The sequence below is a fragment of the Kitasatospora sp. NPDC056273 genome (assembly GCF_042268845.1).
Lineage (GTDB): Bacteria > Actinomycetota > Actinomycetes > Streptomycetales > Streptomycetaceae > Kitasatospora.
In genome coordinates this window covers 1-57242 of record NZ_JBHJSJ010000041.1, presented here as the reverse complement: position 1 = coordinate 57242, position 57242 = coordinate 1, and the positions used below count along the sequence as shown (strand labels likewise).

48 protein-coding genes and 1 tRNA gene (1 of these 49 running past the window's edge) are annotated in these 57242 nt (G+C 75.0%); 32 read left to right on the top strand and 17 right to left on the bottom strand.

Features of this window, described 5'->3' with window-relative positions:
• From acs to ACFCY1_RS29410, 3 genes are all read right to left on the bottom strand, one after another.
• Window positions 1-1130, bottom strand: the 5' portion of a protein-coding gene (gene acs, locus ACFCY1_RS29420) for an acetate--CoA ligase (protein WP_375876583.1). Its footprint begins 829 nt before the window's first position; 1130 of the gene's 1959 nt are visible here — the first part of the coding sequence; its start codon is at window positions 1128-1130; its stop codon lies off the left edge, out of view.
• Window positions 1131-1394: 264 nt separating this feature from the next.
• Window positions 1395-3827, bottom strand: a complete 2433-nt coding sequence (locus ACFCY1_RS29415; protein WP_375876581.1) for a SulP family inorganic anion transporter — start codon at window positions 3825-3827, stop codon at window positions 1395-1397.
• Window positions 3828-4280: 453 nt separating this feature from the next.
• Window positions 4281-5288, bottom strand: a complete 1008-nt coding sequence (locus tag ACFCY1_RS29410; RefSeq protein ID WP_375876579.1) for an ATP-binding protein — start codon at window positions 5286-5288, stop codon at window positions 4281-4283.
• A 216-nt stretch (window positions 5289-5504) separates the two neighbouring features.
• Between ACFCY1_RS29410 and ACFCY1_RS29405 the strand changes: the two genes are divergently transcribed.
• The gene (locus tag ACFCY1_RS29405; protein WP_375876578.1) at window positions 5505-6395 is read left to right on the top strand and encodes an oxidoreductase; all 891 of its coding nucleotides are present in this window, start codon (window positions 5505-5507) and stop codon (window positions 6393-6395) included.
• A 381-nt stretch (window positions 6396-6776) separates the two neighbouring features.
• Here ACFCY1_RS29405 and ACFCY1_RS29400 read toward each other — a convergent pair whose 3' ends face one another.
• Entirely contained in the window at window positions 6777-7574 is a 798-nt protein-coding gene (locus ACFCY1_RS29400; RefSeq protein WP_049660070.1) for an HAD family phosphatase, read from the bottom strand.
• 839 nt (window positions 7575-8413) lie between these two features.
• Here ACFCY1_RS29400 and ssd point away from each other — a divergent pair.
• From ssd to ACFCY1_RS29365, 7 genes are all read left to right on the top strand, one after another.
• Window positions 8414-9538, top strand: coding sequence for a septum site-determining protein Ssd (gene ssd / locus ACFCY1_RS29395; RefSeq protein WP_375876576.1), 1125 nt, complete (start codon window positions 8414-8416; stop codon window positions 9536-9538).
• Window positions 9538-10875 carry a TadA family conjugal transfer-associated ATPase gene (locus ACFCY1_RS29390; protein ID WP_079271966.1) on the top strand — a complete coding sequence of 446 codons (1338 nt, stop codon included), beginning with the start codon at window positions 9538-9540 and terminating at the stop codon, window positions 10873-10875. The genes ssd and ACFCY1_RS29390 overlap by 1 nt, the downstream gene beginning before the upstream one ends.
• A gap of 151 nt (window positions 10876-11026) precedes the next feature.
• The gene (locus tag ACFCY1_RS29385; RefSeq protein WP_375876589.1) at window positions 11027-12061 is read left to right on the top strand and encodes a type II secretion system F family protein; all 1035 of its coding nucleotides are present in this window, start codon (window positions 11027-11029) and stop codon (window positions 12059-12061) included.
• Between the two features lie 152 nt (window positions 12062-12213).
• Window positions 12214-12834: a type II secretion system F family protein gene (locus ACFCY1_RS29380; RefSeq protein WP_375876575.1), complete on the top strand. Its 621-nt coding sequence runs from the start codon at window positions 12214-12216 to the stop codon at window positions 12832-12834.
• Between the two features lie 53 nt (window positions 12835-12887).
• Window positions 12888-13181: a DUF4244 domain-containing protein gene (locus ACFCY1_RS29375; protein ID WP_079271963.1), complete on the top strand. Its 294-nt coding sequence runs from the start codon at window positions 12888-12890 to the stop codon at window positions 13179-13181.
• Between the two features lie 271 nt (window positions 13182-13452).
• Entirely contained in the window at window positions 13453-13797 is a 345-nt protein-coding gene (locus ACFCY1_RS29370) for a TadE family type IV pilus minor pilin (protein ID WP_375876574.1), read from the top strand.
• Window positions 13785-14312, top strand: coding sequence for an Rv3654c family TadE-like protein (locus tag ACFCY1_RS29365; RefSeq protein WP_375876573.1), 528 nt, complete (start codon window positions 13785-13787; stop codon window positions 14310-14312). The genes ACFCY1_RS29370 and ACFCY1_RS29365 overlap by 13 nt, the downstream gene beginning before the upstream one ends.
• Here the strand turns inward: ACFCY1_RS29365 and ACFCY1_RS29360 are convergent.
• Window positions 14307-16727: a DEAD/DEAH box helicase gene (locus ACFCY1_RS29360; protein ID WP_375876571.1), complete on the bottom strand. Its 2421-nt coding sequence runs from the start codon at window positions 16725-16727 to the stop codon at window positions 14307-14309. The genes ACFCY1_RS29365 and ACFCY1_RS29360 overlap by 6 nt on opposite strands.
• Window positions 16728-16948: 221 nt before the next feature.
• Here ACFCY1_RS29360 and bldG point away from each other — a divergent pair, with 221 nt between their 5' ends.
• The 12 genes from bldG to ACFCY1_RS29300 all read left to right on the top strand — a co-directional run bounded on the left by bldG (window position 16949) and on the right by ACFCY1_RS29300 (window position 34198).
• Window positions 16949-17290 carry an anti-sigma factor antagonist BldG gene (gene bldG, locus ACFCY1_RS29355; RefSeq protein ID WP_049659132.1) on the top strand — a complete coding sequence of 114 codons (342 nt, stop codon included), beginning with the start codon at window positions 16949-16951 and terminating at the stop codon, window positions 17288-17290.
• Between the two features lie 160 nt (window positions 17291-17450).
• Entirely contained in the window at window positions 17451-17870 is a 420-nt protein-coding gene (locus tag ACFCY1_RS29350; RefSeq protein ID WP_049659131.1) for an ATP-binding protein, read from the top strand.
• A 386-nt stretch (window positions 17871-18256) separates the two neighbouring features.
• Window positions 18257-19033, top strand: a complete 777-nt coding sequence (locus tag ACFCY1_RS29345; protein ID WP_375876570.1) for a hypothetical protein — start codon at window positions 18257-18259, stop codon at window positions 19031-19033.
• Window positions 19034-19311: 278 nt separating this feature from the next.
• Complete coding sequence (locus ACFCY1_RS29340) at window positions 19312-20844, top strand: methyltransferase (RefSeq protein WP_079271961.1); 1533 nt, start codon at window positions 19312-19314, stop codon at window positions 20842-20844.
• A gap of 244 nt (window positions 20845-21088) precedes the next feature.
• Complete coding sequence (locus ACFCY1_RS29335; protein ID WP_117488501.1) at window positions 21089-21547, top strand: DUF3592 domain-containing protein; 459 nt, start codon at window positions 21089-21091, stop codon at window positions 21545-21547.
• A gap of 389 nt (window positions 21548-21936) precedes the next feature.
• Window positions 21937-24819: a type I DNA topoisomerase gene (gene topA / locus ACFCY1_RS29330; protein WP_375876569.1), complete on the top strand. Its 2883-nt coding sequence runs from the start codon at window positions 21937-21939 to the stop codon at window positions 24817-24819.
• Between the two features lie 157 nt (window positions 24820-24976).
• Window positions 24977-28486 carry a dTMP kinase gene (gene tmk / locus ACFCY1_RS29325; RefSeq protein WP_375876568.1) on the top strand — a complete coding sequence of 1170 codons (3510 nt, stop codon included), beginning with the start codon at window positions 24977-24979 and terminating at the stop codon, window positions 28484-28486.
• Between the two features lie 270 nt (window positions 28487-28756).
• Window positions 28757-29968, top strand: coding sequence for a DNA polymerase III subunit delta' (locus tag ACFCY1_RS29320; RefSeq protein WP_049660729.1), 1212 nt, complete (start codon window positions 28757-28759; stop codon window positions 29966-29968).
• Between the two features lie 235 nt (window positions 29969-30203).
• Entirely contained in the window at window positions 30204-31451 is a 1248-nt protein-coding gene (locus ACFCY1_RS29315) for a hypothetical protein (RefSeq protein ID WP_375876567.1), read from the top strand.
• A 144-nt stretch (window positions 31452-31595) separates the two neighbouring features.
• Window positions 31596-33284: an alpha/beta hydrolase gene (locus ACFCY1_RS29310; RefSeq protein ID WP_375876566.1), complete on the top strand. Its 1689-nt coding sequence runs from the start codon at window positions 31596-31598 to the stop codon at window positions 33282-33284.
• Window positions 33285-33392: 108 nt separating this feature from the next.
• Window positions 33393-34043 (top strand): leucine efflux protein LeuE, encoded by a 651-nt coding sequence (leuE, locus tag ACFCY1_RS29305; RefSeq protein WP_375876564.1) that lies wholly within the window; start codon window positions 33393-33395, stop codon window positions 34041-34043.
• A gap of 81 nt (window positions 34044-34124) precedes the next feature.
• Window positions 34125-34198: transfer RNA gene (locus ACFCY1_RS29300), tRNA-Thr, on the top strand.
• Window positions 34199-34261: 63 nt separating this feature from the next.
• Here the strand turns inward: ACFCY1_RS29300 and ACFCY1_RS29295 are convergent.
• On the bottom strand, window positions 34262-34906 hold the full coding sequence (locus ACFCY1_RS29295; RefSeq protein WP_074001770.1) for a response regulator transcription factor: 645 nt from the start codon (window positions 34904-34906) through the stop codon (window positions 34262-34264).
• Window positions 34858-36210: a sensor histidine kinase gene (locus ACFCY1_RS29290; RefSeq protein ID WP_375876562.1), complete on the bottom strand. Its 1353-nt coding sequence runs from the start codon at window positions 36208-36210 to the stop codon at window positions 34858-34860. The genes ACFCY1_RS29295 and ACFCY1_RS29290 overlap by 49 nt, the downstream gene beginning before the upstream one ends.
• 240 nt (window positions 36211-36450) lie before the next feature.
• Here ACFCY1_RS29290 and ACFCY1_RS29285 point away from each other — a divergent pair, with 240 nt between their 5' ends.
• From ACFCY1_RS29285 to ACFCY1_RS29275, 3 genes are all read left to right on the top strand, one after another.
• Entirely contained in the window at window positions 36451-36834 is a 384-nt protein-coding gene (locus tag ACFCY1_RS29285; protein ID WP_375876561.1) for a hypothetical protein, read from the top strand.
• A 32-nt stretch (window positions 36835-36866) separates the two neighbouring features.
• Window positions 36867-37769: an ABC transporter ATP-binding protein gene (locus ACFCY1_RS29280; RefSeq protein WP_117488493.1), complete on the top strand. Its 903-nt coding sequence runs from the start codon at window positions 36867-36869 to the stop codon at window positions 37767-37769.
• A gap of 77 nt (window positions 37770-37846) precedes the next feature.
• Window positions 37847-39508, top strand: a complete 1662-nt coding sequence (locus ACFCY1_RS29275) for a hypothetical protein (protein WP_375876560.1) — start codon at window positions 37847-37849, stop codon at window positions 39506-39508.
• 122 nt (window positions 39509-39630) lie between these two features.
• Here ACFCY1_RS29275 and ACFCY1_RS29270 read toward each other — a convergent pair whose 3' ends face one another.
• From ACFCY1_RS29270 to ACFCY1_RS29260, 3 genes are all read right to left on the bottom strand, one after another.
• Window positions 39631-40215, bottom strand: a complete 585-nt coding sequence (locus ACFCY1_RS29270; protein ID WP_049654411.1) for a TrmH family RNA methyltransferase — start codon at window positions 40213-40215, stop codon at window positions 39631-39633.
• Window positions 40212-40856, bottom strand: coding sequence for a class I SAM-dependent methyltransferase (locus ACFCY1_RS29265; RefSeq protein WP_049654410.1), 645 nt, complete (start codon window positions 40854-40856; stop codon window positions 40212-40214). Before ACFCY1_RS29265 ends, ACFCY1_RS29270 begins: the two co-directional genes overlap by 4 nt.
• A 219-nt stretch (window positions 40857-41075) precedes the next feature.
• Entirely contained in the window at window positions 41076-41597 is a 522-nt protein-coding gene (locus ACFCY1_RS29260; RefSeq protein WP_375876559.1) for a carboxymuconolactone decarboxylase family protein, read from the bottom strand.
• A gap of 229 nt (window positions 41598-41826) precedes the next feature.
• Between ACFCY1_RS29260 and ACFCY1_RS29255 the strand changes: the two genes are divergently transcribed.
• On the top strand, window positions 41827-42027 hold the full coding sequence (locus ACFCY1_RS29255; RefSeq protein ID WP_049654408.1) for a hypothetical protein: 201 nt from the start codon (window positions 41827-41829) through the stop codon (window positions 42025-42027).
• A 45-nt stretch (window positions 42028-42072) separates the two neighbouring features.
• Here the strand turns inward: ACFCY1_RS29255 and ACFCY1_RS29250 are convergent, their stop codons facing one another.
• Together ACFCY1_RS29250 and ACFCY1_RS29245 are read right to left on the bottom strand one after the other, a co-directional pair.
• Complete coding sequence (locus tag ACFCY1_RS29250) at window positions 42073-44841, bottom strand: lysylphosphatidylglycerol synthase domain-containing protein (protein WP_375876558.1); 2769 nt, start codon at window positions 44839-44841, stop codon at window positions 42073-42075.
• A 68-nt stretch (window positions 44842-44909) separates the two neighbouring features.
• Complete coding sequence (locus tag ACFCY1_RS29245; protein ID WP_375876557.1) at window positions 44910-45671, bottom strand: SDR family oxidoreductase; 762 nt, start codon at window positions 45669-45671, stop codon at window positions 44910-44912.
• 195 nt (window positions 45672-45866) lie between these two features.
• Between ACFCY1_RS29245 and ACFCY1_RS29240 the strand changes: the two genes are divergently transcribed.
• The 5 genes from ACFCY1_RS29240 to ACFCY1_RS29220 all read left to right on the top strand — a co-directional run bounded on the left by ACFCY1_RS29240 (window position 45867) and on the right by ACFCY1_RS29220 (window position 50199).
• Window positions 45867-46793: a helix-turn-helix transcriptional regulator gene (locus ACFCY1_RS29240; protein WP_375876556.1), complete on the top strand. Its 927-nt coding sequence runs from the start codon at window positions 45867-45869 to the stop codon at window positions 46791-46793.
• A gap of 38 nt (window positions 46794-46831) precedes the next feature.
• Complete coding sequence (locus ACFCY1_RS29235; RefSeq protein ID WP_049660172.1) at window positions 46832-47098, top strand: UBP-type zinc finger domain-containing protein; 267 nt, start codon at window positions 46832-46834, stop codon at window positions 47096-47098.
• A 187-nt stretch (window positions 47099-47285) separates the two neighbouring features.
• The gene (locus ACFCY1_RS29230; protein ID WP_049660170.1) at window positions 47286-47558 is read left to right on the top strand and encodes a hypothetical protein; all 273 of its coding nucleotides are present in this window, start codon (window positions 47286-47288) and stop codon (window positions 47556-47558) included.
• Window positions 47559-47833: 275 nt separating this feature from the next.
• Window positions 47834-49099: a serine hydrolase domain-containing protein gene (locus tag ACFCY1_RS29225; RefSeq protein ID WP_375876555.1), complete on the top strand. Its 1266-nt coding sequence runs from the start codon at window positions 47834-47836 to the stop codon at window positions 49097-49099.
• A 122-nt stretch (window positions 49100-49221) separates the two neighbouring features.
• Window positions 49222-50199: a sigma-70 family RNA polymerase sigma factor gene (locus ACFCY1_RS29220; RefSeq protein WP_117488480.1), complete on the top strand. Its 978-nt coding sequence runs from the start codon at window positions 49222-49224 to the stop codon at window positions 50197-50199.
• Here the strand turns inward: ACFCY1_RS29220 and ACFCY1_RS29215 are convergent.
• Complete coding sequence (locus tag ACFCY1_RS29215) at window positions 50107-50508, bottom strand: hypothetical protein (RefSeq protein ID WP_375876554.1); 402 nt, start codon at window positions 50506-50508, stop codon at window positions 50107-50109. The two genes, ACFCY1_RS29220 and ACFCY1_RS29215, sit on opposite strands and share 93 nt — an antisense overlap.
• 118 nt (window positions 50509-50626) lie before the next feature.
• On the opposite strand from ACFCY1_RS29215, the gene ACFCY1_RS29210 reads away from it, so the two are divergent.
• Complete coding sequence (locus ACFCY1_RS29210) at window positions 50627-51118, top strand: NUDIX hydrolase (protein WP_063780323.1); 492 nt, start codon at window positions 50627-50629, stop codon at window positions 51116-51118.
• A 114-nt stretch (window positions 51119-51232) separates the two neighbouring features.
• Here the strand turns inward: ACFCY1_RS29210 and ACFCY1_RS29205 are convergent, their stop codons facing one another.
• From ACFCY1_RS29205 to ACFCY1_RS29190, 4 genes are all read right to left on the bottom strand, one after another.
• Complete coding sequence (locus tag ACFCY1_RS29205; RefSeq protein ID WP_117488476.1) at window positions 51233-51991, bottom strand: Clp protease N-terminal domain-containing protein; 759 nt, start codon at window positions 51989-51991, stop codon at window positions 51233-51235.
• 76 nt (window positions 51992-52067) lie between these two features.
• A complete protein-coding gene (locus tag ACFCY1_RS29200; RefSeq protein WP_375876553.1) occupies window positions 52068-52811 on the bottom strand; it encodes a tyrosine-protein phosphatase in 744 nt (247 codons plus the stop codon).
• A 138-nt stretch (window positions 52812-52949) separates the two neighbouring features.
• Entirely contained in the window at window positions 52950-53708 is a 759-nt protein-coding gene (locus ACFCY1_RS29195; RefSeq protein ID WP_375876552.1) for a VC0807 family protein, read from the bottom strand.
• Window positions 53709-53881: 173 nt separating this feature from the next.
• Window positions 53882-54583, bottom strand: coding sequence for a hypothetical protein (locus ACFCY1_RS29190; RefSeq protein WP_375876551.1), 702 nt, complete (start codon window positions 54581-54583; stop codon window positions 53882-53884).
• A gap of 366 nt (window positions 54584-54949) precedes the next feature.
• Between ACFCY1_RS29190 and ACFCY1_RS29185 the strand changes: the two genes are divergently transcribed.
• Complete coding sequence (locus tag ACFCY1_RS29185) at window positions 54950-55852, top strand: RNA polymerase sigma factor (protein WP_117488467.1); 903 nt, start codon at window positions 54950-54952, stop codon at window positions 55850-55852.
• The gene (locus tag ACFCY1_RS29180; RefSeq protein WP_375876550.1) at window positions 55849-56958 is read left to right on the top strand and encodes a hypothetical protein; all 1110 of its coding nucleotides are present in this window, start codon (window positions 55849-55851) and stop codon (window positions 56956-56958) included. The genes ACFCY1_RS29185 and ACFCY1_RS29180 overlap by 4 nt, the downstream gene beginning before the upstream one ends.
• Window positions 56959-57242 lie beyond the last annotated feature (284 nt).

Sequence of the window (57242 nt, the reverse complement as noted above, 5' to 3'; positions counted from 1 at the left end):
TCGAACTTCGCGGGGATGTCGTCGCCCCACTTCATGAAGGTGCGGATCGCGGTCGGCGCGGTGTAGAGGATGGTCACGCCGTACTTCTGGACGATCTCCCAGAACCGGCCCTGGTGCGGGGTGTCCGGGGTGCCCTCGTAGATGACCTGGGTGGCGCCGTTGGAGAGCGGCCCGTAGACGATGTACGAGTGGCCGGTGACCCAGCCGATGTCGGCGGTGCACCAGTAGACGTCGGTCTCCGGCTTGAGGTCGAAGACCGCGTGGTGGGTGTAGCTGGCCTGGGTGAGGTAGCCGCCCGAGGTGTGCAGGATGCCCTTGGGCTTACCGGTGGTGCCCGAGGTGTAGAGGATGAACAGCGGGTGCTCGGCGTCGTGCGCCTCGGGGGTGTGCTCGGTGGACTGGCGCGCGGTGATCTCGTGCCACCAGACGTCGCGGCCCTCGGTCCATGGGATGTCCTGCCCGGTGCGGCGGACCACCAGGACGTGCTCGACGCCGTCGACCTTGGTGAGCGCCTCGTCGATGGCCGGCTTGAGGGCGGAGGGCTTGCCGCGCCGGTAGCCGCCGTCGGCGGTGATGACGAGCTTGGCCTCGGCGTCCTGGATGCGGGAGGCGACGGCGTCGGAGGAGAAGCCGCCGAAGACCACCGAGTGGGTGGCGCCGATCCGGGCACAGGCGAGCATCGCGACGACCGCCTCGGCGATCATCGGCAGGTAGACGGCGACCCGGTCGCCCTTGCGGACGCCGAGCTCCAGCAGCGCGTTCGCGGCCTGCGAGACCTCGTCCTTGAGCTGGGCGTACGTGATCGAACGGCCGTCGCCGGGCTCGCCCTCGAAGTGGATGGCGACCCGGTCGCCCAGGCCGTTCTCCACGTGGCGGTCGACGCAGTTGTACGCGACATTGAGCTTGCCGTCGGCGAACCACTTGGCGAAGGGAGGGTTGGACCAGTCGAGGGTCTCGGTCGGCTCGACGGCCCAGGTGAGGCGACGGGCCTGCTCGGCCCAGAAGCCCAGACGGTCCTCGGAGGCCTGCGCGTACGCGGCCACGGTGACGTTGGCGGCGGCGGCGAGCTCTGCCGGAGGGGCGAAGCGCCGCTCCTCCTTGAGCAGGTTGGCCAGGCTCTCGTTGCTCAACGCGCACTCCTCATCGAGTCATGATCGGGGGCGATCCCGTGCGTGGGGATTGTCCCGTGTGTCCCAGCGCACAGCTCACCAGGCGAACGGGGCAGTTGACAAGAGGCTCCTGTGAATTGGTGTAGACCTTTGACCGACGGCCGGGCGGCGGCCGACCGGCGACCGGCCGGCCTCGCGTCCGGTCCGCCGCGGAGGACCGGACGGCCGTTCGGGGGTGGGTGGGCCCGTGCCCCGGCCCGCCCGGCGGGGACACGGACCCGGCTCTCAGGCGGCCAGCCGGGGGCCCTCCTCGCCGCCCTCGACCGGAACCCGATCATCCTCCCTCACCCGTTCGGCCGATGCTGTGTTCGGCCGGACATCGGGGCCGGTTCCGATGGGGGCCTCGGTGTGGTGTTCGATTCCGTTCGCGTCCTTCCCGGTGCGGGCCTCGACCGGGCTGAACGTCCCGGCGGCCCGGTCGAGGACGTAGGCCTGGGCCGTCGCGAGGTCGAAGTACATCCCGACCAGCCGCAGGGTGCCCTCCTCGACCCGGCGCTCCACCGCCGGGTTGGCCAGCAACTGGTCCAGCTGCTGGACCACGTTGGTGATGCAGAGCTGCTCCACGACGTCCACCGCGGGCCGGGCGGCGAACTCCGCCGGGACCCGTCGGAGCCGGTCCAGCGAGCCGCGGCCGTTGCGCAGCCAGCGGGTCAGCGGGGTGGGCGGACCGGGGCGCTCGTGCACGCCGTCCAGCAGGGCCTGCATCGCGCCGCAGCCGGAGTGGCCGCAGACCGTGATCGAGCGCACCTCCAGCACCTCGACCGCGTACTGCACCGCGGCGGCCACCGAGTCGTCCGCCGCGCCGGGTTCGTGCGGGGCCGGCACCAGGTTGCCCACGTTCCGCACGGTGAACAGGTCCCCCGGACCGCTGTTGGTGATCATGCTGGTGACCATCCGGGAGTCCGCGCAGGTCAGGAAGAGCTGGGAGGGCGTCTGCCCCTCGCGCGCCAGCCGGGCGAGTTCCGGCCGGACCAGCGGGGCGGTGTGCAGCTGGAACACCCGGACGCCGTCCAGCAGTCGGCCGTGCGGGTCCTCCTGCTGCTCGATGCAGTGGTGGCCGACCCAGGGCGTCCAGGCCCGGCAGCGGTGCGGGCCCGGTGAACTGCCCGCACGCACGGTGCCGTCCGGGTCGAGCACCTCGTCGTCCTGGCGGCGCGTCACCATCGAGACCAGGCCGCCCGCCTCCTGGTGCCCGGCCCGCCAGGTGTGCAGCGTCTCGTACGCGGCGTGGTCCAGGAAGGAGCCGTCGTGGACCATGGTGACCTCGGCCCCGGCCGGGATGCCGGCCAGTGCCCGACCGAGCCGGGGCACGGTGGTGAAGGTGAGCGGGCCGTGCGTCCGGACGGTGACCGCGCCCCCGGGGCCGGTCTCCACGTCCACATGGGCGCGGGTCAGCCGGTAGAGGGCGAGCAGGACGGCGGTGCCGGCGCCGATCGCGACGCCCCACAGCACGCCGGCGGCCACCACACCGAGCACGGTGATCAGGTAGACCGGGAACTCGCGGTGCCGGTGCACCTTGCGGATGTGCGCGAAGCTCACCATCTGCAGCCCGACCACCAGCACCAGCGCGGCGAGCGCGGCCAGGGGGATCCGGCGCAGTCCGCCGGTCAGCGCCAGCGCGGCGGCCAGCACCCAGACGCCGTGCAGCACCGAGGCCCACCTGGTCTGGCCGCCGGCCCGCACGTTGGCGGTGCTGCGCACCGCGCCCCCGGCGACCGGCAGCCCGCCGACCAGTCCGCTCACCAGGTTGGCGAGGCCCTGCCCGCGCAGTTCGCGGTCGAGGTCGCCGGTGCGGCGGGACATCCGGTCGGTCGCGACGGCGGACAGCAGCGACTCCACGCTGGCTACGGCGGTGACGGTGAGGACGGCGGCGAGCAGCCCGAGGACCGGGCCGTGCGGCAGCGCGGGCAGGAGTGCCTGCGGCCGCCAGGCGGGCAGCTCGATGTGGGCGAGCCGCAGGTCCAGGGCGAACACGAGGGCGGTGGCCAGTGCGACCCCGGCCAGCGGGCCGGGGACCCTGGCCAGCCGGGCGCCGAACTCGCCCGCTCGGCCGGGCAGTCGGCCGAGCCGGGGCCAGCCGACCAGGACGGCCACGGTCACCGCGCCGGCCAGCAGCGCGGGTGGGTGCGGGCCGGCCAACTGGCCGGGAAGGGCCAGGACGTCGGCGATCGCGGAGCTCTGCGGCGAGCCGCCGAGGACGACGTGCAGCTGCGCGATGGCGATGGTGATCCCGACCCCCGCCAGCATGCCGTGCACGATCGCGGGCGAGACGGCGAGCGCGGTCCGGGCCACCCGGCGTGCGCCGAGCAGGAGTTGGAGCAGTCCGGCGGCGACGGTGATGGCGCAGGTGGCCCGCCAGCCGTACTGGGCGATCAGTCCGGCGGTGATCACCGTCAGCGCCGCCGAGGGGCCACTGACCTGGAGCGGTGTGCCGCCGAACAGCCCGACCACGATGCCGCCCACGGCCGCGGCGGCCAGACCGGCGGTGAGCGGGGCGCCGGTGGCGAGCGCGATGCCGAGGGAGAACGGCACGGCGATCAGGAAGACCACGAGGGACGCGGAGAGGTCCTGGGCCCACCGGATGCGGGGGCCCGCGCCCGGCGGCGCGTGGTCGGTGGTGTCGGAGGCGATGGGGGCGCTGGAGATGTCGAGGGTCATTGTCTTCCCGTCTGTCCGGGGGAGCGAACGCAGTCAGGTCCGGCGGTGAATCCGGGGTGGGGCTCCGGGGCGGATCGGCTGTCGTGGGCGCGACGGTGTGGCGGGATGGCGTGGGCGCGGCGGGGGAGTGCGGGTGTCACCGGCCGGCGTTGACCATCAGGCCCGCCAGGGCTTCGGGCGAGGTGCGGGACGTCTCACCGGGGGCCGCCGGGCGAACCATCAAGACTCGGTAAACCGAGGGTAATGAAAGCTTTGCACAGCGTGGTTCCGGGAGGGAAGCGGAAAACCCCCTGATTCACCCCAATGGGTGGTGGCCTAACGGTCGGGAATCTGCTGGTCGCAGCGGTCGTGGCTCCCGTCCGCCGGGGTCGGCTCCGGGGCCGGGCGCGGCGAACGGGCCGCGACCTCCCGGAGCGGGGGAGGTCGCGGCCCGTTCGGCGGCGGTGGTGGGGGTCAGGCGCGGGCGCCTGCCGGCGCGGTGCGCGTGTCGCCGTCCGCGAACCCGCCCAGGACGAAGTCCTCGTCCACCTGGGTCGCGAGGTCGATGCCGACCTTGGAGTTGGCCCAACTCTCCGCGTTGCGGCGGTGGAAGAGCACCGCCTGCTCGGTGTAGCGGCGCGCGTCCCGCCTCCCGTACGCCGCGTCGGCCTCGATCCGCAGCTCCTCCAGCACGGCCCGGTCGGCCGTCTCCAGGGACTTCAGCGGCGGTTCGGCGCCCTGCTCCAGGCGGCGCACCCAGTCCGACTGCCGGAAGGTGGTGAGCAGGTCGTCGCCGACCTCGCGGCGCAGGAAGGCCAGGTCGTCCGGCCCCTGCACCTTGTTGCCGACCACCCGCAGCCGCACGCCGAAGTCGCGGGCGTAGTCCTTGTACTGGCGGTAGACGGAGACGCCCTTGCGGGTCGGTTCGGCGACCAGGAAGGTCAGGTCGAAGCGGGTGAACAGGCCGGAGGCGAAGGAGTCCGAGCCCGCGGTCATGTCGGTCACCAGGTACTCGCCCGGGCCGTCCAGCAGGTGGTTGAGCAGCAGCTCCACCGCGCCGACCTTGGAGTGGTAGCAGGCCACCCCGAGGTCCTCCTCGGTGAACGCGCCGGTCGCCAGCAGCCGGACCGAGCCCTCGTCCAGCGCGATCGGGCGGGCGCAGGCGGCGTAGACCGGGTTCTCCTCGACGATCCGCAGCAGCCGCGAACCGCGGCCGGGCGGCGTGGTTTTGATCATCTCGTCGGAGGAGCGGATGAGCGGGTTGCTGCCGCGCAGGTACTCCTTGATCTCCGGCAGGTGCCCGCCCAGTGAGGGCAGGGCGGCGGCCTGATCGTCCGTCAGGCCCAGCGCGGAGCCCAGGTGCTGGTTGATGTCGGCGTCCACGGCGACGACCGGCCGGCCCAGGGCTGCCAGGTGGCGGATGAACAGCGCGGACAGCGTGGTCTTCCCGCTGCCGCCCTTGCCGACGAAGGCGATCTTCATCTGGGGACTCCGGCTCTCGCTCAGGGCCCTCACTGCGGGCCGTCCGCCCAGGGGCCGCGCGACGCCGCCCCTAGTTGGAAATCGTTATCGTCTCCGATAGCGGCCATGCTAGCCGGGGTTTGGGTGTCGCCGGGGGCGGGAAGTGAGGATTGCCTCTAACGGGTGATGCGGGGTTGCTGTTCCGGGAGGGGCGGCCCGTTCATTACTCTCGGGTAGGTGAGCACTGGAACTGATCCCCTCGCCCCGCTGGCCCAGCTCCCCGGGGTGCCCGACGCGGTCGCCGAGGTGCGCAAGGCCGTCGACCGGCTCTACGGCCACCGGGTGATGCGTCGCCGCGCGGCCGAGGTCACCTCCGAGTCCGCGCTGCGCGGCGCCCGCGCGTCGGCGGCCCTGGCCGGGGCCGACTGGCCGCTGGAGGAGGTCCGCCGCCGCAGCGACTTCGGCGCGGACCCCGAGGCCCGGACGGTCGGCGCGGCCCTGCGGATCGCCGCCGAGGCCGGCCAGCTGCTCAGCATCTGGCGGCACTCGCCGCTCCAGGTGCTGGCCCGGCTGCACCTGCTCGCGGTCGGCGACGGCGATCCGGCCGCCGGTCGCCCGCGGCGGGCCGGGGAGGGCGCGGAGGTGTTGTTCCCGCAGGAGCTGGAGCCGGTGGAGAGCGTCGAGGTCGAGGCCGTCGACGGGCCGCCGCCCGTGCTGCCGCCCGCTCCGGGTGCGGAGGAGGTCGCGGCCCGGCTCGACCAGCTCTCCCGGCTGCTGGTGGCGCGCGCGGAGGGCCAGGGCGTGGGCACGCCGGCCCTCGTCGTGGCCTCGGTGGTGCACGGCGAACTGCTCGCGCTGCGGCCGTTCGGCGCCCATAACGGCGTGATCGCGCGGGCCGCCCAGCGGATCGTGCTGATCGCCGAGGGGCTCGACCCGAAGTCGATCTGCCCGGCCGAGGTCGGCCTGGCCGAGCTGGGCACCGCCGCCTACCGCCGAGCCCTGGCCGGCTACCTGGCGGGAACCCCCGAGGGGATGGCGGCCTGGATCGCGTACAGCGGTCGGGCGCTGCGGCTCGGGGTGCGGGAGAGCACGGCGGTCTGCGAGGCGATGCAGCGCGGGATGGTCTGAGCGCCCCGCTCGGGACGGCGCGCGCGCCCCGAGAGGGGGCGCGCGGAGACGAGGATGCGGCGGCACCTGCTCCTGCCGGGTGCCGCCGCTGGTGCAGATACCGGGTGACCATGCATGCACCGGAAGTGCCGATCAGACGGGGATCCTGCCCGTTCGTCTGGTCCGGCGGCCCGACAGCGGGTCGGCTGCATGTGGGTGCCCGGATATCTGTACGTGCGGTCCGTGGGGCCTGAACTGCGTTGTCGGTTTGACCTCTTAAGGTCCTGACCGGGTCTCGCGGGCCGTGCTTCATTTGTATCGCGTTTCGGGGGAAAGGGGAACCCGAAAAGAGAAGTCTGTCCCGATTGACCGTTTTGTCCAAGGACTGCCGGGCCGCCCGCCTCAGGCGAGGGGGCGCCTCCGGCGGGCCAGGTACCAGATCACCCCGGCGGTCACCACGGCCGTCCCGACCGCCACCGCGGTCAGCACCGAGCCGCTCGGGGCCGAGAACTCGGGCAGTCGGCGCCGCAGTTCCACCGGCTTGTCGAAGACCAGCACCGGCCACTCCCGGGCCTGCGCCTCCTTCCGCAGCGCGCGGTCCGGGTTGACCGCCGACGGGTGGCCGACCGCCTCCAGCAGCGGCAGGTCGGTGGAGGAGTCGCTGTAGGCGAAGGAGGCGGCCAGATCGTAGCCCTCGGTCGCGGCCAACTCCCGAATGGCCGCGGCCTTGTTCTCGGCGTAGGCGTAGTACTCGATCTCGCCGGTGTAGCAGCCGTCCTCGACCTGGAGCCGGGTGGCGATCACGTGGTCCGCGCCGAGCAGCCGGCCGATCGGCTCGACCACCTCGGAGCCGGAGCTGCTGACGATCACCACGTCCCGGCCGGCCGCGTGGTGCTGCTCGATCAGCGAGGCCGCCTCGTCGTAGATGATCGGGTCGATCAGGTTGTGCAGGGTCTCGGCGACGATCTCGCGGACCTGCTGGACGTTCCAGCCCCGGGTGAGCGCGGAGAGGTACTGGCGCATCTTCTCCATCTGGTCGTGGTCCGCGCCGCCGACCAGGAAGACGAACTGGGCGTACGCGCTGCGCAGTACGGCCCGACGGTTGATCAGTCCGCCCTGGTAGAAGGGGCGGCTGAAGGCCAGTGCGCTCGACTTGGCGATGATGGTCTTGTCGAGGTCGAAGAAGGCCGCGGTGCGCAGCCCGCCGGGTCGGGGGCGAACGGGCGGGCGGAGCTCTTCGGGCCCGGTGGCGTCGCCCTGGGACTCGTCGGCGTAGTCGTCGGCGTTCTCGGTGGTGTCCACGGGAACCGAGGATAGAGGGAGCCGCAAAAGACCCCGCCATTCGGCGTACTCGCGGGCGTGCGGGTTTGTGTTTCTGGCCGCTCGGGTACACCATGGAAGTCACGGATCGTTCGCGACCGTGCTAACCCGGTCCGGCTCCTCCCCCCCGAGCCGGGCTGTGGATAGACGACCCCCGCTCTCCCCCCCGGCGGGGGTCGTCGCACGTCCGGGGCCATTTTCAGGGCTTGAACGCCCCTCGCCGCGGGTGCGCCGCCGTCGTGTCGACGGCTTACAGGGGGTGTCGCCACTCCGGCCCGTCGATCGACTTTCGTCACTCTGTGTCGCCATTTGCTCATGCCCGTCGAGGATCGAACGGCTGGTTCCGATCGGTGGTGCGAGCCCGTTCGGAAGCCGTTCGGAAGCGCTGTCCGGAAGGCGGCGGGCGGAGGTCGGGAGAACGGCTGAACGGGACGGGGCGGGTCGCCGGTTCATCTCGGTGACCCCCTTTCGTCAATTCTTCGCCGAATAGCCCCCCGCCCGGGTGAACGTTTTCCTCCACAGCACACGAGTTATCCACAGGCAATCGGAACCCGGATGACGAAATCCGGATCTCCCCCCACCGTGATGACCGGCGGCGGTCGCCGGGCAGGGCCTCACCCCCTTCCTCCCTCAGAGGCCTGTCGGGCGGCCGTCCGCCGGAACCGTCCGACGTGCGCCGTCGGCCACCCCGGTGGCCGGCTGCGCGGAGGGGAGCAACCATGTCGACGCCGATCGCCGACCACATCACCGCCGAGGGCCCCGCGGTCGCCGGGCCGCTCGTCGTCACCGAGGACGAGGGCCTGGCCGAGCACCTGCTGCGGATCTGCGCGGCGGCGGGCACCGAGCCGAGGCTGGTCCGGGGCGCGCCGCCGACGCGGGACCTCTGGGAAGGGGCCTCGCTGGTCCTGGTCGGGGACGACCAGGCCGTCCGCTGCTCCGGGCTGGGGCGGCGCGGCGGAGTGCTGCTGCTCGGGCTGGACCTGGACGACCCCGGGGTGTGGGTCAGAGCCGTCCAACTCGGGGCCGAGCACGTGCTGTTCCTGCCCGACGCCGAGGCCTGGCTGCTCGACCGGATCGCCGACGCGGCCGAGGGCGTCGGCTGCCCGGCGGTCACCGTCGCGGTGCTCGGCGGGTCCGGCGGGGCCGGGGCCTCGACCCTGGCCTGCGCGCTGGCGGTCACGGCCGCGCGGGCGGGCCGGCGGACGATGCTCCTGGACGGCGATCCGCTGGGCGGGGGCCTCGACATCCTGCTCGGCGGCGAGCGGGTCAGCGGGCTGCGCTGGCCCGATCTGGCCGGCTCCCGCGGGCGGGTCAGCGGGGCCGAGCTGGCCCGGGCGCTGCCCGCGCTCAAACGGCTCTCCGCGCTGTCCTGCCTGTCCTGGGACCGCGGCGACACCCTGACGGTGCCGCCGGAGGCCATGCGCAGCGTGCTGGCCGCCTCCAGGCGGCGCGGCGGGCTGGTGGTGGTCGACGTGCCCCGGCACCTCGACGCGGCCGCCGGGCAGGCGCTGGAGCAGTCCGACCTGGCGCTCCTGGTGGTGTCGGCCGAGCTGCGCGCGGTGGCCGCCGCCGACCGGGTCGCGGCGGCGGCCCGGATGCGGCTCGGGGACGTCCGGGCCGTGGTGCGGCCGGTGCAGGCCGGCGGGCTCCCGGCCCGGCAGATCGTCCGCGGGCTGCGCTTGCCGCTGGCGGGGGAGCTGGAGCCGGAGCCGGGCCTGGCCCAGGACGTCGTGAAGGGCGTCCCGCCCGGAAGCCGGGAGGGCGGCCCGCTCGCGCGCTTCTGCGCGAGCTTCCTGACCGAGGTGCTGCCGCCGGTGCCGGTGGCCGGAGGAGGTGTGTACTGATGGTCCGTCTGCGCAGAACGGTCCTTCGGAGCGGATCGCCCGGTCCGGGCGGCGGTGCGCGGGAGCACCGGCCGCTGCGGAGCGTGCCGCCGCCCGGCGGGCCGCCGGAGCCCGGGCACGGGCCCTGTCCGTACGGTCGTACGGCCCGCGAGCAGCGGGCGGCGGCCCTGGTGGACGCGGTCCGACTGCGGCTGGCCGAGTCGGGGGCCGCCCCGACGGCAGGCTCGGTCGCGGCCGCGCTGCGGGCCACCCGCCCGCCGCTCGGCGGGGACGAGGTCCTGGACACCGTGCGCTCGCTGCGCGCCGAACTGGTGGGTGCGGGCCCGCTGGACCGGCTGCTGGCGGCGCCCGACGTCACGGACGTCCTGGTGAACGGTCCGGACGAGGTGTGGGTCGACCGTGGCGGCGGCCTGCAGCGAACCACCGGAGTCCGTTTCGCCGACGCCGAGGCGGTGCGGCGGCTGGCCCACCGGCTGGCCACGGCGGCCGGCCGGCGGCTGGACGACGCCCGCCCGTGGGTGGACGCCCGGCTGCCGGACGGCACCCGGCTGCACGCCGTACTGCCGCCGATCGCGGCCGGCTGCACGCACATCTCGCTGCGGGTCTGCCGCCCCCGGCCCTTCACGCTCGACGAGCTGGTGGCGGGTGGGTCGCTGCCACCGCAGGGTGCGGAGCTGCTCGCGGGCATCGTGCGGGCCCGGCTGTCGCTGCTCGTCTCCGGCGGGACGGGCTCGGGGAAGACCACGCTCCTGTCGGCCCTGCTCGGTCTGGTCGGGCCGGACGAGCGGATCGTGCTCGCCGAGGACTCCGCCGAGCTGCAACCGGCCCACCCGCACGTGGTCCGGTTGCAGAGCCGGCCGCCAAATCAGGAGGGGCTGGGCGAGTTCACCCTGCGGGACCTCGTCCGCCAGGCGCTGCGGATGCGTCCGGACCGGCTGGTGATCGGCGAGGTCCGCGGGCCCGAGGTGTCGGACCTGCTGGCCGCGCTGAACACGGGGCACGAAGGCGGCTGCGGCACGGTCCACGCCAACACGGCGGCGGACGTGCCGGTCCGGCTGGAGGCCCTGGGCGCGCTCGCGGGCCTCGACCGGACGGCGCTGCACGGCCAACTGCGGGCCGCGCTCGACGTGGTGGTGCACCTGGTCCGCGATCCGGGCTCGGGGCGGCGCCGGGTGGCGGAGATCCACACGCTGGCCGGGGCCGGTGACGGGTCGGCCGTGACCACGCCCGCGGTGGCCTTCCCGGCGTCCGGTGGCCTGAGCCCCGGTGCGGGGTGGGAGCGGCTGGTCGGACTGCTGGCGGCACGCGGGGTGTCGCTCGGGCGGGGGCGCCCGTGATCGCGGTGACGGTGGCCGGGCCGGTGGGCGCGGACGTGCGGGTGGTGGAAGTCGCCTTCGCCCTGTTGGTGGGCGGGTGCGCCGTGGGAGCTCTGGTGCTGCTCGGCGGCGCGGGCCGGAAAGACCGAGGTCAACGGAGGTGGGTGAAGTGATGCAGAGTCAGCTCGCGTTCTGCTGGGTGCTGGCGTTGTTCCTGGTGGCCGTCGCCGCGTGGCGTGCGGTGCAGGGGCAGTTGCCGGGCGGGCAGCGCTCCAGGCTGGTGTTGGCGGGCAGCGGGCCTCCGGTGCGGGGGCCCGGCCCGGAGATCGAGGTGCGGTTCTGGGCCAGGGGGCTGCTGCCGGGCTTCCTGGTTCCCGAACTGCTGCTCCTTCCACTGGGGTTGGCCGCCGGGCAGGCCACCGCCTCACCGGTGCCGGTGCTCGCGGCCGCGCTGGCCGTCCTGCCGCTGCGCAGGTGGCGGCTGCGGCGACGCCTGGCGGTGGAGGCCCGGCACCGGGCCGCGGCCGTGGTGGAGCTCTGCGCGGGCCTGGCAGGGGAGTTGCGCGGTGGTGCGACGCCGGAGCAGGCGCTGCACCTGGTCACCGCACGGATCGCCGCCGACCCGGAGGGGCTGCGCAGGCTCGGCGAGGAGCCGGTGGCCAGACTGGCGGCGGGCCGTTACGGCGGGGACGTACCCGCCGCGCTGCACCTGCTGGCCGAACTTCCGGGCGGCAGTGGGGCCGCGGCCGTCGCGGCCTGCTGGCGGGTGGCCGAGGGCAGCGGATCGGGGTCGGCCGATGCGCTGGATCGGGTCGCGGAGGCGCTGCGCGGCGAGCGGGCGCTCGCGGAGGAGATCGCCGGGGAACTGGCAGGACCGCGCGCGACGATCGCCGTCCTGGCCGCGCTGCCGGGCGTCGGGCTGCTCCTCGGTGCGGCGCTCGGGGCGCACCCGCTGGAGGTCCTGCTGCACACCCCGGCCGGGCTGGGCTGCCTCGTGGCGGGGGCGGTTCTGGAGGGGTTGGGCGTGCTCTGGACGGCACGCATCGTCCGGGCGGCGGCCCACGGCGCGCTGGAGGTGCCGGCTGGGTGGGGTGGGCGGTGTGCGGCCTCAGGTCGTGCGGGGCCCGCTCTTCGGCCGGGCGAGCGGAACCGCGGGCTGTCGCGGGTGCGTGCACGGGCGCTCGGGGTGGAAGCGGGGGCGAGGTGATACGGGGCATCGAGTGGGCGGCTTTCGCCCTCACGGCAGGCGTGGTTGCTGCGGGGTGGGCGTCGGTGCGCGGTCGGGTGAGACGCCGACGGGTGCTCGTCCGGGCCCGGGGTGGAGAGCGGATCGGAAGGCGAACCAGGGCTGCTGCCTTGGTGGTTGAGCGTCGCCGACGACTGGTGGTGGCGGGCGTCGCCGGGATCACGGCGGCGGTGCTGCTCGGTGGCGGCCCCGGGCTGGCCGTCGGGGTGCTGCTCGCGGTGGGCGTCCATCGCTGGTCGGCCCGGGTGCGCTCGCCGGCCGATCGCAGGGCGGCCCGCGAGGAGGAGCTGCTGACCAGGCAACTCCCGCTGGGCGCTGAGCTGTTGGCGGCCTGCCTCGGCTCGGCGGCGCTCCCCTCGGAGGCCGTGTCGGCGGTGGGTCGAAGTGTGGGGGCGCCGCTGGGGCCCCGGCTGGCGGCGATCGGGGCCGAACTGGCCCTGGGTGCACCGCCGGAGCTGTGCTGGCACCGCCTGGGCGAGCAGCACCCGTCGCTGGCGCCGCTGGCCCGCTGTCTGGAGCGCAGCAGCCTCGGTGGCGTCCCCGCCGCCGGCCCGCTGATCGGGTTGGCGCAGGGGCAGCGCACGGCGGCCGCCCGCGCGGCCCACACCCGGGTCCGCCGGGCCGCGGTGCTCGCCACCGCGCCGCTGGGGCTCTGCTTCCTCCCGGCCTTCGTCCTGATCGGCGTGGTGCCGGTGGTCGTCGGCCTCACCAGCCGCTTCGCCGAGGCGATGTGAAGGATCGTCGGCCGCATGAGCGGCCGTCGTACGTCGAGTGACAGGAGAGTTCCATGACCGCAGTGATCGCGATTCGGCCCGGTGCCGGGCGTCCGCTCCGCCCGTTGGCCGAGGAGTGGCAGCGGAGGAGCCACCGGTCGGCCCGTCGGGTGCGCTGGGCAGCCCGCCGGGTCCGCCGGGTGGCGCGACTCCGAGGCCGCTCGGACGCCGGGATGACCACGGCCGAGTACGCCGTCGGGACGCTGGGCGCGTGCGCCCTCGCGGCCGGGCTGTACAAGGTGGTGACCAGCGACGCCATCACCGGTGCGCTGACCGACATGCTGGTACGGGCGCTCCATGCGACCTGAGGCCGGCTGCCGAACTCCCGCCGGTGGGCCGCCTTCGGCCGGTGGACCCCTGGGGGCGGGCGCGCCCCGTGGGGCTGCCTCCGGTCGTCGGCGGCCCCCGGCCGGGCGGTCGGGAGGAGGTTCCATCCCCGCCTCGCGAGGCACGCGCCCCGGCATCGCCCCGCCCGTGCTCCGGGCGGGCGGCGGGGGCCTGAGAACGGACCCGGACCGGGCGTGGTCGCTGCGCCCGCGGCAACGCGGCGACGCGGGCTTCGTGACGGCGGAGACGGCGGTGGCACTGCCGGCGCTCCTCCTGCTCGCGGCGATGCTGATCTGGGGTGTGCTCGCGGCGGCCGCGCAGATCCGCTGTGTGGACGCCGCCCGGGTCGGCGCCAGGGCGGCCGCTCGCGGGGAGGCGGACGCCGCCGGGCTCGCCCGCGCGGCGGCCCCGCCGGGCGCACAGGTCCGGGTCGCCCTGGCGGCCGACACGGTCCGGGTCGAGGTGGAGGCGCCGTGCGCGGGGCCGGGCAGGCTCGGCGGGCTGCTCGCTGTCCGGCTCACTGCGGCGGCCGTGGCGGCGCGGGAGGACGTCCTGGTGGCGGGCGCGGAGGCAGGTGGTGGCCCGTGGCCGTCCTGACCGGGCTGCGGGAAGCGGCGGAGCGGCTGGCACGCGCCCGTGCGGCCCGAGCGGTCGCGGTGGGCGGCCGGGGGCCGGACGCCGGCTCGGCGACGGTCTGGCTGCTCGCCCTGGCGATGCTGGGCACGGCGGTGTTCGCCGGGACGATCGCGGTCGGCTCGGTGGTGGCCGCTCGGCACCGGGCCGAGTCGGCGGCCGACCTCGCGGCCCTCGCCGCGGCGGACCGACTGCTGCTGGACCGGGACGGCGGCTGCGCCCGGGCCGCCGGGATCGCCGCCGTCCAGGGCGCCGGGCTGGTGTCCTGTGCGGTCGACCGGTCGGCGGACGCCGTGGAGGTGGTGGCCGAGGTGGAGGTCCGCGGGCTCCCGGCCCGACTGCCGGTCGGCCCGGCGCGGGCGAGGGCTCGGGCCGGGCCGGTACGGGCCCCGGTCACCGGCCCCGAGGACGCGCCGGAGGGCGGGCCGGGCGAGGCTCCGGGCGGAGTCCCCAGCGCGGCTGCGGGGGCGGCCTCATGAACCGGCCGGTGCGCCACCGTCCGGTCCCGGGACCGCTTCCGGTCCGTCCGGTGTCTCCGGCCCGCCCGCCCCCGGCCCGTCGTCCGGTGCCTCCGTGGCTTCGGGTGCCCCGGCCAGCAGGACGTCCAGGAGCCGGACGGCGGCGGCCTTGTCCAGCGGGTCGTTCCCGTTGCCGCACTTGGGCGACTGGACGCAGGACGGGCAGCCGCGCTCGCACTCGCAGGAGGCGATCGCCGTCCGGGTGGCCGTCAGCCACTGGACCGCCCGCTGGAAGCCGCGTTCGGCGAAGCCGGCCCCACCGGGGTGGCCGTCGTAGACGAACACGGTCGGCAGGCCGGTGTCCGGGTGCAGCGGGACGGAGACGCCGCCGATGTCCCACCGGTCGCAGGTGGCGAACAGCGGCAGCAGCCCGATCGAGGCGTGCTCGGCGGCGTGGGCGGCGCCGGGCAGCTGGTCGGGCGGGATGTCCGCGTCGAGGAGCTGGTCCTCGGTGACGGTCCACCAGACCGCCCGGGTGCGCAGTGTGCGGGGCGGCAGGTCGAGCTTGGTCTCACCCATGATCTCCCCGGTGGAGATCCGCTTGCGGAGGTAGCCGACCACCTGGTTGACCACCTCCACCGAGCCGAAGCTGAGCCGGCCCTCGCCCCAGTCCACGGTGGTGTCGGTGTCGAGGACGGAGATGGAGGTGATGTCGCGGGCGGCCGTGGTGTAGGGCGGGTCGGCCGGTTCGACCAGGGCGACGGAGTTCTCCAGGTCGAACTCCCGGACCAGGTAGGTGCGGCCCTGGTGCAGGTGGACGGCGCCGGTGTGGACGGTGGTGTGCGCGGCCGCGGCGTCCACCGTGCCGAGCAGCCGGCCGGTGTCGGCCTCGACGATCTGCACTGGGTTGCCGCCGCTGCCGCGCAGGTCCACGGCGTCGGCCGCGCGCTCGCGACGGGTCCAGTACCAGGAGCCGTCGCTGCGCCGGCGCAGCAGGCCGCGCCGCTCCAGGACCGGCAGCAGTGGTGCGGTGGACGGCCCGAACAGCTCCAGGTCGGCGTCGGTGAGCGGGAGTTCGGCGGCTGCCGCGCACAGGTGCGGGGCGAGCACGTGCGGGTTGTCGGGGTCGAGCACGGTGGCCTCGACGGGGGCCGCGAACAGCGCCTCCGGGTGGTGCACCAGGTAGGTGTCCAGCGGGTCGTCCCGGGCGATCAGGACGGCCAGCGCGCCCTGGGCCTCCCGCCCCGCGCGGCCCGCCTGCTGCCAGAGCGAGGCCCGGGTGCCGGGGTAGCCGGCCATCAGGACGGCGTCGAGGCCGGAGATGTCGACGCCGAGTTCGAGAGCGGAGGTGGAGGCGAGGCCGAGCAGTCGGCCGGAGTGCAAGTCGCGTTCCAAGGCCCGGCGTTCGTCGGCGAGGTAACCGCCGCGGTAGGCGGCCACCCGTCCGGCGAGCGGGCGGCCGAGCTGGTCCTGGGCCTGGAGCGCGACGAGCTCGGCGGCGCGCCGGGAGCGCACGAAGACGACGGTGCGGGTCTCCCGTTCGACCAGCTCGGTCAGCAGGTGGGCGGCCTCGGCGGTCGCGGTGCGGCGCACGGGCGCGCCGTGCTCGCCGACGTTCTCGGTCAGCGGCGGCTCCCAGAGGCCGAAGACCATCGGCCCGCGCGGCGAGGCGTCCTCGGTGACGGCCACGGCGGGCAGGCCGGTCAGCCGCCGGGCGGTCGCGGCCGGGTCGGCGGTGGTGGCGGAGGCCAGCAGGAAGGCGGGTGACGAACCGTAACGGGCGCAGATGCGGCGCAGTCGCCGCAGCACCTGGGCGACGTGCGAGCCGAACACGCCCCGGTAGCTGTGGCACTCGTCCACGACCACGTAGCGCAGCGCCTTGAGGAAGGAGGACCAGCGGGCATGGCCGGGCAGGATGCCGCGGTGCAGCATGTCCGGGTTGGTGAGCACGTAGGAGGCGTACTGGCGGACCCACTCGCGCTCCTCGGGCGGGGTGTCGCCGTCGTAGAGGGCGGCGCGCACCCTCGGCGGGGCGAGTTCGGCGGCCCGGCGCCGCTGGTCGGCGGCGAGCGCCTTGGTCGGGGCCAGGTAGAGCGCGGTGGCGCCGCGGCCGTTGCGGGCCTCGGTGCCGTCCAGCAGGTCGCTGAGCACCGGGGCCAGGTAGCCCAGCGACTTGCCCGAGGCGGTGCCTGTGGCGATCACCACAGTCTGGCCGCTTTTGGCCAGATTCATCGCTTCTGCCTGGTGCGCCCACGGCTGTTCGACCCCGACGGCACGAGCCGCGGCCACGACCTCCGGACGGATCGAGTCCGGCCATGGTGAATAACGCGCAGGTCGGGCGGGAAGGTGCTCCGTATGGGTGAGTCGGTCGGACCGCCCCCGGCCGGCGGCCAGGGTCGTGAGCAGTGCCTCGGGCGGGCTGTGTCGGGGCGGCATGAGGACCCAGTGTGTCACCGGCGTGACGGAGAATCGTCGTAAGCCATCGTGCGGGCATGGTCGCAGGTGGTTGAATGTGGCCGTGACGGCCGTATGGCCGTGGGTCGCAGCGCCGAGGCTTGCCACGCGTGGCTGGGCGCGCCCGGGCTCGCGACCATGCGGTGGCGGCCGTCCGGCCGAGGATCGCACATGACGTAGCAAGGCAAGGTGCTGGAGGTTCCGTGGACCTGTCCCTGTCGACCCGTTCAGTCGGCGATCGTACGGTCGTCGAGGTTGGCGGCGAGATCGATGTGTACACCGCCCCGAAGCTGCGGGAGCAGCTGGTCGAGCTCGTCAACGACGGCAAGTACCACCTCGTCGTCGACATGGAAGGCGTTGACTTCCTCGACTCGACCGGCCTCGGTGTGCTGGTGGGCGGTCTGAAGCGAGTGCGTGCCCACGAGGGCTCGCTGCGCCTCGTCTGCAACCAGGAGCGCATCCTGAAGATCTTCCGCATCACCGGCCTGACCAAGGTCTTCCCGATCCACACCTCGGTGGACGACGCGGTCAACGCGACCGACTGACGCGGCCGGGCCGGCCCGTGCGGCCGGCCCCGCTCGTTCTTCGCGTCCGGGTGCCCGGGTCCGTGTGGCCCGGTGCGTCCCCCGGGCGCCCCTGGGCCGGTTCCGCCGGCCCGCAGGGGCCGGGTCTCCGGCCCCGGTCGGAGCACCCCGAGGGGGAGAGATGGCAACCGTCGAACTTCGATTCAGCGCGCTTCCCGAGCACGTGCGGACGGCCAGGCTGGTCGCCGCGGCCGTCGCCAGACGGGCCGGGGTCGACGAGTCGGTGCTCGACGAGGTACGGCTCGCGGTCGGCGAGGCGTGCTCCCGCGCGGTCGGACTGCACCAGCGCGGCGGCATCGGCGGCGCGGTCCGGGTCGCGCTGACCGATCAGGAGAAGCGTTTCCTCATCGAGGTCGAGGACGAGGCCGGCCCCGCCGCCGTCCCGGCCTCCGGCGACGCCGAGGGCGGCGAGCCGGACGAGGACACCCTGGGCCTCGCCGTGATCACCGGCCTGGTCGAGGACTTGGAGGTCACCAACGGCGCGGCCGGTGGCCTGATCCGGATGAGCTGGCCGGTTTCGGTCGCCTCCATCGCGGTCTGAGGCGCTGCCTCGACGTCTTCTCGCGTCCCCGCCGCCTCGCGGGCGCTTCCTCGCGCCCGAGAGCGGCCGGGGTCCTGTTCCCGGGCATGCGGTGACACACCGCTGATCCCGGCGGTTCGCCGCGTCGCGGACGAGGACGTCCACGCGGATCCGCGCCGTGCGGCCGCCCTGGCCGCTCGCGCAGACCACCCCACCGCCGAAGCACCCCACCGCCGAAACGCCAGGGCCGGGACGAGTGCGAGCGGGCCTGACCCGGGCCGGGGCGTCGAGAGGGCGGCCCCTGGAGGGCGGGGGAGCCGGGAATCGGGGGACGGACGAATCGGGGGACGGACATCGGCCGTGTAGGTTCGACGACCGATGACGACCGAACCGAAAGGCTTCTCCCGGTGAACAAGCGACTGCTGGCCGTACCCGCCCTCGGCGTGCTGCTCGCGTTCGGCGCCGTCGGCTGCGGCGGCGACGACAACAACAGCAAGCAGCTGGAGTCCTGGGCGTCGAACGTCTGCGGCGCTGCCAAGGACCCGATCGCCCAGGCGCAGACTGCGCTGGCCGACACCGGACAGGTGAAGACCGGCGAGGCCCCGACCGACCTCCAGAAGCGGCTCTCCACGGACATCGGGCGGCTGGCCAAGACCAACCAGGACATAGCCGCCGCCATCGACGCGGCCGGGGCGCCCAAGGTGCAGGACGGCGCGGCCCTCCAGAAGGACACCGTCGAGGAGCTGAAGAAGGCGGCCGACGGGTACGTGGAGGTCCAGAAGAAGGTGGACGCGCTGCCCAACAACGACCAGGCCAAGTTCGCCGACGGGCTGCGCAGCGTGGCCGACCAGGTGCAGCAGCTGGCCTCGCTCTCCACCCAGGCGCAGAGCAAGCTCCAGCGTGGTGAGCTCGGCGCGGCGATGGCCAAGCAGGAGGGCTGCAAGCCGTCCCCGACCACCGCCCCTAGCGGCGGCGCCACCGGCGGTGCGGGGGCCGGCGCGAGCGGCACCCCGGCCCCGGGCGGCACGACCCCGGCGCCGGGCGCCACCGACACCCCGAGCGCCCCGGCCACCACCCCGGCGCCCGGCGCGACCGACGGCACGAGCCCGGCCGCGGCCGGTGCGACCACCGCTCCGGCCGCCCCGCCCACCACCCCGGCGAACCCGGCCTCCAGCGCGAGCTGAGCCCGGGCGGACCAGACGGTCCGACGCGCCCGTCCCCGGTACCGGGGACGGGCCCGGTGACGGGGACGGTGAGCCGCCGCCACCGGAGTCGCCGTCCCGCGAGTCGCCGTCCCGTGATCCGGCGCCCCTGCCACAGGCCCGCCGCTGAACGACTCGGTGCCCCCGGCAGGGCGGCGCGTGGTGGCTTCCAGGGGGCGCGCGGGGTGGTGCGGGCTTCCGTCCGCCGGCCGCGGGGCGCAGCGGCGGCCACGGGGTGGGTGGCGGGGGACAATGGAGGGGTGATCAGTAGCCCCGTTCTCGACCCGACCCGCCTCGCCAAGTTCCGCGAGGCGCTGCTCGCCGCCTCGTTCACCGCCGACGGCTGCCTGGACCTGCTCGGGCCCACCGGCTATTCGGCGTTGGCCCGCAGCGAGGCGGTCCCGGCGCTGCGGGCGACCCGCGGTGGCAGCCCGCTGGAGACGCTGGTGCGGCTGTTCCTGCTGCAGCAGCCGGTCCCGTACCGGGCGGCCGCCGCCGCGCTGCCGGTGGAGGACTGCCTGGCGGACGGCTGGCTGCGCCCCGACGGCGATCTGGTGCGCGCCACCGTCGACGTCCGGCCGTACGCCAACGAGGTGGCCGGGATGCCCAGTTCGGACGCCTGGGTGGTCTCCGACCTGGGCTGCGCGGTGGGCGGTGCGGGCGGCATCGGCTCCGGTGAGACCGCGCACGGGGTGGCCCGCAAGGACCTGGTGCTGGGCGTCGGAGGCGCCTCCACCACGCTGGCCAACATCACCGTGCGCCGCCCCGTCCGGGCCGCGCTGGACCTCGGTTCGGGCTCCGGCGTGCAGGCGCTGCACGCGGCCCGGCACGCCGGGACCGTGACCGCCACCGACCTCAACCCGCGCGCGCTGCGCTTCACCGAGCTGACCCTGGCGCTGTCCGGTTTCGACAGCACCGAGGTGTCCGCCGGAAGCCTCTTCGAGCCGGTCGGGGAGCGGAAGTTCGACCTGATCGTCTCCAACCCGCCGTTCGTGATCTCGCCGGGCGGCCGGTTCACCTACCGCGACGGCGGCATGGCCGGCGACGACCTGTGCCGCGGCCTGGTCCGCTCGGCCGCCGACCACCTGGAGCCCGGCGGCTACTGCCAGCTGCTCGCCAACTGGCAGCACGTCAAGGGCGAGGACTGGCACGAGCGGCTGGCGGGCTGGGTCGCGGGCACCGGGCTGGACGCCTGGGTCGTCCAGCGCGAGGTCCAGGACGTGGCCCAGTACGCCGAGTTGTGGCTGCGCGACGGCGGCGACCACCGCGGCCCCGGCGGCGACTACCAGGCCCGGTACGGCGAGTGGCTGGACGCCTTCGAGGCGGGCCGGGTCGAGGGCATCGGCATGGGCTGGATCACCCTGCGGGCGAGCGGCGCCGAGCGTCCGACCGTCCGGGTGGAGGAGTGGCCGCACCCGGTGGAGCAGCCGCTCGGCCCGCACATCGAGGCCTGGTTCGACCGGCAGGACTTCCTCCGCTCGCACGACGACGCGGGCCTGCTCGCGGCCCGTTACGTGCTGGCCGACGAGGTGGTCCAGGAGCAGGTCGGCGCGCCCGGTGCGGAGGACCCGGAGCATGTGATCCTGCGTCACAACCGCGGCATGCGGCGGGCCACCAAGGTGGACACCGTGGGCGCCGGCTTCGTCGGGGTCTGCGATGGGACGCTGTCGGCGGGCGAGATCGTGGACGCCATCGCGCGGCTGCTCGGCGAGGACCGGGTGGTCCTGCGGGACCGGGTGCCGGAGTCGCTGCGCCTGCTGACCGAGCAGGGGTTCATCGACCCGGTCCGCTGAGACCTGGTCCGCTGAGACCCGGTCCGCTGAGACCGGAGCCGCCGAGGCCCGCCCCGCCCGGGCCCGCCCCGCCGGGACCGGAGCCGCTGATCGCGGCGGGACCGGTTCCGCCGCGACGCGGCCGGTTCACCGGTCCGTACCCCCTGGTTCGTCCGACCGCCGCCGGGCGGCTGTCTCCCGTTGGTCCTCCGCTGTGAAGCTCTGTCCACAGGCTGTGGACAGAGCTGGGGAGCCGGGGGCCAGAGTGGACACGACGACGGCGATGGTGGGCGGGTCGGTGCTCGCCCTCTTCGGTGGCGTGCTGCTGCTCTGGTGCGCCGCCGAAGTGGGCCTGCGCCTGCGGGTGCGCCGCCGGGGGGCGTCGGCGGTGGCGACCGTGGTGGCCGAGGACGACGTGCACGGCCAGCTGGACAGCGCGCCGCTGCTGTCCTTCTCGGTGCCGCCCTCGGTGGGCGGCTCCGGCGCGTGCGGGATCGCGGGGCTCGTGATCGCCCGCCCGCGCGGGCACACCCCGCTGCGCCGTCCGGACCGTTTCGCGCCAGGTGCCTCGGTGCGGATCTGTTACGACCCGCGGCGCCCGAGCCGGGTGGTGCTGGCGCCCGGGGAGGTCGGCCGGGCGGCCGTCGTCGACCTGCTGTGGAGCGTCCTGGGCGTGGGGTGCCTGGCGGCGGGCGCCGGGCTCCTGGTCGCGGTCGGCGGCTGAGCCCCGCACTCCGCGAGGGATCCGGGAGGGGCCGGCAGCAGATCCGGGGGCGGGCGCCCAGGGCGGATTCACGCCATCCCGCGCCGACCTGTCGATTTTCCGTTGACAGATCTTGAAATCCGTCATTCCATCCTCCGGAACCTGCCGAAGGCCCCCCTCCACGGGGCGCGAACCTCCGTCATCGGGTTACCGTTCGAGTGGCGTCGGTGAGGCCGGCAAGTGAAAAAGCGGGATCCGTCCGTTTGACAAGGGTGGCCGGGGTACGGTCACACTCCGCTGGTGGGGGTGTCGTGCCGCGGCAGCCCCGGGACGGTGGAGGGGTCGGGCGGAGCGCAGCCCGTGCGGCCGGCGCCGACCAGCCACATAAGGACCGGGAGAGAAGAGCGAAGGTGTCCCCGAGCAGCGAGACCGCGCACGGACAGCGACTCGTCATTGTCGAGTCGCCGGCCAAGGCGAAGACGATCAAGGGCTACCTTGGCCCCGGCTACATCGTCGAGGCGAGCGTCGGGCACATCCGCGACCTCCCCAGCACCGCGGCCGAGGTGCCGGACAAGTACACCGGCGAGGTGCGCCGCCTCGGGGTGGACGTCGATCACGACTTCGCGCCCATCTACGTGGTCAACGCGGACAAGAAGTCCCAGGTCAGCAAGTTGAAGTCGCTGCTCGCGGAGTCCGACGAGCTCTTCCTCGCCACCGATGAGGACCGCGAGGGCGAGGCCATCGCGTGGCACCTCCAGCAGGTGCTCAAGCCCAAGGTGCCGGTGCACCGCATGGTGTTCCACGAGATCACCAAGTCGGCGATCCAAGAGGCCGTGGCCAATCCGCGCGAGCTCAACCAGCGCCTGGTCGACGCCCAGGAGACCCGCCGCATCCTCGACCGCCTGTACGGCTTCGAGGTCTCGCCGGTGCTGTGGAAGAAGGTCATGCCGAAGCTGTCGGCGGGCCGCGTGCAGTCCGTCGCGACCCGCCTGGTGGTCGAGCGCGAGCGCGAGCGGATGGCCTTCCGCACCGCCTCGTACTGGGACCTGGTCGGCACCTTCGGCACCGGCCGCACCCCGGCCGACGCCGCCAACCCGGAGACCTTCGGCGCCCGGCTGGCCGCCGTCGACGGCAAGCGGATCGCCAGCGGCCGCGACTTCGGCCAGGACGGCCGGCTGAAGGCCGCCAGCGCGAACACCCTGCACCTGGACGAGCAGGCGGTCCGTCAGCTGGCCGCCGCCCTGGAGCAGACGGCGTTCGCCGTCCGCAGCGTCGAGTCCAAGCCCTACCGCCGCTCGCCGTACGCGCCGTTCCGCACCACCACGCTCCAGCAGGAGGCCAGCCGCAAGCTGGGCTTCGGCGCCAAGCGGACCATGCAGGTGGCCCAGAAGCTGTACGAGAACGGCTTCATCACCTATATGCGTACCGACTCCACCACGCTGTCGGACACCGCGGTCTCGGCCGCCCGGGCCCAGGTCACCCAGCTGTACGGGGCCGACTACCTGCCGGACGCGCCGCGCACCTACGCCAGCAAGGTCAAGAACGCGCAGGAGGCGCACGAGGCCGTCCGCCCGTCCGGCGACCGCTTCCGCACCCCCGCCGAGACCGGTCTGACCGGTGACGACTTCAGGCTCTACGAGCTGATCTGGATGCGCACCGTCGCCTCCCAGATGAAGGACGCGGTCGGCCAGTCCGTCACCGTCCGGGTCGGCGGCACCTCCGCCGACGGCCGGGACGTCGAGTTCTCCGCCTCCGGCAAGATCATCACCTTCCACGGCTTCCTCAAGGCCTACGTCGAGGGCGCCGACGACCCGAACGCCGAGCTCGACGACCGCGAGCGCCGGCTGCCGCAGGTCACCCAGGGCGACCCGCTGGCCGCCGACCGGATCACCCCGGAGGGCCACGCCACCAAGCCGCCGGCCCGCTACACCGAGGCCTCGCTGGTCAAGGAGCTGGAGGACCGGGAGATCGGCCGCCCCTCCACCTACGCGTCGATCATCGACACAATCATCCAGCGCCGCTACGTCTTCAAGAAGGGGACGGCGCTCGTCCCGTCGTTCCTCTCCTTCGCCGTGGTCAACCTGCTGGAGAAGCACTTCGGCCGGCTGGTCGACTACGACTTCACCGCCAAGATGGAGGACGACCTCGACCGGATCGCCGCCGGTGAGGCGAAGTCCGTGCCGTGGCTGAAGCGCTTCTACTTCGGCGAGGGCGAGGGCAGCGCCGCGGGCGGCGCCGCCGAGGCCGGCAACGGCGACGGCGACCACCTGGGCGGCCTGAAGGAACTGGTCACCGACCTCGGCGCGATCGACGCCCGGGAGATCAGCTCGTTCCGGGTCAGCGACGACATCACCCTGCGGGTCGGCCGCTACGGCCCGTACGTCGAGCGCGCCTCGACGGTCGAGGGCGAGCCCGGCCAGCGTGCCGACATCCCGGACGAGCTGCCGCCGGACGAGCTCACCGTCGAGCTGGCCGAGGAGCTGCTGGCCAAGCCCAGCGGCGACTTCGAGCTCGGCGCGGACCCGGTCAGCGGCAACATGCTGGTCGCCAAGGACGGCCGCTACGGCCCGTACGTGACCGAGATCCTGCCCGAGGGCACGCCGAAGACCGGCAAGAACGCGGTCAAGCCGCGCACCGCCTCGCTGTTCAAGACGATGTCGCTGGACACCGTCACGCTGGAGGACGCGCTGCGGCTGCTCTCGCTGCCGCGGGTGGTCGGCACCGACGCCGAGGGCGCGGAGATCACCGCGCAGAACGGCCGCTACGGCCCGTACCTCAAGCGCGGCACCGACTCCCGCTCGCTCACCGACGAGGACCAGCTCTTCACGATCACCCTCGACGAGGCGCTGGCGATCTACGCCCAGCCCAAGCAGCGCGGCCGGGCCGCCGCCGCCCCGCCGCTCAAGGAGCTGGGCAACGACCCGGTCAGCGAGCGCCCGGTGGTGGTCAAGGACGGCCGCTTCGGCCCGTACGTGACCGACGGCGAGACCAACGCCACGCTCCGCAAGGACGACGAGGTCGAGACCATCACGCCGGAGCGCGGGTACGAGCTGCTCGCCGAGAAGCGGGCGCGCGGACCGGTGAAGAAGGCGGCGAAGAAGGCCCCGGCGAAGAAGGCCGCGGCCAAGAAGACGACCACCGCCAAGACCGCGGCGACCAAGACCGCCGCGAAGAAGACCGCGGCGAAGAAGACCACCACCACCAAGACGGCGGCGGCGAAGAAGACGGCGGCCAAGAAGACCACCGCGAGCAAGACGGCGGCCGGCCAGGCCACCGCCACCGACGAGGGCTGATCCCAGGTCACGGCAGCCGGGCCCGTGCCCCCGATCCCGGGGGTGCGGGCCCGAGGTCCGTCGGGTCCGTGCGGGCTACGTCACAACCCGGTGATGAGCGCGATCCGGAAGCCCGTTCGCAGCGTTCCGGCCAGGCCCCGCCCGCTACGCTGACCGTATGACGAGCGAGGAGCAGCCCACCCCCAGCGCCGTCCCGGCCGCCAGAGCCCGGGCGTTCGACCTGCCCGAGGTCGCGCCCGCCGGGAGCCCGGCGGACCGGGCCAGGGCCCTGCTGCGGACACGCGCCTACCGGCGCCTGTGGACCACCCAGCTGATCGGCGGCACCGCCGACCGGCTCGGTCTGCTGGTGCTGCTCGCGCTCACCGTGATCGCCGCCGCCCAGGGCGGACAGTTCGGCAGCCTGCCGCGCAGCCTCGCCTTCGCCCTCGCCACGGTCCTCGCCGTCCGGGTGCTGGCCACCGGGCTGGTCGGCGTCGCGCTGCTCGGCCCGGTGCACCGGCTGGTCACCGGTCGGCTGGACCGGCGCTGGACGCTGTTCGGCGCCGACGTGCTGCGCGCCCTGCTGATCGGCCTCGCGCCCTGGTGGAGCGTCTGGCTGGGCTCCGCCGCCAAGCCCTCCGGGGCCGCCGTCTACGTCCTGCTCGCCACCGTGTTCGTGACCGGTGCCGCCGAGCGGGTCTGGGGGATCGCCAAGTCCGCCGCCGTCCCGGGCCTGCTGCCGCCGGCCAACCCGCACCTGCCGGCCGCCGAGCAGCGCCCGGCCGCGGCCAACCTGGACAGCGTCCGGAGCATCGACCGCTTCACCGGCTGGGTGACCGTGCCGCTCGGCGCCGTCGGCCTGGTCGCCTTCACCCTGCTCAACAACATCGGCGCGGCCGTCGGCTCCGACTGGCTCCGCGCCCACCAGCTCACCTTCGCGGCGCTCGGCGCGGCCGGCCTGTTCGCCGCCTCGGCGGTCCGCGGCTACCTCCAGCAGCTGCCCGGCGGCCCGGTGACCGTCGCCCCGGTCTCCCCGTTCCAGGGCCTGCGCGCCCCGACCGACGCGGCCCCCGGCCCCGCGCTCGGCAAGGGCCGCACCGGCAGCGCCCCGTACTTCACCTTCGCCGTCGCGGCCGGCTACGCCTCGATGGCGGGCGTCGCCGCGCTCGCGCTGCTGACCGCCGCCGAGCACCGTGCCGGGCCGATCGGCTACGGCCTGCTGGTGCTCGCCGCCGCCGGGACGCCCGCCCTGGGCACCCGGCTCACCCGGGCCACGCTGCCCTCGCTGTCCCGCCGCCGACTGCTCGCGCTGGCGCTGCTCACCCAGGGCGTCGCGCTGATCCTGGCCGGCCTGGTGCTCGACTTTGTGCTGGTCCTGCTGCTCACGGTGCTGGCCGGCCTGGCCGCCGGGATCGTGGTCTCGGCCGGGCGCACCCTGCTCGCCCAGGAGGTCGAGGAGGCCCGGCTGCCGAAGGTCACCGAGCACCTGTTCGCGGTGCTCCGGGCCGTGGTCGCCGCCGCGCTGGTCGTCGTCCCGCTGATCGCCGCCGCCTACGGGGACGTCGAGTACGGCACCGTCGAGCCCGGCTCCTTCACGTTCATCCACGGCGGCGCGGCCCTGGCCGTCGCCACCTCCGGGCTGCTCACCCTGGTGCTCGCCGCGGTCGTGCTGCTGCGCACCGACGACCGGCGCGGCACCGCGCCGTTCGTCCGGGACCTGGTGGACTCGGTGCGCGGCGCGGGCGGCCCGGTGCCGCACCAGGGTGCGGGCACCGGCTTCTTCATCGCCCTGGAGGGCGGCGACGGCGCGGGCAAGTCCACCCAGGCCCAGGCGCTCGCCGAGTGGATCCGCGGCAAGGGGCACGAGGTTGTGCTCACCCGCGAGCCCGGCGGCAGCCCGGTCGGCCAGCGGCTGCGCGGCCTCGTCCTGGACGTCGGCAACACCGGCCTGTCGCACCGCGCCGAGGCGCTGATCTACGCCGCCGACCGCGCCGAGCACGTCGAGAACGTCATCCGGCCGGCCCTCGCCCGCGGCGCCGTGGTCATCACCGACCGGTACATGGACTCCTCCATCGCCTACCAGGGCGCCGGGCGCGACCTGGCCGCGACCGAGGTCTCCCGGATCTCCCGCTGGGCCACCGGCGGGCTGCTGCCCGACCTGACCGTCGTCCTGGACGTCGACCCGACCAGGGCCCGCGAGCGCTTCACCGAGGCGCTGGACCGGCTGGAGTCCGAGCCCACCGAGTTCCACCAGCGGGTCCGGGCCGGCTTCCTCTCCCTCGCCGCCGCCGACCCGGCGCGCTACCTGGTCGTGGACGGCAGCCAGGCCCCCGACTTCGTCACCACCGCCATCCGGCACCGGCTCGACCGCGAGCTGCCGCTCTCCGAGCAGGAGAAGGCCGCCCGCGCCGAGCAGGAGCGGCTGGCCAAGGAGGAGGCCGAGCGCCGCGCCGCCGAGGAGGCCCGCAAGAAGGCCGAGGAGGAGGCCGCCGAGCGCAAGCGGCAGGAGGTGCTGGCGCAGCTGCGGGCCGAGCAGGCGGAGAAGGAGCGGCTGGCCAAGGAGGAGGCGGAGCGGGCCGCCGCCGAGGCCCGGCGCAAGGCCGAGGAGGAGGCGCGCCGACGGGCCGCGGAGGAGGCCGAGCGCCGCGCCGCGGAGGAGGCCCGGCTGGCCGCGGAGGCCGTCGAGCGCAAGCGGATCGCCGACGAGGCGGCCGCCCAGGCCGAGCTCCAGCGGCAGCGCGAGCTCGCCCGCGAGGAGCAGCGCCGCCGGGCGGAGGAGGCGCTCCAGCGGGCCGAGGAGGCGCGGCTGGCGCAGGCCGCCGCGCTCGCGGCTGCGGCCGCCGCGGCGGAGTCGGCGGAGGGCCGGGCCGAGGGGCGGCCGGGGTCGGGCTCGGGTTCGGGCTCGGGTTCGGCGTCGGGGGAGGCGACCACGGAGCTGCGGGCGGTCCGGGACATTCCGAAGGACGCTCCGCGGGACGCGGCTCAGGCCTCGTCGCAGGTGTCGGCTTCGGCGTCGTCGGCGTCGTCGGCTCAGGCCTCGTCGGGCGGGCTCGGGGACGAGGCGACGCGCGAGCTGTCGCCGCGGGACCGGCAGGCCGCCGTCCGGGCGGCCGAGGCCGCCGAGGCGCGCAAGGCTGCCGAGGCGCGTCGGGCCGCCGGTGCGGTCGACGAGACCACCAGGCTGCCGGTGGTACCGGCCTCGGCGGTGGACGAGACGGCCGTGCTGCCGAAGGTCCCGGCGGAGGCCGACCGGACCGCGGTGCTGCCGCGGATCGAGCCCGGGCGCGTTGAGGGCCGTACGGACGGCCGCGGCGAAGGGCGGGCCGAGGGCCGGGCGGCGCAGGCGCCGAGGCGCGCGGAGCCGGTCGACAGCACCCGTGAGCTGCCGGTGATCGGCGCGGAGCCGGCTTCCGGGCCGCAGTCGCCGTCGCAGCCGGCCGCCGAGCGGCCGCGGCCGGAGTGGGCCGAGGAGACGCCGATGGACGACCTGCCGAGCCTCACCGACACCCTGCTCGGCTCGCACGACGAGTGGGCGCGCTGGGAGCACGGCGGCCCGGGCCAGGGCGGTTCGTACGGCGGCCCGCAGAGCGGCGCCCAGGGCGGTGCGGAGCGGCCCGAGGGCCGTGGGAACGCCCAGGGCGAGGGTGACGGCAAGGGCAAGGGCCGTCGCTGGGGCCGCCGGGGCTGACCGGATACGCGTGCGCGGCGCCGTCGGGGCGGGTCCCCGGCGGCGCCGCCGCGTTCCGTCGGGCGGTCGCCGGTGGGGTCGCGGTCCGTCGGGTGTCGGTTCGGCGGGTATCGGTCCGTCGCCCGCGGGACCGTCCTTCCCGTCCGCCTTCCCGTCCGCCGTGCCCTCCGCCGTCCCCCGGACGGAGCAGTGGGTGTCGGAGCGGAGACGTATGCTCGACGGCGGGGAAGAGGCGCCACCGGCGCTGCCGTACGGAGCTTGGGAGCAGCAGTGGCCGTCTGGGACGACCTGGTGGGCCAGGAGCGGGTGGTCGAGCAGCTGACCGCCGCAGCCCGGGCGGCCGGGGCGACGATCGAGGCTGGTCGCGGGGCCGCCCCGGTCGAGGGCGTGAACGCCTCCCTGATGACGCACGCCTGGCTGTTCACCGGCCCGCCCGGCGCCGGGCAGGTCACCGCCGCGCGCGCCTTCGCCGCCGCCCTCCAGTGCACCAGTCCGGACCTCGCGCTCGGCGGCACGCCCGGCTGCGGGTTCTGCGACGGCTGCCACACCGTGCTGGCCGGCAGCCACGCCGACGTCAAGTACGTCCGGACCGACGGCCTCTCCATCGGCGTCGGCGACATGCGCGACCTGGTCATGCGCGCCTCCAGCTACCCGACCGGCGGCCGCTGGTCGGTGATCCTGGTGGACGCCGCCCACCGCCTCACCGAGGCCGCCGCGAACGCGCTGCTCAAGGGCGTGGAGGAGCCCTCCCCGCGCACCGTCTGGCTGCTCTGCGCCCCCTCCGTCCAGGACGTGCTGCCGACCATCCGTTCGCGCTGCCGCCTGCTGGTGCTGCGCACCCCTGCGGCCGAGGCGGTCGCCGACACCCTGGTCCGCCGCGACGGCGTCGACCCGGAGACGGCCCGGCTCGCCGCGCTCGCCGGTCAGGGCGACATCGAGCGCTCGCGCCGCCTCGCCGTCGACGAGCAGGCCCGGACGCGCCGGACGGAGGTGCTGCGCATCCCGCTGGAGGTCGGCGACATCGGCGGCTGCCTGACCGCCGCCCAGCGCCTGGTCGACACCGCCAAGGCCGATGCCGAGGCGCTCGCCGAGACCCAGGACGCCAAGGAGACCGACGACCTCAAGGCCGCCTACGGCGCCTCCGAGGGCAGCAAGGCACCGCGCGGCATGGCCGGCGCGGTCAAGGAGCTGGAGAAGCGGCAGAAGAGCCGGGCCACCCGCACCCGCCGGGAGACCCTGGGCGTCGCCCTGCTCGACCTGCTCGGCTTCTACCGGGACGTGCTCGCCATCCAGCTCGGCTCCACCGGCGCGCTCGCCAACGAGGACCAGCGGCAGGCGCTGAACCGGGTGGCCCAGGCCGGGCCCGCGGAGGGCACGCTGCGCCGGATCGAGGCGGTGCTGGCCTGCCGCCAGGCGCTGGACCGCAACGTGGACCCGCTGCTCGCGGTCGAGGCGATGACGGTGGCGCTGCGCGCGGGCTGAGGGCCGGGCGGGGCCGTTCTTCCTGGATTGCTCCGGCGGGCGGTACCCGTACGCCTCCCGGGGCGATACGCCGTCCCACCTTCGAGTGAACGAGCGACACTCGCCGGGCACACCGTCGTGTGACGGTCCGCCCGTTGTGCACGCTGGGGGCCGACTGCGCCCGCTGCCGGGGCGGTCGCCTCCCGTACGCGCCGGTTCCGGTTCGGCGCGGCCCCCTCCAGAGGTGGTGCGTCCCGTGGTTCGTTCGCTCCTCGTCATTCCCCTGCTGGCCGCCGCCCTCGGCGGGATCTGGCTGGCCCGGGGTGCCCAACAGCGCTGGCGCGACCTGCGCGCCGCCGAGACCTACGAGCTGGCTGGCGACCGCCTGCCGATGCTGGTGCGGGCGGCCGGGGCGATGGTCTGCGGGGTGTGCGTCACCGCCCTGACGGTGCTCACCACGCTCGGCGCCTTCGGCGGCCTCGGCCGGGACGTCCAGGCGCCGGACCGGGCGGAGCCGGTGGTGGACGCGGGGAGCGCGGGTGCGGGGTCGGGTGCGGGGGCGGGCGGCGGGAGCGGTGCGGGGACGGCGGCCCGGCCGCAGCAGGCGGCGCCGCCGGTGGCCGCCGAGTCGGCCGCTGCTGCCGGTGCCGGTGCCGGTGCCGGCGCCGCCCCGGTCGCCCCTGCCGCCGTCGGAGCGGCCGGAGCTGTCGGAGCCGCCGGACCCGCCGCGGCTCCCGCCGTGGCCAGCCGCTTCGACAGCGTCGGCCACCCCGGCGGCGGCGAGCTGCTCCAGTCCGCCGTGCTCGGCCCCGACGGGCACCCCCGCAACGTCCGGGTCTGGCTCCCGCCGCAGTACGCCAAGGAGCCGAACACCCACTTCCCGGTCGTCGTGATGCACGCGGCCGCGCCCCAGAAGACCGCCGACGCCGAGGTCCCGGACGTCTTCGAGGGCATCGGTTCGGCCCTCCAGACCGGCAGGACCCGCCCGTTCATCCTGGTCGCCCCCGAGGCGCCGAACGGCACCGCGCACCCCTGCGAGCTGGTCGCCGCCGCCCCGGCCGCCGTCGCCGACGACGCGACGCTGCGCGGCACCATCGCGGCCTCCTTCCGCACCCTGCCGCCCGGCCCGGCCTCCTGGGGCGCCTTCGGCGTCGACGGCGGCGCGCCCTGCGCGGCCGCCGCCGGACTGTCCCGGCCCGACCTGTACGGCGCGGCCGCGGCGGTCTCCGGCCGCTACGACGCCATCGCACTCACCCAGACCGGCGCCGAGGCCCCGGCCGGCAGCTCCGCCAAGCTGCTGCTGGCCGCTGCCAAGGCCGACTCCGCCGGGCTGGACGCGGCCCGCAAGCTCCAGTCCGCGCTGAAGGCCGGTCCCGGAGCGGCGGCCAAGGCCGACGTGCGGATCTCGGACAACGTGCAGGACTTCACCCCCGACCGGGAGCGGCTGCGGCTGGTCCGGCAGGCGGCGCAGTTCCTGGCCGAGGCGCTGGCCAAGCCGTCCTGAGTGCCCGTCCGGCGGCGCTACGCTGCCCGGTACCCCGGGGAGGGGTGCCGGGCAGCGGCGTTTCCTCCGGGGTGCTCCACTGGTTGTTCCACCGGTTGTTCCACGGGTTGTTCCACGTGCTGGTCGATTGCGGAGTGGTGGCGGATGAGGGCCTTCGGGCGGGCGCCGGTACGGGCGTGGGCACGGACGCGGACGCGGGCGCAGGCACGGACACGGGCGCTGGCCGCGGCGCTGGTCGTCGCCGGGCTGCTGGCGGGCGGGTGCGGCGCCGACCCGTCCGAGGCGCCGGGAGCGTCCCCGTCGGACCCGGCCGGCTCCGGCAGGCCCTCCGCCCAGGCGGCCGAGGCGGCGTCCGGGGCTGCCGGGGCCGCCGGGGCGACCCCGTTGGAGCCGCTGCCCGCCGCCGTCCCGGCCGCGCTCGCGCCGTACTACGCGCAACACCTGGCCTGGCAGCCCTGCGACAGCGGGTTCGAGTGCACCACGTTCCGGGTGCCGCTGGACTACGACCACCCGGGGGACGGCGACCTCACCCTGGCGGCCGCCCGCGCGGCGGCGGAAACCGCCTCCCCCTCCGCCTCCCCGGGCGCGCGGCTCGGCTCCCTGCTGCTCAACCCGGGCGGGCCCGGCGGCTCGGCGATCGAGTACCTGGAGGCCGCCGCCCGGACGTACGACCACGGGGTGCGCGCCCGGTACGACCTGGTCGGCCTCGACCCGCGCGGGGTGGGCCGCAGTAGCCCCGTCAGCTGCCTGAGCGGTGACCGGATGGACGCCTACACCGCCGTCGACCTGACCCCCGGCGACCAGCACGGGATCGACGCGCTGATCGCGGCCGACAAGGAGTTCGCCGAGGGCTGCCGGAAGCAGGCCGGGGCGGCGCTCGGCCACCTCGGCACCGTCGAGGGCGCCCGCGACATGGACGTGCTGCGCGCCCTGCTCGGCGACGAGAAGCTGAACTACGTCGGCAAGTCCTACGGCACCTTCCTCGGCGCCACCTACGCCGGGCTGTTCCCGAGCCGGGCCGGACGGCTGGTGCTGGACGGCGCGATGGACCCGGCGCTCGACTCCGCCACCGGCAACCGCACCCAGGCGGGCGGCTTCGAGACCGCCTGGGCCGCCTTCGCCCGGGACTGTGCCACGCGAGAGGACTGCCCGCTCGGCCGCACCGAGCAGCAGGTCGGCGAGCAGCTCACCGCCCTGTTGGAGGGCGTCCGCGCCGCCGCGCTGTCCACCGTCGAGGGCGGCCGCCGGCTCACCGGGTCCCAGGCGACCACCGGCGTCATCCAGGCCATGTACGCCGACTTCCTCTGGCCCAAGCTGCGCGCCGCGCTCGCCGACGCCAAGGCGGGCGACGGCACCGGTCTGCTGAAGCTCTCCGACGACTACTACGGGCGCGAGGCGGACGGCTCGTACCCCAACCTGATGTTCGCCAACACCGCGGTGAACTGCCTCGACCTGCCCGCCCCGTTCCGCGGGCCGGAGGACGTCCAGCGGGCCGTGCCGGAGTTCGAGCGGGTCTCGCCGCACTTCGGGCGCGACATGGCCTGGATGGCCCTGACCTGCGCGTACTGGCCGGTCCGGGCCACCGGTACGGCGCACACCATCCGCGCCGCCGGCGCCGCCCCGATCGTCGTCATCGGCACCACCCGCGACCCGGCCACCCCGTACGCCTGGGCCCGGTCGCTGGCCGACCAGCTGGAGTCCGGCCGCCTGCTCACCTTCGACGGCGACGGCCACACCGCGTACGGCCGGCACAGCACCTGCGTGGACGGAGCGGTGAACCGCTTCCTGCTGACCGGGGAGGCCCCGGAACAGGGCAAGCGCTGCGACCGGTAGGGCGTGCCCGGAGCCGGGAGACCGACAGGTGGTTCTCACTTCAACCGACTGCCGGTACGACGTTACGATGAGCGCCCCCTGCCGCCCTCCCCTGCACCGGAGCTCATCGTGCTCGGAGTCAACGACCTGGCGACGTACGTCCTCGGCGCCCTCGTCATCATCCTGCTGCCCGGCCCCAACTCCCTGTACGTGCTGTCCGTCGCGGCCCGCAAGGGCATCCGCACCGGCTACCGAGCCGCGGCCGGCGTCTTCATCGGCGACCTCACCCTGATCAGCCTCACCTCGCTGGGCGCGGCCTCCCTGCTCAAGGCCAACCCGGCCGTCTTCGCCGTGGTCAAGTTCGGCGGCGCCGCCTACCTGCTCTGGATCGGCTACGGCATGCTCCGCGCCGCCCGCCAACTCTGGCGCGACCGCCGCGCCGCGGCCGACCCCACCGCCGAACCCGCCCCCGAATCCACCGAGAACCCCTTCCGCCGGGCCCTGGTGATCAGCCTCCTCAACCCGAAGGCCATCCTCTTCCTGCTCTCCTTCTTCACCCAGTTCGTCGACCCCGCCTACGGAGAGCCCGCCCTCTCCTTCGCCCTCCTCGGCGGCATCCTCCAGACCTTCAGCTTCCTCTACCTCTCCCTCCTCATCTTCGCGGGCACCACCCTCGCCACCGCCTTCACCCGCCGCAAGCGCCTCTCCGCCACCCTCACCAGCGGCGTCGCCGTCCTCTTCGCCGGCTTCGCCGCCAAACTCGCCGTCTCCTCCGCCTGACCACCGCCCCCGGATACCGGGTACGGATCACCCGCGAACCTGTGTAGACTGGCCCGCGTTGCCGCCACACACGGCAGCGGTGCCGCCTTAGCTCAGTTGGCCAGAGCAACGCACTCGTAATGCGTAGGTCGCGGGTTCGAATCCCGCAGGCGGCTCTGTGAAGGCCCAGGTCAGGAATTTCTGACCTGGGCCTTTTTGCGTGCCCCGGGCGGGCGGGGTTACTGGTCGAGGTAGGTGAGGACGGCCAGGATGCGGCGGTTGGCGGTGTCGGTGGGGTGGAGGCCGAGCTTGGTGAAGATGTTGGTGATGTGCTTGGCGACGGCCTTCTCGGTGATGAAGAGGGATTGGGCGATGCCGGTGTTGGAGCGGCCCTGGGCGAGGGATTCGAGGACTTCGCGTTCGCGGGGGGTGAGAGTGGCGAGGGCGGTGTCGCGGTCCTTGCGGACCAGGAGTTGGGTGACGACCTGGGGGTCCATGGCGGTGCCGCCGGCGGCGACGCGGTGGATGGCGTCGAGGAACTGGGTGCCGTTGGTGACGCGGTCCTTGAGCAGGTAGCCGACGGCGTGGCCGCCGGTGGCGAGGAGTTCGCGGGCGTAGAGGGGTTCGACGTACTGGGAGAGGAGCAGGACGGGGAGGTCGGGGGTGGTGCGGCGGGCGGTGAGGGCGGCGCGCAGGCCCTCGTCGGTGAAGGTCGGCGGCAGCCGGACGTCGACGATCGAGACGTCCGGCCGCTGCTCGGTGAGGGCCCGGAGGAGGTCGGGGCCGTTGTCCACGGCGGCCACCACCTCGTGGCCGTGGGCCTGGAGGAGGCGGATCAGGCCGTCCCGGAGGAGGAAGTGGTCTTCGGCGAGGACAATGCGCACGGAAGCTCCAGGGTCACCGTGGTCGGACCGTCGGGGGGACTGCTGACGGCGACGACCCCGTCGAAGGTGGCGAGCCGCCGTTCGACGCCGCGCAGGCCGGTGCCGCGGCGGGCGTCCGCGCCGCCCCGCCCGTTGTCGGAGACGGTGATGCGCAGTACGCCGCGATCGTAGCGGAGTTCGATTCCGGCGCGGCCGGCGTCGGAGTGCTTGACGACGTTGGTGAGGAGCTCCGAGACGGCGAAGTAGGCGGCGGACTCGACGGGCATCTCGGGGCGGCCGGGGAGGTCCGCCGAGACCTCGGTGGGGACCGGGCAGACCATGGCCAACGCCCGTACCGCGTCGGTGAGTCCGCGGTCGGCGAGGACCGGCGGGTGGATGCCGCGGACCAGGTCGCGGAGCTCCTCCAGGGCCTTCGCGGAGGACTGGCGGGCCTCGACCAGCAGGGCGCGGACGGCCTGCGGGTCGGTCTCCAGGAGGTGTTCGGCGGCGTCCAGGGTCATGCCCATCGCGACCAGTCGGGCCTGGGCGCCGTCGTGCAGGTCGCGCTCGATCCGGCGGATCTCGGCCATCCGGGTGTCGACGGCGGTGCTGCGGGTGGCGGTCAGGTGGGCGATCCGGCCGGCCAGCAGCTCCTGCTCGCCCGGGGCGAGCATCGAGCGGATGTGGCGGGCGTGCCGGCGGACCGTGCGGGGCGCGAGCCAGAGCGCGAGCGGGAATTGGAGCAGTCCGAGGACGCCGGCGAGGACGGCGGTGGCGGTGCCCTCGATCGGGATGAACTGGTACCAGAGGCCGTCCCACTCGGTGGACAGCTGGACGCCGAAGAAGGCCAGGAAGACGCCCCAGAGGCCGTTGAGCAGGACGGCGACCGGCAGGAAGGCGAGCAGGCTGCCGACGAACGGCTCGGCGAAGACCCAGCAGAACTCCCGACGGGTCTGCGGGTCGCGGGTGATCCAGCGGTAGCGGGCGAGGATGCCGGAGGCCCACTCGGGCACCGGCGGCAGCGGGCCGGGCGGTCCGGGGAACCGGACGTCGGACCACTCGGCGGCCAGGGCGCGCTGACGGTCGGCCAGGTCGCGCACCCCGGCCATGGCGCGGGGGACCAGGCCGAGGCCCGGCCCGACGAGGGAGATCGCGCACGTGACGCCGAGGGAGTGGACGAGGGCGAGGGCGGAGAGCCGACTGAGGGTCAGGGACCGCCGGAGGGCGGTGAGTCCGGTGGACACCGAGAAGCCCGTGGCCCTGTTCGGTGTGGTGCCCTCCTCGCTCGGCGCCGGGCCTTCCCCGTTGTGCATCGTGCTGTTCACGGACGCGATCCCCTCCCGGTGGTGCCGTTGGGCGGCCCGGTCGCGCCGGCCCGTGAGGCCATTCTGACGACTGCGGGGAGGCCTTGTCGGTGGGAGAAACTCCCCCTTTGGTCATACGGGATATCTGCCGAACGGCAGATGGCAGAAGCCCGTGGACCGGCCAGGCTTACGAGCGTGCTCATGTGCCCCAGGAAACGCGCCCGGAGCGGCGCATCCGACCCCGACCGCAAGGAGGACGACGTGGACCGACGTACGAGAACCGGATACGGGCCGGTCGTTCTCGTGGTGGCCGCGCTGCTGTCGCTCGCCGGCTGCGCCGACGCGATGGACGCCGCGCCCGAGGACAGGACCTTCGAGTTCGCCGCCCAGAAGCTGAACGTCGTGTCGCACGGCGCCCCCGCCGACCTCGTCGCGGTCGACCGGAAGGACGTCAAGGTCACCCGCTGGTTCGAGACCAGCGGCAAGGTCGGCAGCGCCAAGGCCTCCTGGGAGCTGAAGGACGGGGTCCTCGACCTCCGGGCGGGGTGCTCGGGGATCGCCAACTGCGACACGAAGTACCGGGTCGAGGTGCCCAAGGGCGTGGCGGTCCTGCGGGACGGGCGCGAGACGGAGCTCAAGGGGTGAAGGCGATGACTCCTGGCGGAGGGACGGGGAACATGCTCGAACTGGTTGATGTCACCAAGGTCTACAAGGGCGGCAAGCGGGCCGTCGACGGCGTCACGATGCGCCTCGGGCCGGGAATGGTCGGGCTGTTGGGGCCGAACGGCGCCGGGAAGTCGTCGCTGATGCGCATCGTGGCGACGGTCACCCGGCCCACGGGCGGGCAGGTCCGGTACCAGGGCGCCGACGTGGTGGCCGAGCCGGACCGCTTGCGCCGTGAACTCGGCTACCTGCCACAGGACTTCGGGGTCTACCCGAACCTGACCTCGCGGGAGTTCCTGTCCTACCTGGCGGCCGCCAAGGGGATCGGAGCCCGTTCCGCCCGGGCCCGGATCGACGAGCTGATCCAGCTGGTCAACCTGACCGAGGCGGTCAGGCGCCCGCTCGGCACCTACTCGGGCGGCATGCTCCGCCGGGTCGGCATCGCGCAGGCCCTGCTGGCCGACCCCAGGGTGATCGTGGTCGACGAGCCGACCGCCGGCCTGGACCCGGAGGAGCGGGTGCGCTTCCGCAACCTGCTCAGCGAACTCGCGGCGGAGCGGGTCGTGATGCTCTCGACCCACATCGTCTCCGACGTCGAGTCGGTGGCCTCCGACATCGCCGTGGTCGCGCACGGCCGGCTGCTGCGCCGGGGCGCGCCCGACGAGCTGCTCCGGGAGATCGACGGGCAGGTCTGGGAGGCGGTGGTCGCACCGGCGGACCTCCTGGAGGTCCAGGCCCGCCACGTGGTCAGCCGGATGGTGCGGACCGGGAACGGCGTGCGGGTGCGGCTGCTCGCCGCCGAGCCGCCGCGGCCCGACGCGGTCCGGGTCGTGCCCGATCTGGAGGACGCCTACCTGGGCGTCATCCACCGGCCGGGCGGCTCGGCCCGGACCGAGCAGCGGGCGGTGCGGCGATGAGGGCGACGGTGACGGTGACGGGTCCGGCGGTCGGGTCGGCTTCGGGGTCGGGGTCGGGGTCGGGGGTCGGGCCAGCGTTGGCCAGGCTGGCGGTCGGCGACTTCCGGGACCGGGTGCGCCGGCCGGTGTACGCGGTGACGCTGCTCGCCGCGGTCGGGCTCGGCTACCTGGCCGTACCGGACGCCGGCGGCCACTGGACGATCATGGACGTGGGCGGCCACCGGGGCATCTACAACAGCGCCTACGTCGGCGCGGTCACGGCCCTGGCCGGTGCGCTCTGGCTCACCTTCGGCGGCTTCTACGTGGTGCGCAGCGGCATCGCGCGGGACGAGGCGAGCGGGGTCGGCCAGGTCCTCGCCGCCACCCCGCTGCGCAACTCCCGCTACCTCCTGGCCAAGTTCCTGAGCAACCTGCTGGTGCTCGCCTCCATGGTCGGCGTGCTGGCCGTCACAGCGTTGCTGATGCAGCTCGCCCGCGGTGAGGACCGCGCGGTCGACCCGATAGCCCTGGTGGTGCCGTTCCTGCTGCTCGCGCTGCCCCTGATGGCGCTCACCGCGGCGGCGGCGCTGCTGTTCGAGACGGTGCCGCTGCTGCGGGGCGGCTTCGGGAACGTCGTCTGGTTCGTGCTGGCCATGGTGCTCGCGCTCGGCGGGCAGTCGGCCTCCGCACCGCTGGACGGCCTCGGCGTGCACCAGGTCGCGCGGTCGATGGGCGCGGCGCTGGAGGCCCGGCACGAGTCGGTCGGCGACGGCGGGTTCAGCCTCGGGCTGACCAAGGTCGACAAGCCGCTGGGCACCTTCCTCTGGGACGGCTTCGACCCGTCCGCCGGGTTCGTCCTCGGGCGGCTGGCCCTGGTGCTGCTGGCGATCGGCCTGGCGCTGCTGCCGGCCCTGTGGTTCGGCAGGTTCGATCCGGCGCGTGCCTCCGGCGGTGCGTCCGGGGGTGCGGCTGCCGCCGGGGCCGTGGCCGGGGCCGTCGCGGAGGTGGTGGCCGGGGAGCCGTCCGGGGCCGAGGGGACGGAGACGGCGGGGGCGCGCTGGCCGACCGTACCGGACACCCGGCTACGGACCGAACCGCAGTGGGCCGAGCCGCAGCGGACCGCCCTGCCGCGGGCCGAAGCGCGGCGGGCCGGGGCGTTCGGGCGGCTGCTGGCGGGGGAGGCCCGGATCCTGGTGCAGGGCGTCTCCCGCTGGTGGTGGCTGGTCGCCGCCGGGCTGACGGTGGCCGGGTTCGTGCTGCCAATGGACGCCGTCACCGGCCTGCTCCTGCCCCTGGCGTGGCTGTGGCCGGTCCTGATCTGGTCCCGGCTCGGCAGTCAGCAGGTCGAGAACGGTCTGGAGGTGCTGCTCGGGGCCTACCCGTCGGCCCGGCGCAGGCTGCTCGCCGAATGGGCGTCCGGGCTGGTGCTCACCGTGGTGACGGGTGCCGCCCCGCTGATACGCATGCTGGCGGCGGGCGACGGTGCGGGGACGGCCAGTTGGCTCGGAGGCGCGCTGTTCGTCCCGTCGCTGGCCATGGTGCTCGGGGTGGTGAGCCGGAGCCACCGGCTCTTCCAGATGGTCTACCTGCCGCTCTGGTGGGTCCTCGTCAACCACGTCGCCGCCGTCGACTTCATGGGGGCCGTGCGCGTGAACGGCAGCCCGGGCGGTCCGGGGCCGCTGCTGGTCGGGGCGCTGTCCGCGGCCATGCTCGCGGTGGTGTTCCTGGTCGGTGCAGCCCGACGGAACGTCAAGGGCTGACCGGAGACGGGAGCCCGGGCCGTCGGCGGACGGTCCGGGCTGCCCTCGGGCTTCGGGGCACACCCAGGGGTGTCGCCCGCCTGCCCGTCGTCTCCTTCTCGTCGTCTCCTGCGCGCCGTCTACTACTCGTCGTCGCCGAGGTCGCCCGCGAGGTCACCTGAGAGGTCGCCGTCCGGGGTGCCGCTGATCGCGTAGCCCTGCCGGCGCGCCTCGTAGCAGGCCACCGTCGCGGCCGCCGAGACGTTCAGCGAGCCGACCCGGCCCAGCTGCGGCACGAACACGACCTGGTCGCAGAGTGCCAGCGCCTCGGGGGTGATCCCGCGGTCCTCGTGCCCGAGCATGAAGGCCACCGCCGGGGTCAGCTCGGCGGCGAACATCGGCACCGCCTCGTCCGCCAGCTCCAGGCCGACGACCTTGAAGCCGTCCGCCTTGGCCGCCGCGACCGCCTCGGCGATGGTCGGGAAGTGCTCCACCTTCAGGTACTTGTCGGTGCCCATCGCGGCCTTCTGCGCGCCGGAGGAGCGCACCGACGGGGTGTCCCCGACCAGGTACAGCTTCTCGGCGCCCATCGCCGCGCCGGTGCGGACCACCGAGCCGACGTTGAACGGCGACTGGAGGTTCTCCAGGATCATCGCGAGCCGGAACTCGTTGCTGCGCCGCCACGAGCGGTGCAGACGCTTCAGTTCGGTCCCGCGCAGCTGCTTCACGTCGTCGTACCTCGTCCACTCTCGGAGCCCTCGCCCACCTCGGGGCGGGGCCGCGCTTCCAGAATCCGGCACCCGTTGACCGACGTGACCCGACTGGTCGGGTAGCCCTGCTCGTTCAGCCACTTCTGGAGCGAGTCCGAGCCCAGGTGCTTCTGCACCACCAGGAACGCCGAGCCGTCCGGGGTCAGCCGGTCGAGCCAGTGCGTGAGCAGGCGGCGCAGCGCGGCCTTGCCGATCCGGATCGGAGGGTTGGAGTAGATGGTGGCGAAGCGGACGTCCTCGGGGACGTCGTCGGGCAGGGAGGCCTGGACGTTGCCGAGCCCCAGCGCCTCGGCGTTCAGCCGGACCAGCTCCAGGGCGCGCTCGTTGACGTCCACCGCCCAGACCGGGAGGCGCTTGCGGCGGCTCGCCCAGGTCAGCGCGATCGGACCGTAGCCGCAGCCGATGTCCAGGATCGGGCCGCGCACCCGCGGCTGCGGGGCGTGCTCCAGCAGGATCCGGGTGCACGGGTCGAGCCGGGTGCGGGAGAACACCCCGGTGTCGGTGGTCAGTTCCAGGGTGAGGTCCGGCAGGGAGACCGTGATCGGCCGGCGGTCGCTGGCGACCTCGGGTGCACCGGTGAAGTAGTGCGAGCCGGACATGATTTCCCCGTCGTTCGTATGGGCCTCGGGGCCACCGGGTGGGTGTGGGTTAGCCCTTTGTACGGCACCGATCGTACCCCCGGTGGCCCGGACGGCGTTCCGGCCGCCGCCCGGGACGGGTGCTCCCGCCGGTGCACTCGCCGTCGCCCGGGACGCGGCTCGGGAACGATGGTGCGGACGACGGTGCGGACGGCCGTGCGGCGCGGACGGTGGGCGCGGTCAGGCGGTGCCGGGGGTCTTGCGGGTGGCCACGTTGATGCGGTTCCAGGCGTTGATGGTGAAGCAGACCGAGATCAGCTGCGCCAGCTCGGCCTCCGCGAAGTGTGCGGCGGCCCGGGCGTACACCGCGTCCGAGACGCCGCCGTCGATCCGGGCGACCTCCTCGGCCAGGGCCAGGGCGGCCCGCTCGCGCTCGGTGTACACCCCGGCGGGGGCGTCCGGCCAGACCGGCAGCAGGTAGATCCGCTCGTCGGTCTCGCCGGCCTTGCGGGCGTCCTTGGCGTGCATGTCCAGGCAGTACGCGCAGCCGTTCAGCTGGGAGGTGCGCATCTGGACGAGCTCGACCAGGGCCGGGTCGAGGCCCTCGCGGGCGGCGGCGTCCAGGGCGATCATCGCGCGGAACACCTTGGGGGCGGTGCGGGCGTAGTCGAGGCGCGCGGTGCCCGCGAGGGCCTCGGTGGTCCGGGCGGTCCGGGCGGTCCGGGTGGCTTCGGTGGTCCGGGAGCTCTCGTTCGTCGTCATGGCTACGACCCTAGGAGCGGAATGCACCCGTCCCCTGGGTCATTCACGGTGCTGTTTCGTGGGTCAATCAGGCCGGTCGGCCGGGGGCCCGCCGGAGTCCCGGCAACGCCGGAGCGTCGTCGGCGCGTCGCGTCCCGGCGCCGGGCGGCGGATACTGCGAGTACGCCAGCCGGGCCCGTGAAGGCCTCCGAACGCCCGTGAAGGCCTCCGAACAGTGAGGACGGATGCCATGCCGCAGGAACAGCACGAGGAATACCTGATCGACGAGACCGCCGAGACCGTCGAGCCCGACGAGCAGGCACCCGAGGGCGACACGTACGACGAGGTGGCCGAACGCCGGGCCGTCGGCGCGGACCCGGCGACCAACGTCGCGGACGTCGTGGAACAGACCCAGCCGGTCCGGCACGACGAGGAGGAGTACCGGGAGTAGCGGGGTCCCAGGGAGCGGAGCGGGAGCAGAGGGGCCCCGGAGCGGCTACAGGGCCCGGCGTCGTTGCAGCCAGGCCAGGGCCGCCCAGCCCGGCAGCACCGGCAGGATCAGCGTCAGCAGGCGGAACAGCGCCACCGCGGCCAGCTCGCCGCCCGGCTCCATCGACGTGGTCTGCTGGAGCAGCGTGAGCAGCATCCCGTCCACCGCACCGGCCCCGCCCGGGGTCGGCGCCGCGCTGCCCACCGCGTTGCCCACCAGGAACACCACCGCGACCGCGGCGAAGGACGGCTCCCGGCCGATCGCCCGGACACAGCAGTACAGGCAGGTGATCAGGCAGATCGACACCAGCAGCTGCCCGGTCACCCCCACCGCCAGTTTGGACGGGCTGCGCAGCAGGTCCAGCAGGCGCGGCACCACCTCGGCCGTCAGCGGCCGCAGCCGCGTCGCCAGCCACCGCCGGGCCGCCGGGATCGCCGACACCACCGCGAGCAGCGCCGCCGCCCCCGCCAGCCCGCCGACCACCGCGGGCAGCGCGTCCAGCTCGGAGCTGCCCGGGACGAAGTCCAGGAGGTAGACGAAGGCGCCGAGCTGCAACAGGTGCAGCACCAGCCCGATCAGGTTCCCGACGCCGACGCTGGACAGCGCCTGCGCGGTCGGGATCCCGGCCCGCTGCAACAGGCGGGTGTTCAGCGCGATCCCGCCGACGCCGCCGGGCGACACCAGCTTCACGAACGACCCGGCCACCTGCGCCAGTACCGCGTTGCGGAAGTCCAGCCGCTCCGGGACGAAGCCCACGAAGCCCATCGCCGCCGCGACGTGGCTGGCCGCCGCCGCGGCCAGCGCCAGCAGCAGCCACCAGGGATCGGCGTCCGCCAGCGCGGAGACCGGGTTGTCCTCCGCCGCGAACAGCTGCGGGATCAGCAGCCAGCCGGCCACCACCCCGCCGACGACGACCAGCAGGGTCCGCGGCCGCAGCCGCTCCAGCCGCACCGGTCGGCCCACCACCCGCGGGCGGGTGCGCAGGACCTCGGCGCGGATCTCGTCGAGCAGGCCGCTGGGGGCGGGGGTGTGGTGCTCGGGGGCCGGCTCGGTGGTGGTGGCCTCCGGGGGCGCCGGGGAAGCGGTGGTGGCGACGGGCCCGTTGCCGCCGGTGGGGGAGCCGGCTTCGGCCGCAACGTCGACACCGGCCGGACCGCCCGACGGCTCGGCGGCCCGGTTGCCGGTGTGCTTCGCGTGCTGTTTGAGGGCGCGGCGGGTGGTGTGGGTGAGGGCGATGGGCTGGAGCAGGGGGAGTGCGGCGCCGACGGGGTCGGGGCCGAGGACGGCGGTGGCCGTACGGACGGAGCGGGCGGCGCCGGCGCGCAGGGCGAGGGTGGTGAGGAGCTGGGCGAGGTCGCAGTGGAGGACGAGTTCGGTGGCGGCGATGTCGCCGTCGGCGAAGTCGACCAGGTGCACCGCGCCCGAGTCGTCGATCAGCAGGGAGGAGGGGACGAGCGCGCGGTGGGCGATCTCGCGGCGCTGGAGCAGGGCGAGCTGCCGCCAGGCGTCGGTGAGCAGCTCGTCGGTGATCTCCTCGTCGGGGAGCTCGTCCAGGGTGCGCCCGGCCAGCCGCTCGTACGCGATGAGGGCGGTGTCCTGGCCGATGCCGGCGGTGGCGGCGATGCGGCGGGTGCGGACGCCGGCCGCGAGGGCCGCGTACGCGACCAGGGCCTCGTGTTCCAGCCCGGTGCGGGGGGAGCGCAGGACGCGCGGGTCGGGGGCGGTGCGCAGCCGCAGCCGGCGCCAGGCGCGCTGGACGGCGGCGGCGGTGACGGCCTGCCGGTCGAGGAGCTGGACGTCGAGGTCGGGGCGGTCGTCGGCCTGGCGGACCAGGTAGCGGTCGGGGCCGGCCGGCTGGGCCTCGACCGGGCGCAGGCCGCTGTCGCGCAGGGCGCGCAGGACCTCGCCGGGCCGGGGGCAGGGGTCGGGGGTGCCGACCGCGTACAGGGTGCCGTGGGCGCCGGTCCAGCCGATCAGCAGCCCGAGCAGGAGCGCGGTGGGGGTGGCGTACCCGCCGGTCAGTCCGGCGAGGCCGGAGAGGGCGAGGACGGTCCAGGGCAGGCGGCGTTCCCGGCTGCCGGAGGCGGTCATGAAGGCGAGGACCGGCGCGAGGTAGCCGTAGACGGGCTCGGTGTGCCCGAGTCCGCCGTCGGGCAGCGCGTGGGTGAGCGCGGTGAGCAGCGAGAGCGGGGCGAGGTCGTCGGCCCACAGGTCCAGGCCGAGGGTGGCGCCGTACGCGAGGACGGCGGCGAGCAGTCCGTCGGAGACCTGCTGGACGGCGCGCCGCCGGTCGGGGCCCAGCAGCCGGCGGACGGCGAGGCCCACCGGGAGCAGCAGGACGGCGGCGGTGGTGAGCCCGCCGGCCAGGCTCGCCAGCGGGCGCGGCACCAGCGCGGCCGCCTCGGCGACGTCGGCGGCGATGCCGCCGGTGGTGGCGCGGGCGTAGTCGGCGAGCAGCAGGGTGAGGGCGATGGCGAACAGGCCGCCGATCAGCCGGATCAGGGCGACGGGCTGCCGGACCCGGTCGGTGGCGGGCAGTGGGCGGGCCCGGAACCGGCCGGGTCCGGAGCCGGTTTGCTCGGGTATCCGGGCGGTGGCCGTTCCGGTGCCGCCGTCGGCCGGTACCCCGGTCCGTTCGTCGCCGCCGTCGGCCGGTGCGCCGGTCCGTTCGTCGTCGCGGGCGCTGTCACCGCTGCCGCGTTTCCGCCGCGCGGGCGCACCGCCCGGGTCGCCCCCGCCGGTGTCGCCGTCCGTTCTCCCCGTCACGATCGCCACGGATGGCATGCTCCCATGCCACCCGTGGGCGAGGAGTGGGGATTGCGCAGTGCCGGTACGACGGGGCCTTAGGCCTGGCGGGTCGGCAGGACGACCAGGTGGCGCAGGTTGACGTGCCGGGGGCGGCTGACGGTGTACGCGATGAGGTCGGCGACGTCCTCGGCCGCGAGGGCCGGGATGGCGTCGAACATGCCGCCGAGCTGTTCGCGCAGCACCGGGTTGTCGATGTGCCCGGCGAGTTCGGTGTCGGTCAGTCCGGGCTCGATCGCGCTGACCCGGACGTCGCGCGGGCCGAACTCGCTGCGCAGGGCGGCGGACAGCTGGGTGAGCGCGGCCTTGGTGGCCCCGTACACCGCGTAGTCGGGGAAGACCACGTGCGAGGCGATCGAGGAGACGTTGACCAGGTCGGCGGTGCGGCCCTCGGCGGCGGCCGCGGTGAGGTCGGAGCCGAAGGCGCGGACGATCCGCAGCGCGCCGGTGAGGTTGGTGTCCACCATGCGGGTCCACTCGTCGATCCGGCCGTCGGCGAGCGGGTTGGGCAGCATCACCCCGGCGTTGTTGACCACCAGGTCGACCGGGCCGTAGGCGTCGTGGACGGCCTTCGCGGCGGCGTCCACCGAGGCCTGGTCGGTGACGTCGGCGGTGACGGCGAGGGCCTGCCCGCCCGCGGCGGCGATCCCCTCGGCGAGGGAGTCCAGCCGCTCGGTGCGGCGGGCGAGCAGGGCGACCCGGGCGCCGGAGGCGGCGAGCAGCCGGGCGGTGGCGGCGCCCATGCCGCTGGCGGCCCCGGTGACGACGGCGGTGCGGGCGGCGAGGGACGGGTGGCTCATCGGGGGCTCCAGAGGGTTCGGCCGGGCTGACGCCGATCACTCTGCGCGGGCCGCGACCGGCTACCCAGGGGTGCGTTCCTCCCGGGCACCGCCGTCCTGGGACGGGCCTACCCGGGACGGGCCTTCCCGGGACCGGGGAGCCTGGGAAAGCCAGAGCCACCCTCGGGACGCCCCTCCGCGGCTACCCTGCCCGGCATGGAGAACACCCTGGGGGACTTCCTCCGCTCGCGCCGGGCCCGGATCCTGCCGGAGGAGGTGGGCCTGCCCTCGCACGGCCGCCGCCGGGTGCGGGGCCTGCGCCGGGAGGAGGTGGCGCAGCTCGCGGGCGTCAGCGTCGACTACTACGTCCGGCTGGAGCAGGGCCGGGGCGGCAGCGCCTCGGACGCCGTGCTGGACGCGGTGGCCCGGGTGCTGCGGCTGGACGGGGTGGAGGCCGCGCACCTGCGCTCGCTGGTCCGTCCGCCCAAGGCGCCGGCCGCCTCCGCCGCCCGGGTGCGGGGGCGGCAGCGGGTCCGGCCGGGGACGCGGCTGCTGCTGGACCTGATGACCGGGGTGCCGGCCTTCGTGCTGGGCCGCCGGATGGACGTGCTGGCCTGGAACGCGCTGGGCGACGCGGTGAACGGTTTCTCCACGCGTTCCGACGCCGGCCCGGACGGCCTGCCCAACCAGGCCCGGCACGCCTTCCTCGACCCGTCCGCCCGGGAGTACTACGGACAGTGGGACGCGGTCGCCGCCGAGACCGTCGCCTTCCTGCGCCGGGACGCCGGACTGCACCCGGAGGACCCGGAGCTGGCCGCCCTGGTGGGCGAACTGTCGCTGCGCAGCGCGGAGTTCGTCCGGCTCTGGGCGGACCACCTGGTGCGGGAGAAGACCCACGGGGTCAAGCAGGTGAACCACCCGCTGGTCGGCGGACTCGACTTCGGCTACGAGACCCTCGGCGTCAACGGCTCGCCGGAGCAGCTGCTGGTCGTCTACACCGCCCCGGCGGACTCGCCCACCGCCCAGAAGCTGGCCCTGTTGGCGAGTTGGACGGCTCCGGGGGCGGCGGCCGGGGGCGCGGGAGCGGTGAACGAGGGTGCGGGAGCGGACGGGGCGGCCGCCGAGGGGGCGGAAGCGCCCTGAGCGGGCGATCCGCGCCGGGGCGGCATAGCCTTTCAGTCATGAGCGCCTGCGAAGACCTCGCTCTGGCTCCTCAGGACATCGAGCCCCGGCCGCCCGCCGACGGTTGCGCCGACTGCCTGGCGCAGGGCCGCCGGGACTGGGTGCACCTGCGGATCTGCCTGGACTGCGGTCACATCGGCTGCTGCGACTTCTCGCCGCAGCGGCACGCGACCGCGCACTTCCACAACTCCTCCCACCCGGTGATCCGCTCGTACGAGCCGGGGGAGGACTGGCGCTGGTGCTTCGTCCACGAGGTCATGGGCTGAGGCGGCCGGCCCCGTGCGGCGCCTCCGCCTGCCCCCGCGCGTACGGCGCCCACCCCCCCCGTAGCGGCAGGTCGGCTTCTCCGTGGTGGCACGGGCCCGCACGCCGGATAAAATCCGGACATAACGCCCGTGCGGCCCCTCCGGCCGGCATCCGTCCGGCCCGGAGGCCGACGAAGGGAGGCCGACGATGACCAAGCGAACGCCCGGCAGCACCGCCAAGCTCCGCCAGGGCACCCAGGACCTGCTGGAGCGCCGGGGCATGGCGAGCCCGCCCACCAGGCTCGCGCCGGAGCCGAGCGCCGGCTCGATGTCCTACGCCGCCGCCGGGTACGGCGTCGGCGAGGCCTTCCGGCACGGCGGCCGGGACGCGGCAGGCGCGACGGCGCACGCGGCCCCGGCGATGCACGCCGAGCTCAAGGGGCACCGGCACCGTGGCGCGGAGAAGCACTCCGCCCACTGAGTCGCGACGCGTGCGGGGGCGGGTGGCCGGATCGCGGCCGCCCGCCCCCGCCGCGTGATTCCCCGACGCCCGCCCCCGACCCGCGATCCCTTGATCCCTGACGCGTGGTCAGGGATGTGCTCGGGGAAGGTTCGGGGCCGTTCCCGGATGCCGCGGCCCGAGGCCGTCCCGAAGACTCTCTCCTGTCCGAGTGCCCGAGCCACCGCCGGCCGGGCGGGCCACCGACCAGGGCGGCCCGACTCCCGCCGGGCAAGCCTCCGTTGGAGAGACTCCCCATGAACAGCCCTGCCCGTACCGGTCGTTGGTCCGTCCTCGTGGCGACCGGAGCGCTGCTCGCCGCCGCCACCGTCGGCGTCGCCACGATCGGCGCCGCGACCCCGGCCCTGGCCGCGGCCGCCTCCCCGGCCACCTCCCCGAGTGCCGTCGACACCACCGCCTCCGCCAAGGCCCGCCCCGGTCCGCTGGACCGGGAGTCGCTCGCCGAGACCCTCCACTCGCTGCCCGCCGGCGTCACCGGCGCGCTGGTCCGGGTCGGCGGCCAGGACGCCCGGTGGCGCGGCACCTCGGGGGAGGACGTGCCGGCGAACGCCCGGTTCCGGATCGGCAGCGTCACCAAGGTGTTCACCGCGACGGTGCTGCTCCAGCTCGCCGGCGAGGGCAGGGTCGACCTGGACGGCACCGTCCAGCAGTACCTGCCCGGACTGCTGCCGGCCGGCTACCCGCCGGTCACCGTACGGCAGTTGCTCAACCACACCAGCGGCCTGCCCGGGGGCGGCGGGATGACCTCCGGGGACGGCAGCACGGCGTGGTTCGCCGCGCACAAGGCGGTCTCCTACAGCCCGCAGCAGGTGGTGGCGGACATGCTCACCCAGCCGAGGAGCTTCGAGCCCGGCGCCGCCCAGCAGTACAACGGCAACAACTACTTCGTCGCCGCGCTGGTGATCGAGAAGGTCACCGGAGACGACTACGCCGACCAGGTGCGGCGGCGCATCACCGGCCCGCTCGGCCTGCACGCCACCTACGTCCCGGCCGCCGACGACCTGACCATCCGCGGCCCGCACGCCACCGGCTACGTGGACGTCCGGAACGCCGACGGCAGCACCGCCCGGGTGGACGTCACCGAGCAGAGCCCGTACCCGTGGGCCGAGGGCGGCATGATCTCCTCCGCCGCCGACCTGGAGCGGTTCTTCGAGGCGCTCTACCGCGGCCGGCTGCTGCGGCCCGCCCAGCAGGCCGAGGTGTTCGCCGTCCCGGAGCTGCCGAACGACCACAACAAGAACTGCGAGATCGGCCCGACCGCCGGGCACGCCTGCTACAGCACGGCCGGCCTGCTGCGCACCGTCCTGCCGAACGGCACCGAGGTCTGGGGCAAGAACGGCTCCCGGCCCGGCTACACCACCGGCGTCTTCGCCACCCGCGACTTCTCCCGCAGCGTGGTCATCGGGCTCAATCCGACCGGCATCACCGGCGAGGAGTTCCCCACCCTGTGGAAGCTGGTGACCACCGGTTTCGGCTCCGGCCAGGCGTACGGGCAGCACTGAGCCCCGCCGCTCCCGGGCGGCCGGAGCGGCCGAACCCGGTCGCGAGCGCCGCTGTCAGTGGGGTGCGCTACGTTCGTCGCGTTCACCAGGGCACACGGCAGGACGACGGGGGCGGGCGCACGATGGCCGACGTGATCACGGAGGAGCCGGTCGAGCTCCAACTGGAGCGGTACCGCACCGAGCTGACCGGCTACTGCTACCGCATGCTCGGCTCGGTCTTCGAGGCCGAGGACGCGGTGCAGGAGACCATGGTCCGCGCCTGGCGCGGGCACCGGGGCTTCGAGGGGCGGGCCGCGCTGCGCTCCTGGCTGTACCGAATAGCCACCAACGTCTGCCTGGACGCGCTGAACGGCCGCAACGGCCGGGCCCGGCCGATGGACCTGGCCGGCCCGGTCACGGTGGCCGCCGCGCACGGCACCCAGCTGCCCGAGGTGACGTGGATCGGCCCGGCGCCGGACGGCCGGGTGCTGCCCGAGACGGGGGATCCGGCCGAGGTGGCCGCCCAGCGGGAGTCGGTGAAGCTGGCCTTCGTCGCCGTGCTCCAGCGGCTCGCGCCCCGGCAGCGGGCGGTGCTGATCCTGCGCGAGGTGCTCGGCTGGAAGGCCGCCGAGGTGGCCGAACTGCTCGGCGTCACGGTGGCCTCGGTCAACAGCGCGCTCCAGCGCGCCCGGGCGGTGCTCGCCACCGACGCCCCGGCGGTCCGGCCGGCCCCCGCGCTGGACGAGGACCACCGCGCGCTGCTGGACCGCTACGTCCGCGCCTTCGAGGCGTACGACATGGACGGCCTCGCCGCGCTGCTGCACGAGGACGTCACGCTCAACATGCCGCCGTTCTCGATGTGGCTGCGCGGGCAGGAGGAGATCCGCGACTGGATGCTGGGCCCCGGGCACGGCTGCCGCGGTTCCCGGCTGCTCCCGGTGACGGCCAACGGCGCCCGGGCCTTCGGCCAGTACCGGCCGAGCCCGGCGGGCGGGTACGAACCGTGGTCGCTGATCACGCTGGAGGTGTCAGGGGGCCGGATCACCGGGGTCACCAACTTCCTGGACACCGAGGCGCTCTTCCCGCTCTTCGGCCTCCCGCCCCGGCTGGCGGCCGAGTAGCTCCACCAGGGCCGCGTCGTTCAGCGGGTCGTCGCCCAGCGGGTCGTCGCCCATCGGGTTGTCGTCGATCGGGGTGCCGTTCAGCGGATCGTCGGTCAGTGGACCGTCCGGCCCTGGGAACAGTGCCGCGAGCCCGCTGAACACGAGCAGCTCCCGCAGCGGGCCGCTCGCGTTCAGCAGCACCACGCCCACCCGGTGCCGGGCGGCGGCCAGCCGGAGCCGGGCGAGGGCGTCGACGAGGGCGAGGTCGGGGGCGGTCAGCGCGCCCAGGTCACAGGTCAGTACGGCGTCGTACGGTGTGGTCCTCATGCGGGTTGGACCGTCGCGGCGCCGCCGACTCATCGGTCCGGGGGCGAATCCGCCGCTCGGGTCCGGCGTCCGGTGGCAGAGTGGGACGACCGAACCGCCCTGCCCCAGGAGAAGCACCGTGACGGCTGAGCCCTTGAAGTCCCGTGAGGAATGGCTGGCGTCCCTGCCCCGGATCTACGCGGCGGCGGGCTGCCTGCTGCGGGACGAGTCCGGCCGGATCCTGATCGTGAAGGCCGGGTACCGCGAGCACTGGCAGTTCCCGGGCGGCACGATCGACCTCGGCGAGGGCCCGGTCGAGTGCGCCGTGCGGGAGCTGGAGGAGGAGACCGGGATCGTCCAGGCGGCGGGCGACCTGCTGGCCATCTCCTGGACCCACGCCTCGGCCGAACTCGACCACCCCGCCCAGCACTTCATGTTCGACTTCGGCACCGTCCCGGACGGCACCCCCGTGACCGTCCCGGCCGGTGAGCTGGACGACTACCGCTGGGCCGCCGTCGAGGAGGCGCTGGACCTGCTCGGCCCGGCCCGTTCGGCCCGGCTGCGGGCGGCGCTGGAGGCGGCGGCCGACGGTCGGGTCCGTATCGTCACCACCCACGTCTCCGGCTTCTGATCCGACTGCCGACCCGGGTTCCGCGCCGGGTTCTGCGCCGGGGTCCGAGCCGGGTGCTGGGCGGAAGTGCCCTGCGCCGGGCGGGAGTTCCGTCCGGCGCAGGGCTCCGGCGGCTCACTGCTGAGGATCGGACTCCGTGTTCCGGGCGGCGATGACGGCGGCGATCGCCTCCGCGACGAAGGTCTCCGCCTCCGACTTGTCGACCTTCAGCCCGGCCAGCACGCCCTGGCCGTTCTCCTGCTCCAGCAGCGCGAGCAGGATGTGCTCGGTGCCGACGTAGTTGTGCCCGAGCTTGAGCGCCTCGCGGAAGGTCAGTTCCAGCGCCTTCTTGCTCTCGGCGTCGAACGGGATCAGCGCGGGCAGTTCGTCGGCGGCGGCCGGCAGGGCGGCGCCGGCCACCGCCCGCAGGGCCTCCGGGGTGACGCCCTGGGCGGCGAGCGCCTTCGCGCCGATGCCCTCGGGCTCGGTGATCAGGCCGAGCAGCAGGTGCTCCGTGGTGATCTCGGGGTTGCCCGCCTTGCGGGCCTCCTCCTGTGAGGCCACCACGACCTTGCGGGCCCGGGGGGTGAACCGGCTGAAGCCCTGGCTGGGGTCGAGGTCGTTGGGGGTGCCCGGGTCCTTGGGGACGAAGCGCTTCTGGGCGGCCTGCTTGCTGACGCCCATGCTGCGGCCGATGTCGGTCCAGGACGCGCCGGAGCGGCGGGCCTGGTCGACGAAGTGGCCGATGAGGTGGTCGGCGAGGTCGCCGAGGTGATCGGCGGCGATGACCGCGTCGGAGAGCTGGTCGAGCGCGTCGGGGTGGACCTTCTTGATCGCGGCGATCAGGTCGTCGAGGCGCAGCGGAGTGCTGTTGGGAACAACGGGATTCTCCATGCGTCAACCGTAGGTTGTCGATCCGGGGATCGTCAACCATTGGTTGACGCTATTCGCGAGTGGTGTTCCGGCGTCCTCAGGCGTCCGGCAGCAGTCGCTGTCGGACGGCGGCGATCCGCTCGGGCGCGACACCCGCCGCGAGCAGGTAGCCGTCCGGGTCGAACCCGTCGAGCGCCGCCGCCAGCGCGGCCTCGGCGGTGGTCCCGGCCTCGGCGAGCGCCGCGTCGATCCGGCGGAACGGGTCCGGCAGGCCCAGCATCCCGTACAGCGGGCGGATGTTGGGGCCGCTCAGCAGGTAGTCCCCAGCGATCGCGTCCCGGTCGACCCCGGCCAGGGCGAGCAGCAGCAGGGCGGCCAGGCCGGTGCGGTCACGGCCGGCGCCGCAGTGCACGACCACGCCGCCGGGGCGGGCGCCGGCGATCGCGGAGACCAGCGCGGCGGCGGCGTGCGGGCAGTGGTCCAGGTACGGGCGGAGCGCGAGCGGGGTGCCGTCCAGCTGTCCGTGGGCCTCCCACCAGGCGGGGCCGGCCAGCTCGTCCAGCGGGACGCGGATCAGCTCGACGTCGTCGGGGAGCGGGAGGAGCGGCTTGTACTCCTCGGCGTCGCGCAGGTCGACCACGGTGCGGACACCGTGGTCGAGGAGGGCGTCCCAGCCCTCGGCGGTGAGGCGGTCCAGGTTGTCCGCCCGGACTATCGCGCCCCGGGCGGTGAGCCGGCCGGAGGCGGTGGGCAGTCCGCCCAGGTCGCGGACGTTCAGGCAGCCGTCCCAGACGAGCGTGCGGTCCTCGGTACTGCTCGGCGCGTGCGTCGTCCGGTTCATGGGGCTCCCCGTTTCCTCGTCGGGGGTCCCGTTACCCCCTCGTTATGAACGACTCCCGGGAGATCCGGATGGTTCCTCGCTGTTCGAGTCCTCGGAACCGGCTGTTCAGAGAAGGAGACGGGAGGGGTGGCCGCCCGCTCAGACGGCGGTCGGGGCCTCGGCCTCGGCGCCGACCAGCCGCTCCATCGGCTCGACCGCGATCTGACCGAGCATCGAACCGCCCACGATCGCGCCGATCAGGAAGACGGTGGACAGCCAGGCCATGGTCGACACCGGCAGGGTGAAGGCGCCGACCACCCGGGCCGCGCACTCGGCCAGCAGCGCGGTGCCCCAGATGGCCGAGAACAGGCGCTCGTGGCGGTGGAAGGCCCGCGACCCGGCCGCCCGGCCCTCGACCAGGCGCTGCCAGGCGGCGGCACGCTCCCGTCGGCCCTTGGTGACGAAGGGCATCAGCATCGGGGTCATCACCGGCCGGCCGATCAGCGCGGAGACCAGGATCGCCACCGCCACGGTGCCGCTCAGCCCGCCGTCCTTGGCGATCATCATCCGGGCGTCGCCGGTGACGAAGGTCAGCGCCAGGCCCGCCAGGTTGACGGCCAGCATCAGGGAGGCCCACAGGTTGAGCCTGCGCTCGGACAGCAGGCCGAGGACGGTCCGGGCGGCCGGGAAGGCCGTGCTCCAGGCCAACGCGGCGAACTCGCTCAGGCCGAGGGCCGAGTGCAGCAGGTAGTAGCCGGCCAGCGGGGCGACCACGTCGAGGGCGAGCGGGCGGAGCCCGGAGACCAGCGGGTTGGGGGCCTTGGCGTGGGCGGCGCCGGTGGCGGCGGTGCCGGTGACGGCGGCGATCGGGGCGGCGACGGTGCTGGTGACGGCGGCGGCACTGACGGTCTGGCTCACGGTGGGTTCCTCCCCGGCTGGTGGCCGCGGGCCGCTGCCCGCGTCGTGCCTCCAGTCTTTCCGTCCGACCCTCCGTCAGAGCAGTGCCGTCCGTTGCGTCATCCGCGTGACAGTTGTCATGGTGAGCGCCGTGACACCGCCTCCGACCTGCGGCTTTCCGCTCCCGGGCGGCCCTAGTCCTCGGCGGGGAAGGTCCACAGCTCGCGGCCCAGGGTGTCCAGGCAGCGGACGGTGCGGAAGCGTTCGTCCCCGGCGGACAGGAAGCCCCGCGCGACGCCCGCCAGGACGGTCCGGGCGACGCCGTCGCCCCGGGTCCAGGCGCCGGTCAGCAGCAGGGCCTTGTCGGCCAGCTCGGCGCGCCGCACCCGGGCCACCGAGGCGGCTTCCAGCGCGGCGTTGACCGTCTCCAGCTCGGCGGGGAGGAGGTACGTCTCGCCGGTGGGAGCGCGGTCCGCCTCGGCCCGGCGCCGCAGTTCGGGCAGGCCGTAGTGGCGGACGGCGGCGACGGCGTCGTCCAGCGGGAGCTGCCAGCGCGGCCCGGGCAGCACCTCCCACCAGACGTCCTCGCCGACCGGCAGCACCTCGCCGATCCTGGCCCGCCAGGTCTCGAAGCCGTACCGGGTGCGCGGGTCGGGCCGGTGGCCGGGGAGGTCCGCGACGGTCCAGTCGGTGCGGCGGACGACGCTGAGGTCGAAGGTGAAGGGCACCCGGTCGGCGGTGGGGCGCTCGACCAGGCCGAGCAGCAGCCAGTGGGTCTCGTCCGGCAGGCTGAAGGTCCGGCGCCACCCGGTGAGGCCCAGGGCGCGCAGGGCGGGGGCGAGGTGCTCGCGCAGGCCCTTCGCGTGGAGCTCGCGGAGCTCGTGGGCGGTCGTCATCGCGGTCTTTCCCTGCTGGTCGGGCTGCCGGTGGAGGGCGTCGGCGGTGCCGGCTCCCCGCCCCTGCCGGGCCGGCCGGTGGCGGTCCCCGGCGCGACGGCTCGTACCGCCGGGGAGGGGCGTGCGACCGGGGCCCGCACGGGTCGTGCGTGCGCCCTCGGGCACGGCGGGGCCGGGGTGGCGGGCCGGGTGCGTCGGCGGACCCGGCGTCCGGGGTGTCGGCTGCCCGGACTGCTTCGCCTACCGACAACGTAGGCCGGGCGGGCCCGGTCGGGCCGTGGGCGAACGGCAGCAGTCCTCGGGACCTTGGCCCCGGCCGGACCGGTCCTTCGGCCGGAGCCGAAGTGTTCGCCCGAATGGCGCATCATGTGGCGGGTGCAGAGTGCAGAGCGCCCCGGAGCGGGCACCGACGGCCCCGTCGGCCGGTCCGGACCAGTACCACCCGCCGGCCTGCCACCGGGCCCGGCGGCCGCCGCTCCCCCCGATCTGACGGAGGCGGTGCGGGCCGCGCAGGGCGGGGACGAGGAGGCGTTCCGGCTGCTGTTCCGGACTGTCCAGCCGGGCCTGCTGCGCTACCTGCGGGTGCTGGTCGGCGGTCGGCCGGAGGGTGCCCAGGACGCCGAGGACATCGCCTCCGAGGCCTGGCTGCAGATCGCCCGCGACCTGCGCGGCTTCTCCGGGGACGGGGACGGCTTCCGCGGCTGGGCCGCCACCATCGCCCGCCACCGCGCCCTCGACCACCTGCGCGCCCGGCGCCGCCGTCCGGTCGCCGACCTGCCCTTCGAGCAGCTGGTCGAGCTGGCGGCGGGGGACGACACGGCGCGGGCGGCGCTGGCCACGGTCGGCACCGCCGACGCGCTGGCCCTGATCTCCCGGCTGCCGCGCGACCAGGCCGAGGCCGTGCTGCTGCGGGTGGTCATGGAGCTGGACGCGGAGAGCGCCGCCCGGGTGCTCGGCAAGCGGGCCGGCAGCGTCCGGATGGCCGCGCACCGGGGGCTGCGGCGGCTGGCCAAGCTGGTCGAGCCGCTCGCGTCCGGGGGCGGCATCCCGGCGGCCCGGAGCGGCGAGGTGGCGGCCCGGGGCGGCGGGGTGACGGGCGGCGCCGGAGCCGGAACGGCCGAGGGAACGGTGGACGGAACGACGGACACGGCGGCGGCCGGAGTGGGCGCGGGCGAGGCCGCCGGGCGACCCGCGGGGAAAGCCGCGAAAAAAAGTTCTCCGCAGGGTGTGACAGAACGCCGGGCCGCGACGCTGAAGGACATGAGATGAGCACCAACCGATCCCGTCGGATCGACCGTGATGCCGCCGAGCAGCTGCTCGGTGGTGCCGTGGGCGGCCCGTCGGCCGGGCAGGACGCCTCGCTCACCGGACCGGACGGCGGTCCCGGGCAGCTCGCCCGGGTGCTCGCCGCGGCCGCCGCCCCCGCGACGGCCGGCGAACTGGCCGGGGAGGAGGCCGCCCTGGCCGCGTTCCGGGAGGCGAGTCTCACGCCCGACCCGACAGTGACCCCCGTCCGGAGACGATCGATGGCAACCGCCGCGCTGGCCAGGGCCTTCAGCACGAAGGCCACCGCCGTCGTGCTCGGCGCCACCGCGCTGTGCGGTGTCGCCGTCGCCGCCGGCACCGGCAACCTGCCGTCCGCCCTGGGCGGTGGCCCGTCCGCGCCGGAGCACACGCTCGCCGGCCAGGACGCGGCCACCGGTCCCGCGGCGGGCTCGCCCGCGGCCGGACCGTCCGCGGGTGCGGCCCCGTACGGTGCCGTGGCGTCCGGCTCCGCCCGTCCGTCCGGAAGTGCCTCCGCCGGACCGCAGGCGGTCGTCCCGTCCGACCCCGCGACGCCCGGCACCCCCTCCGCCGAGAGGCGCGGCGGCCGTTCGGCCGTCCCGCCCGCACTGCTCGGCCTCTGCACCGGCTTCACCGACCGTACGGCCAAGGGCGACCGCCCGGCCCGGCTGGTCGGCGATCCGCTGTACGGCCCGCTGGTCACGGCGGCCGGCGGCGCGGACCGGGTGGCGGACTACTGCGAGGCCGCGCTCGACGACGAGGACGGCGACCACCAGGGCGCCGGCACCCCGACGGGCGACCCCGGCCGCGGCGGCACCGGCAAGGGGAACGGCAGCGCCAACAGCGGTGGCAACGGCAACGCCAACGGCAACGCCAACAGCGGTGGCAACGGAGGCAATGCCGACGGCAACGCCAACGGCAATGCCAACGGAGGCCGTGGCAACGCCAACAGCGGCGGCAACGGCGAGGACGGCGGCGGCAGCGGGACCAGACCGGGCAAGCCCGGCGTGACCGTGCCCCCGCCACCGGGCGCCGTCCCCCCGTCGGACGTCCGCCCGAGCAGGTCCGCCCGGCCCGGGAACGAGCAGTAGGCCGGGAGGCACCCCCCCAGGACTCCGGGTGGGCGGCGAGCGACTCCCCCCGGGCTCGCCGCCCACCCGGAACAGCACCACCCGAAGTACCGCACCACCCGCAGGAAGCAGTACCACCCGAAGACCCCGGGTGGCCGGTCGGCTCCCCCGTGCCAACCGGCCGCCCGGCCGGCTCCGGCCGGACCGGTAGGCGCACCCCGGACGCGCCTCCGGCCCGGCCGGCCCGGAAACGTGGGGGCCCCGCCCCCCCCGGCCGGGGGGGGCGCCCCCCCCCGGCGGCGGGC

What these genes read in the sequence shown, in the direction of transcription:
- ACFCY1_RS29415 (WP_375876581.1), bottom strand. Translation starts at nt 3,827, where the DNA reads ATGACCCTCGACATCTCCAGCGCCCCCATCGCCTCCGACACCACCGAC.
- ACFCY1_RS29410 (WP_375876579.1), bottom strand. Translation starts at nt 5,288, where the DNA reads ATGAAGATCGCCTTCGTCGGCAAGGGCGGCAGCGGGAAGACCACGCTG.
- ssd (WP_375876576.1), top strand. Translation starts at nt 8,414, where the DNA reads ATGTCGACGCCGATCGCCGACCACATCACCGCCGAGGGCCCCGCGGTC.
- ACFCY1_RS29390 (WP_079271966.1), top strand. Translation starts at nt 9,538, where the DNA reads ATGGTCCGTCTGCGCAGAACGGTCCTTCGGAGCGGATCGCCCGGTCCG.
- ACFCY1_RS29385 (WP_375876589.1), top strand. Translation starts at nt 11,027, where the DNA reads ATGCAGAGTCAGCTCGCGTTCTGCTGGGTGCTGGCGTTGTTCCTGGTG.
- ACFCY1_RS29375 (WP_079271963.1), top strand. Translation starts at nt 12,888, where the DNA reads ATGACCGCAGTGATCGCGATTCGGCCCGGTGCCGGGCGTCCGCTCCGC.
- ACFCY1_RS29360 (WP_375876571.1), bottom strand. Translation starts at nt 16,727, where the DNA reads ATGCCGCCCCGACACAGCCCGCCCGAGGCACTGCTCACGACCCTGGCC.
- ACFCY1_RS29350 (WP_049659131.1), top strand. Translation starts at nt 17,451, where the DNA reads ATGGCAACCGTCGAACTTCGATTCAGCGCGCTTCCCGAGCACGTGCGG.
- tmk (WP_375876568.1), top strand. Translation starts at nt 24,977, where the DNA reads ATGACGAGCGAGGAGCAGCCCACCCCCAGCGCCGTCCCGGCCGCCAGA.
- ACFCY1_RS29310 (WP_375876566.1), top strand. Translation starts at nt 31,596, where the DNA reads ATGAGGGCCTTCGGGCGGGCGCCGGTACGGGCGTGGGCACGGACGCGG.
- ACFCY1_RS29280 (WP_117488493.1), top strand. Translation starts at nt 36,867, where the DNA reads ATGCTCGAACTGGTTGATGTCACCAAGGTCTACAAGGGCGGCAAGCGG.
- ACFCY1_RS29265 (WP_049654410.1), bottom strand. Translation starts at nt 40,856, where the DNA reads ATGTCCGGCTCGCACTACTTCACCGGTGCACCCGAGGTCGCCAGCGAC.
- ACFCY1_RS29260 (WP_375876559.1), bottom strand. Translation starts at nt 41,597, where the DNA reads ATGACGACGAACGAGAGCTCCCGGACCACCGAAGCCACCCGGACCGCC.
- ACFCY1_RS29255 (WP_049654408.1), top strand. Translation starts at nt 41,827, where the DNA reads ATGCCGCAGGAACAGCACGAGGAATACCTGATCGACGAGACCGCCGAG.
- ACFCY1_RS29245 (WP_375876557.1), bottom strand. Translation starts at nt 45,671, where the DNA reads ATGAGCCACCCGTCCCTCGCCGCCCGCACCGCCGTCGTCACCGGGGCC.
- ACFCY1_RS29240 (WP_375876556.1), top strand. Translation starts at nt 45,867, where the DNA reads ATGGAGAACACCCTGGGGGACTTCCTCCGCTCGCGCCGGGCCCGGATC.
- ACFCY1_RS29235 (WP_049660172.1), top strand. Translation starts at nt 46,832, where the DNA reads ATGAGCGCCTGCGAAGACCTCGCTCTGGCTCCTCAGGACATCGAGCCC.
- ACFCY1_RS29230 (WP_049660170.1), top strand. Translation starts at nt 47,286, where the DNA reads ATGACCAAGCGAACGCCCGGCAGCACCGCCAAGCTCCGCCAGGGCACC.
- ACFCY1_RS29225 (WP_375876555.1), top strand. Translation starts at nt 47,834, where the DNA reads ATGAACAGCCCTGCCCGTACCGGTCGTTGGTCCGTCCTCGTGGCGACC.
- ACFCY1_RS29220 (WP_117488480.1), top strand. Translation starts at nt 49,222, where the DNA reads ATGGCCGACGTGATCACGGAGGAGCCGGTCGAGCTCCAACTGGAGCGG.
- ACFCY1_RS29215 (WP_375876554.1), bottom strand. Translation starts at nt 50,508, where the DNA reads ATGAGGACCACACCGTACGACGCCGTACTGACCTGTGACCTGGGCGCG.
- ACFCY1_RS29205 (WP_117488476.1), bottom strand. Translation starts at nt 51,991, where the DNA reads ATGGAGAATCCCGTTGTTCCCAACAGCACTCCGCTGCGCCTCGACGAC.
- ACFCY1_RS29200 (WP_375876553.1), bottom strand. Translation starts at nt 52,811, where the DNA reads ATGAACCGGACGACGCACGCGCCGAGCAGTACCGAGGACCGCACGCTC.
- ACFCY1_RS29190 (WP_375876551.1), bottom strand. Translation starts at nt 54,583, where the DNA reads ATGACGACCGCCCACGAGCTCCGCGAGCTCCACGCGAAGGGCCTGCGC.
- ACFCY1_RS29185 (WP_117488467.1), top strand. Translation starts at nt 54,950, where the DNA reads ATGTGGCGGGTGCAGAGTGCAGAGCGCCCCGGAGCGGGCACCGACGGC.
- ACFCY1_RS29180 (WP_375876550.1), top strand. Translation starts at nt 55,849, where the DNA reads ATGAGCACCAACCGATCCCGTCGGATCGACCGTGATGCCGCCGAGCAG.